The 57,671-nt window shown below is 67.9% G+C and carries 51 protein-coding genes and 1 pseudogene (2 of these 52 only partly in view); 29 read left to right on the top strand and 23 right to left on the bottom strand.

Going from position 1 to position 57,671, the window contains the following annotated elements; genetic code table 11:
• The 5 genes from MLP_RS28005 to MLP_RS13195 all read left to right on the top strand — a co-directional run.
• Positions 1–390, top strand: partial view of a hypothetical protein gene (locus MLP_RS28005; RefSeq protein WP_013863611.1) — the 3' portion only. The gene continues 1,962 nt to the left of window position 1, outside the view; only the last 390 of its 2,352 coding nucleotides appear in the window; its start codon lies off the left edge, out of view; its stop codon occupies positions 388–390.
• Positions 354–1,370, top strand: coding sequence for a glycosyltransferase family 2 protein (locus tag MLP_RS13210; RefSeq protein ID WP_013863610.1), 1,017 nt, complete (start codon positions 354–356; stop codon positions 1,368–1,370). Before MLP_RS28005 ends, MLP_RS13210 begins: the two co-directional genes overlap by 37 nt.
• Before the next feature lie 68 nt (positions 1,371–1,438).
• Positions 1,439–2,674 carry a lipopolysaccharide biosynthesis protein gene (locus MLP_RS13205; protein ID WP_049804541.1) on the top strand — a complete coding sequence of 412 codons (1,236 nt, stop codon included), beginning with the start codon at positions 1,439–1,441 and terminating at the stop codon, positions 2,672–2,674.
• A complete protein-coding gene (locus MLP_RS13200) occupies positions 2,671–3,573 on the top strand; it encodes a glycosyltransferase family 2 protein (RefSeq protein WP_013863608.1) in 903 nt (300 codons plus the stop codon). The genes MLP_RS13205 and MLP_RS13200 overlap by 4 nt, the downstream gene beginning before the upstream one ends.
• Positions 3,574–3,919: 346 nt before the next feature.
• Positions 3,920–5,323, top strand: coding sequence for an HNH endonuclease signature motif containing protein (locus MLP_RS13195; protein ID WP_013863607.1), 1,404 nt, complete (start codon positions 3,920–3,922; stop codon positions 5,321–5,323).
• Positions 5,324–5,455: 132 nt separating this feature from the next.
• Here MLP_RS13195 and MLP_RS13190 read toward each other — a convergent pair whose 3' ends face one another.
• From MLP_RS13190 to MLP_RS13160, 7 genes are all read right to left on the bottom strand, one after another.
• Positions 5,456–6,274 (bottom strand): sugar phosphate isomerase/epimerase family protein, encoded by an 819-nt coding sequence (locus MLP_RS13190; RefSeq protein ID WP_269453395.1) that lies wholly within the window; start codon positions 6,272–6,274, stop codon positions 5,456–5,458.
• Between the two features lie 121 nt (positions 6,275–6,395).
• Positions 6,396–7,589 (bottom strand): Gfo/Idh/MocA family protein, encoded by a 1,194-nt coding sequence (locus MLP_RS13185; RefSeq protein WP_013863604.1) that lies wholly within the window; start codon positions 7,587–7,589, stop codon positions 6,396–6,398.
• Positions 7,586–8,635, bottom strand: coding sequence for a Gfo/Idh/MocA family protein (locus tag MLP_RS13180; RefSeq protein ID WP_156821147.1), 1,050 nt, complete (start codon positions 8,633–8,635; stop codon positions 7,586–7,588). The genes MLP_RS13185 and MLP_RS13180 overlap by 4 nt, the downstream gene beginning before the upstream one ends.
• A complete protein-coding gene (gene iolG / locus MLP_RS13175) occupies positions 8,632–9,633 on the bottom strand; it encodes an inositol 2-dehydrogenase (protein ID WP_013863602.1) in 1,002 nt (333 codons plus the stop codon). Before iolG ends, MLP_RS13180 begins: the two co-directional genes overlap by 4 nt.
• Before the next feature lie 255 nt (positions 9,634–9,888).
• Positions 9,889–10,479: a cation transporter gene (locus MLP_RS13170; protein ID WP_013863601.1), complete on the bottom strand. Its 591-nt coding sequence runs from the start codon at positions 10,477–10,479 to the stop codon at positions 9,889–9,891.
• Positions 10,476–10,823, bottom strand: a complete 348-nt coding sequence (locus tag MLP_RS13165; protein ID WP_041790034.1) for an ArsR/SmtB family transcription factor — start codon at positions 10,821–10,823, stop codon at positions 10,476–10,478. Before MLP_RS13165 ends, MLP_RS13170 begins: the two co-directional genes overlap by 4 nt.
• 113 nt (positions 10,824–10,936) lie before the next feature.
• A complete protein-coding gene (locus tag MLP_RS13160; protein WP_013863599.1) occupies positions 10,937–11,848 on the bottom strand; it encodes a glycoside hydrolase family 16 protein in 912 nt (303 codons plus the stop codon).
• 126 nt (positions 11,849–11,974) lie between these two features.
• Between MLP_RS13160 and MLP_RS13155 the strand changes: the two genes are divergently transcribed.
• From MLP_RS13155 to MLP_RS13140, 4 genes are all read left to right on the top strand, one after another.
• Positions 11,975–13,768 (top strand): flavin-containing monooxygenase, encoded by a 1,794-nt coding sequence (locus tag MLP_RS13155; protein ID WP_083843809.1) that lies wholly within the window; start codon positions 11,975–11,977, stop codon positions 13,766–13,768.
• Between the two features lie 12 nt (positions 13,769–13,780).
• Entirely contained in the window at positions 13,781–15,079 is a 1,299-nt protein-coding gene (locus MLP_RS13150; protein ID WP_013863596.1) for a cation:proton antiporter, read from the top strand.
• A gap of 63 nt (positions 15,080–15,142) precedes the next feature.
• Positions 15,143–16,843: a WxL domain-containing protein gene (locus MLP_RS26380; RefSeq protein WP_013863595.1), complete on the top strand. Its 1,701-nt coding sequence runs from the start codon at positions 15,143–15,145 to the stop codon at positions 16,841–16,843.
• Positions 16,844–16,897: 54 nt separating this feature from the next.
• Positions 16,898–17,761 carry a beta-1,6-N-acetylglucosaminyltransferase gene (locus MLP_RS13140; protein ID WP_013863594.1) on the top strand — a complete coding sequence of 288 codons (864 nt, stop codon included), beginning with the start codon at positions 16,898–16,900 and terminating at the stop codon, positions 17,759–17,761.
• A gap of 24 nt (positions 17,762–17,785) precedes the next feature.
• On the opposite strand, the gene MLP_RS29505 is transcribed toward MLP_RS13140, so the two are convergent.
• The 7 genes and pseudogenes from MLP_RS29505 to MLP_RS13110 all read right to left on the bottom strand — a co-directional run bounded on the left by MLP_RS29505 (position 17,786) and on the right by MLP_RS13110 (position 25,168).
• A complete protein-coding gene (locus tag MLP_RS29505; protein ID WP_407939014.1) occupies positions 17,786–18,121 on the bottom strand; it encodes a DUF2975 domain-containing protein in 336 nt (111 codons plus the stop codon).
• Positions 18,122–18,657: 536 nt separating this feature from the next.
• Positions 18,658–19,224: a polysaccharide deacetylase family protein gene (locus MLP_RS28965; RefSeq protein ID WP_013863592.1), complete on the bottom strand. Its 567-nt coding sequence runs from the start codon at positions 19,222–19,224 to the stop codon at positions 18,658–18,660.
• 88 nt (positions 19,225–19,312) lie between these two features.
• A pseudogene (locus MLP_RS29500) lies at positions 19,313–19,528 on the bottom strand (polysaccharide deacetylase family protein); the annotation flags it as partial.
• A gap of 173 nt (positions 19,529–19,701) precedes the next feature.
• Complete coding sequence (locus tag MLP_RS13125) at positions 19,702–20,421, bottom strand: methyltransferase domain-containing protein (RefSeq protein ID WP_013863590.1); 720 nt, start codon at positions 20,419–20,421, stop codon at positions 19,702–19,704.
• 31 nt (positions 20,422–20,452) lie between these two features.
• Positions 20,453–23,065, bottom strand: coding sequence for an alpha/beta fold hydrolase (locus MLP_RS13120; RefSeq protein WP_013863589.1), 2,613 nt, complete (start codon positions 23,063–23,065; stop codon positions 20,453–20,455).
• A gap of 85 nt (positions 23,066–23,150) precedes the next feature.
• Positions 23,151–24,332 (bottom strand): 3-dehydroquinate synthase II family protein, encoded by a 1,182-nt coding sequence (locus MLP_RS13115; RefSeq protein WP_013863588.1) that lies wholly within the window; start codon positions 24,330–24,332, stop codon positions 23,151–23,153.
• The gene (locus MLP_RS13110; RefSeq protein WP_013863587.1) at positions 24,320–25,168 is read right to left on the bottom strand and encodes a 2-amino-3,7-dideoxy-D-threo-hept-6-ulosonate synthase; all 849 of its coding nucleotides are present in this window, start codon (positions 25,166–25,168) and stop codon (positions 24,320–24,322) included. The genes MLP_RS13115 and MLP_RS13110 overlap by 13 nt, the downstream gene beginning before the upstream one ends.
• 162 nt (positions 25,169–25,330) lie before the next feature.
• Here MLP_RS13110 and MLP_RS13105 point away from each other — a divergent pair, with 162 nt between their 5' ends.
• Positions 25,331–26,179, top strand: a complete 849-nt coding sequence (locus MLP_RS13105) for an arylamine N-acetyltransferase family protein (RefSeq protein WP_013863585.1) — start codon at positions 25,331–25,333, stop codon at positions 26,177–26,179.
• Here the strand turns inward: MLP_RS13105 and MLP_RS13100 are convergent.
• Complete coding sequence (locus tag MLP_RS13100) at positions 26,101–27,399, bottom strand: 4-hydroxybenzoate 3-monooxygenase (RefSeq protein WP_013863584.1); 1,299 nt, start codon at positions 27,397–27,399, stop codon at positions 26,101–26,103. The two genes, MLP_RS13105 and MLP_RS13100, sit on opposite strands and share 79 nt — an antisense overlap.
• A gap of 38 nt (positions 27,400–27,437) precedes the next feature.
• Between MLP_RS13100 and MLP_RS13095 the strand changes: the two genes are divergently transcribed.
• Positions 27,438–28,679: an enterochelin esterase domain-containing protein gene (locus MLP_RS13095; RefSeq protein ID WP_013863583.1), complete on the top strand. Its 1,242-nt coding sequence runs from the start codon at positions 27,438–27,440 to the stop codon at positions 28,677–28,679.
• Between the two features lie 80 nt (positions 28,680–28,759).
• The gene (locus tag MLP_RS13090) at positions 28,760–29,359 is read left to right on the top strand and encodes a hypothetical protein (RefSeq protein WP_013863582.1); all 600 of its coding nucleotides are present in this window, start codon (positions 28,760–28,762) and stop codon (positions 29,357–29,359) included.
• A 92-nt stretch (positions 29,360–29,451) separates the two neighbouring features.
• On the opposite strand, the gene MLP_RS13085 is transcribed toward MLP_RS13090, so the two are convergent.
• Both MLP_RS13085 and MLP_RS13080 read right to left on the bottom strand, forming a co-directional pair.
• Entirely contained in the window at positions 29,452–30,738 is a 1,287-nt protein-coding gene (locus tag MLP_RS13085) for a glycoside hydrolase family 125 protein (protein WP_013863581.1), read from the bottom strand.
• A 42-nt stretch (positions 30,739–30,780) separates the two neighbouring features.
• Positions 30,781–31,173: a RidA family protein gene (locus MLP_RS13080; protein WP_013863580.1), complete on the bottom strand. Its 393-nt coding sequence runs from the start codon at positions 31,171–31,173 to the stop codon at positions 30,781–30,783.
• Between the two features lie 185 nt (positions 31,174–31,358).
• Between MLP_RS13080 and MLP_RS13075 the strand changes: the two genes are divergently transcribed.
• On the top strand, positions 31,359–32,897 hold the full coding sequence (locus MLP_RS13075; protein WP_013863579.1) for an APC family permease: 1,539 nt from the start codon (positions 31,359–31,361) through the stop codon (positions 32,895–32,897).
• Positions 32,894–34,105 (top strand): saccharopine dehydrogenase family protein, encoded by a 1,212-nt coding sequence (locus MLP_RS13070; protein ID WP_013863578.1) that lies wholly within the window; start codon positions 32,894–32,896, stop codon positions 34,103–34,105. The genes MLP_RS13075 and MLP_RS13070 overlap by 4 nt, the downstream gene beginning before the upstream one ends.
• Before the next feature lie 574 nt (positions 34,106–34,679).
• Here the strand turns inward: MLP_RS13070 and MLP_RS13065 are convergent.
• Entirely contained in the window at positions 34,680–35,039 is a 360-nt protein-coding gene (locus MLP_RS13065; RefSeq protein WP_013863576.1) for a GNAT family N-acetyltransferase, read from the bottom strand.
• A 10-nt stretch (positions 35,040–35,049) separates the two neighbouring features.
• Positions 35,050–35,406: an ArsR/SmtB family transcription factor gene (locus MLP_RS13060; RefSeq protein ID WP_041790030.1), complete on the bottom strand. Its 357-nt coding sequence runs from the start codon at positions 35,404–35,406 to the stop codon at positions 35,050–35,052.
• A gap of 100 nt (positions 35,407–35,506) precedes the next feature.
• Between MLP_RS13060 and arsM the strand changes: the two genes are divergently transcribed.
• From arsM to MLP_RS13020, 8 genes are all read left to right on the top strand, one after another.
• Positions 35,507–36,430: an arsenite methyltransferase gene (gene arsM, locus MLP_RS13055; protein WP_156821145.1), complete on the top strand. Its 924-nt coding sequence runs from the start codon at positions 35,507–35,509 to the stop codon at positions 36,428–36,430.
• A gap of 43 nt (positions 36,431–36,473) precedes the next feature.
• On the top strand, positions 36,474–37,595 hold the full coding sequence (gene arsB, locus MLP_RS13050) for an ACR3 family arsenite efflux transporter (RefSeq protein WP_049804752.1): 1,122 nt from the start codon (positions 36,474–36,476) through the stop codon (positions 37,593–37,595).
• Positions 37,588–37,995, top strand: a complete 408-nt coding sequence (locus MLP_RS13045) for an arsenate reductase ArsC (protein ID WP_013863572.1) — start codon at positions 37,588–37,590, stop codon at positions 37,993–37,995. Before arsB ends, MLP_RS13045 begins: the two co-directional genes overlap by 8 nt.
• 140 nt (positions 37,996–38,135) lie before the next feature.
• Entirely contained in the window at positions 38,136–39,284 is a 1,149-nt protein-coding gene (locus MLP_RS13040) for an NAD(P)/FAD-dependent oxidoreductase (RefSeq protein WP_013863571.1), read from the top strand.
• 40 nt (positions 39,285–39,324) lie between these two features.
• Positions 39,325–40,170 (top strand): alpha/beta fold hydrolase, encoded by an 846-nt coding sequence (locus MLP_RS13035; protein WP_013863570.1) that lies wholly within the window; start codon positions 39,325–39,327, stop codon positions 40,168–40,170.
• Between the two features lie 76 nt (positions 40,171–40,246).
• The gene (locus tag MLP_RS13030) at positions 40,247–41,158 is read left to right on the top strand and encodes a DMT family transporter (protein WP_013863569.1); all 912 of its coding nucleotides are present in this window, start codon (positions 40,247–40,249) and stop codon (positions 41,156–41,158) included.
• Positions 41,159–41,301: 143 nt separating this feature from the next.
• Positions 41,302–42,462 (top strand): hypothetical protein, encoded by a 1,161-nt coding sequence (locus MLP_RS26375; RefSeq protein WP_156821144.1) that lies wholly within the window; start codon positions 41,302–41,304, stop codon positions 42,460–42,462.
• 28 nt (positions 42,463–42,490) lie between these two features.
• Entirely contained in the window at positions 42,491–43,375 is an 885-nt protein-coding gene (locus MLP_RS13020) for a hypothetical protein (RefSeq protein WP_013863567.1), read from the top strand.
• 61 nt (positions 43,376–43,436) lie between these two features.
• On the opposite strand, the gene MLP_RS13015 is transcribed toward MLP_RS13020, so the two are convergent.
• The gene (locus tag MLP_RS13015; RefSeq protein WP_013863566.1) at positions 43,437–46,022 is read right to left on the bottom strand and encodes a LuxR C-terminal-related transcriptional regulator; all 2,586 of its coding nucleotides are present in this window, start codon (positions 46,020–46,022) and stop codon (positions 43,437–43,439) included.
• Between the two features lie 596 nt (positions 46,023–46,618).
• Between MLP_RS13015 and MLP_RS13010 the strand changes: the two genes are divergently transcribed.
• The 6 genes from MLP_RS13010 to MLP_RS12985 are packed head-to-tail and all read left to right on the top strand — an operon-like array spanning position 46,619 to position 55,229.
• Complete coding sequence (locus MLP_RS13010; protein WP_013863565.1) at positions 46,619–47,584, top strand: TauD/TfdA dioxygenase family protein; 966 nt, start codon at positions 46,619–46,621, stop codon at positions 47,582–47,584.
• 42 nt (positions 47,585–47,626) lie between these two features.
• On the top strand, positions 47,627–49,225 hold the full coding sequence (locus MLP_RS13005; RefSeq protein ID WP_013863564.1) for an ABC transporter substrate-binding protein: 1,599 nt from the start codon (positions 47,627–47,629) through the stop codon (positions 49,223–49,225).
• A gap of 2 nt (positions 49,226–49,227) precedes the next feature.
• The gene (locus MLP_RS13000; protein WP_013863563.1) at positions 49,228–50,187 is read left to right on the top strand and encodes an ABC transporter permease; all 960 of its coding nucleotides are present in this window, start codon (positions 49,228–49,230) and stop codon (positions 50,185–50,187) included.
• On the top strand, positions 50,184–51,149 hold the full coding sequence (locus tag MLP_RS12995) for an ABC transporter permease (RefSeq protein ID WP_013863562.1): 966 nt from the start codon (positions 50,184–50,186) through the stop codon (positions 51,147–51,149). The genes MLP_RS13000 and MLP_RS12995 overlap by 4 nt, the downstream gene beginning before the upstream one ends.
• A complete protein-coding gene (locus MLP_RS12990) occupies positions 51,146–53,503 on the top strand; it encodes an arylsulfatase (protein ID WP_013863561.1) in 2,358 nt (785 codons plus the stop codon). Before MLP_RS12995 ends, MLP_RS12990 begins: the two co-directional genes overlap by 4 nt.
• A complete protein-coding gene (locus MLP_RS12985; protein ID WP_013863560.1) occupies positions 53,496–55,229 on the top strand; it encodes a dipeptide ABC transporter ATP-binding protein in 1,734 nt (577 codons plus the stop codon). Before MLP_RS12990 ends, MLP_RS12985 begins: the two co-directional genes overlap by 8 nt.
• Before the next feature lie 73 nt (positions 55,230–55,302).
• Here the strand turns inward: MLP_RS12985 and MLP_RS12980 are convergent, their stop codons facing one another.
• Positions 55,303–55,782, bottom strand: coding sequence for a PaaI family thioesterase (locus tag MLP_RS12980; protein ID WP_013863559.1), 480 nt, complete (start codon positions 55,780–55,782; stop codon positions 55,303–55,305).
• Between the two features lie 327 nt (positions 55,783–56,109).
• Complete coding sequence (locus MLP_RS12975; RefSeq protein WP_013863558.1) at positions 56,110–56,697, bottom strand: maltokinase N-terminal cap-like domain-containing protein; 588 nt, start codon at positions 56,695–56,697, stop codon at positions 56,110–56,112.
• Positions 56,698–56,756: 59 nt separating this feature from the next.
• Here MLP_RS12975 and MLP_RS12970 point away from each other — a divergent pair, with 59 nt between their 5' ends.
• The gene (locus MLP_RS12970; RefSeq protein ID WP_013863557.1) at positions 56,757–57,506 is read left to right on the top strand and encodes an SDR family NAD(P)-dependent oxidoreductase; all 750 of its coding nucleotides are present in this window, start codon (positions 56,757–56,759) and stop codon (positions 57,504–57,506) included.
• Positions 57,507–57,586: 80 nt separating this feature from the next.
• Here MLP_RS12970 and MLP_RS12965 read toward each other — a convergent pair whose 3' ends face one another.
• Positions 57,587–57,671, bottom strand: the final stretch of a protein-coding gene (locus MLP_RS12965) for a hypothetical protein (RefSeq protein WP_013863556.1). 620 nt of this gene lie beyond the right edge of the window; 85 of the gene's 705 nt are visible here — the last part of the coding sequence; its start codon lies off the right edge, out of view — the gene reads right to left on this strand; its stop codon occupies positions 57,587–57,589.

Raw genomic sequence — 57,671 nt, 5'->3', positions numbered from 1 at the left:
CGACCGGTGATCCCGAACTGGCCGGTCCGCTCGACGGCGAACGACGTGCAGTTCCGCGGGCAGCTGTGGAACTACGACGAGTGGTTGTGGTTCTCGTCGGTGTCCGGGACGGACTTCAGCGACGAAGCCGATTTCAAGGCCCTGGAGGCCGCTGTCACCGCCGGGGCCTACGTCCCGGTCTACCTCATGGTCAGCGAGGCGATGTACGCGTGGAACGACTATTACCAGACCTTTCCCCCGGGAGCGATGGAGCGACTGACGAGCGAGCTGTTGGTACGACCGACCTGGCGGTTGGTCCGGTCCGACGGGCAGACGATGGTGTTCCAGTACATCGGGCCCGGCTGGCCGATCGGGTGGGACCCCGAGGGCAGACCGGTCGTGAACCGCTGACCGGATCGGTCTCGGTGGTGGTGCCGGTCTATCGCGTCGCCGGCACGATCGAAGCCTGCCTGCAGTCGGTGGCCGAGCAGACCATGGTCGCCAGCCAGGTGATCCTGGTCGACGACGCAGGGGGCGACGAGTCGATGGAGATCGCCGTCGCCGCCGCGGAGCGGCTGAGCCTGCCGTACGAGGTGGTCGTGCATCCGGCTAACGCCGGTCTGGGCGCGGCTCGCAACAGCGGGCTGGCGCTGGCCGGAGGGGAGTACGTCTGGTTTCTGGACAGCGACGACACCGCTGAGCCGACCTTCCTCGCGGACCTGTTTCAGGCGGTCAGCGCGGCCGAGGCCGACTTCGCGATCTGCCGCACCCGCCGGGTCGCCCCGGACGGCACCGACCTCGGGGTGGTCGAGGACACGTACTGGCGCCGGGTCTGCCCCGGGCCCGACATCGCCCGGGAACTGCTCCGCGGCCGGCTGCGGGCGTACGCCTGCAACAAGATCTTCCGGACGAAGCTGTTCGGCAACGACCCGTTCCCGGTCGGCCAGGCGTACGAGGACTTCGTGCCGGTGCTCAAGCTGGCTTTGGAGGCGCAGCGGGTGGCGGTGGTGAATCGGCCGCTCTATCGCTATCGCGACGTGCCCAGCTCGATCTCCAACCGGTTCGGCGAGCATACCCTCGATCTGCTGCGGGTCAGCGAGCAACTGGACCGGTTGTTCGCGGCGCGCGGCGACACCGAGGACTTCGCCGACGATCTGCTGGTGCACCACTACCGGCAGGTGCTGCTGCCGATCGCGAACATGGCTTTGCGCTCGGCCACCTCCCATGGTCCCGACGATCTGACCTGCGCCGCGGTGACCACCGTCCGGGGCCGGATCCGATCACGCGAGATCGCCCGGCTGGCCCGGATCGGCGAGCTGCGGCTGGCCGCCGCCGCCGCCGTACTGGCCGGTCTGCCCGGCGCCTACACCCGGGTGCTGCAATGGCGCTGATACGAAGACCTCAGCGGCCCGATGCGGGCTGGCTATCCCGCTGGTCATTCGAGATCAATTCGCTGTCGATGACCGCGTCGGTCGGGATCGCGGGATTGCTCGGGGTCGCCTATTGGGCCATCGCGGCGCGACTGATGTCGGCCGAGCAGGTCGGCCAGGCCTCGGCGATCATCTCCACCATGGTGACGCTGGGCACGATCGCCAACCTCAGTCTGGGTCCGATGCTGGAGCGCTTCCTGCCCATCTCGGGCCGGCGGGCCGGCGGCTATCTGGTCAAGGCGCAGCTGATCACCGCAGGGTTCGCGGTCTTGCTGGGGGTCGGGTTCTGTCTGGTGGGGCCGGTCGAGGACATGTTCAGCGAGCCGTGGCAGCCGCCGGTGTTCGTCGGCTTCGTGGTCGTCCAGGCCGCCTTCGCGCTCCAGGACAATGTCTTGACGAGCCTGGGCGTCGCGCGGTGGGCGGCGGTGAAGAACACCGGCCACGCGGCGCTCAAGATCGTCACACTGTTGCTGGTCGTGGTGGCGGCGGGTGGGTTCGCGCTCGCGGCGTCCTGGGTCGTGGTGTCGGCATTGGCCGTGGTCGTGGTGCTGGTCGTCGTCCAGACCCGGCTGCCGCGGCTGACCGCAGAGTTCCGCGACGATCTGCCGCCGCACCGTGAGCTGTGGTCCTATTTCGCCTCGAACTACGGGATCGTGGTCATCGCCTCAGTTCCGGGTCTGGTCATTCCGCTGCTCGTGCTGTCTCAGCGTGGCGCGGAGCAGACGGCGCACTTCAATCTGTCCTGGGTGCTGGTGGCGGCGTTCTTCACGGTGTTGGGCGCGGTGGTCGGTCCGTTCGTCGCCGAGGCTGCTGCCCGCCCGGACGAGGTGCTCTCGCTGCTGCGCCGGTTCGTCCGTCTGGTGGTGCCGATCGCCGTCGCGGGTGGGCTGTTCCTGGCCTTCCTGGCGCCCTGGCTGCTGCACCTGGTCGGCAAGGACTACGGGACGGAGTCGGTCCCGTTGCTCCGGGCGATGGGTTTGACGGTGACGCTGACCGCCTTCACGGCCTGCTACACGGTGCTGGCGAAGGTCGAGCGCAAGCTCGCGCTGCTCGTCTGGGTGCAGGTCGGTAGTGCCATCCTGTTGGTCGGTCTCACGGCGCTGTGGGTCGAGCCACTCGGGCTTGCCGGTATCGGGCTGGCCTATCTGGTGGTCCAAGTGCTGTCCTGTCTGGTGATGGTCGGGCCACTGATCGGGAGCGTACGGCGATTCCGCGCCGAGGCCGCCGCCCGGACCGAGGAGCCATTGGAGGTCAGCCGGCAGTGATCCCGTCGGCAGGGGACCCGCTGGTCACGGTGCTGATCCCGGCGTACAACGCTGGTCCCTACCTTCGCGACACCTTGGTCAGCGTGCAGCAGCAGGGGATCGACGATCTGGAGATCCTGGTCATCGATGACGGCTCCACAGACGAGACTGGGCGTGTGCTGGCTGGGTTCGACGATCCGCGGCTCCGAGTGGTACAGCAGTCGAATCTGGGCCTGGTCGGGGCGCTCAACCGGGGACTCGACGAGGCACGTGGGAGCTTCTTGGCGCGGCTGGACGCCGATGACGAGATGCCCGTGGGTCGGTTGGTTGCCCAGCTGACGGCGATGGAGCGAGACCCGGAGCTGCTGGTGCTCGGGACGGACTACGAGGCCTACGGCGATGCCTCGTTCCGGGTACGGATGCCGCGCAGCGACCGGGCCTGCCGGCAGCGGCTGGTTTTCGGCAGCTGTCACTGCGGAGCCTCGGTGCTGATCCGCCGGGACCGACTGGTCGCCAGCGGGGTGCGATTCGATCCCTCGTGCGCCCATGCCGAGGACTATCGGATGTGGTGTGAGCTGTCCGAGTACGGCAGGCTCGGCAATCTGCCCATGATCGGCTATCGCTATCGCATCCATGCCGGGCAGGTCAGCGCCTTGTTCGTCGATGAGCAGCGTGCCACCCATGTGCGGATCGCTGCTGAGCACGCGCTGCGCACCGGTCGGCGGCCGATTGCGGAGGCTGACCTGCGTGCGCTGCTCTGGCCTGAGCCGCCGGCCCGGGTTGGGGCGGTGGCGGCCGGGCGCAGTCTGATCTCGCTGACCGGACCCTTGTTACGGGCCGGCCGGGCGGCGCCCAGCGTCGAGGGGCTCAGATTCCTGGGCCGGAAGGCGTACGAGGCTACGGCTGGGGCATTGCGCTGAGTTCGTCGACCGGTGGCGTCAGTCGTACGTGGTGGGCGCTTGGTTCGCGGTCGTTTGTGGCCCCTGGGCGCAAGCCGTACGCGGGTGACGCCTGGTTCGCGGTCGTTGGTGGCCCGTAGGCGCGAGACGTACCCGGTCCGCGCCTGGGCCGTGGTCGTTGGTGGCCCGTGGGCGCAAGCCGTATGCCGCTACCGCTTGGTTCGCGAACGTTGGTGGCCCGTGGGCGTCAGATGCGCGGGCCGGCAGGGAACTCGTGGCCGGATCTGCACAGCAGCCCGCACGGAGTCGAATCTCATAGCGAATTCTCAGGCCGGATGAGGCATTTTGGTCGAACGTAGAGCCGAAAGTGTCAGTGGGTTGCTCTACCGTCCTTGGTATGAGTACAGCGGCGGTGTTGGAGGCGGTCGAGCGGATCGACCTGCCCGACACTGCCGCGCCCGACGACACTGCTGCCGCCGAGGACGCGCCAACGGCGCCGACGGCTGCCGCGGCTGATGATGTGACGGTCCGGTTGGATGAGACGTTGGACTGGTTACACAGCCTGGTGTCCGCACGGGGTGTGGATCAGGGTTTGGTGTCGGATGCGGCCCGGATTGACCGGATCGCGGTGTGTGAACGTCTCCAAGCCAGTCTGGAGGCGGTCAAAGCGGTGGAGATGGTCGCCTTCGCCCAGTCCCAGTCCACCGAGCAGATGCGGTTGGGTGTGCATCCACGGAAGATCGGCAGCGGGATCGCCGACCAAATCGCCCTTGCCTGCAAAGTGTCCCCCACCGAGGGATCGCGCCGGTTGCATGTCGCCCGGGACCTGGTGCTGGACATGCCCCACACCCTGGATCTGCTGGCCACGGGTGAGATCGGTGGTTGGACCACAAGGTTGATCGTCGGCCAGTTATCCCATCTGGATCGGGCCACGAGGGCCCGGTTGGATGCCGAGTTGGCGGGCAAGGACCTCGGCTCCATGGGTGCGAAACAGGCCGAAGCGGCGGCGAAACGACTCGCCTATGAGGCGGATCCGGCCGCTGCGACGGAACGGGCGAAGAAGGCGCGGAAAGATCGGCGGGTGACGTTGCGGCCGGCACCGGACACGATGAGTCTGCTCACCGGATTGTTGCCGGTGGAGCAGGGTGTTGCCTGCTATGCCGCGTTGGACGCGGCGGCGAAGACCGCGAAAGCGGCCGGGGACAAGCGGTCGCGGGGGCAGATCATGGCCGACACCCTGGTTGCCCGGTTGACCGGGCAGGAGAAGGCGGAGGACACCGGGTTCGAAGTCGGGGTGATCATGCCCCTCGGCGCACTTCTGGACCCGAAGGATCCGCGACCCGCCGAACTCATCGGCCAGGACTTACTCCCAGCTGATCTGATCCGTGACCTGATCAAAGACGCCGAGGCCCGGTGTTGGTGGCGCAGGTTGTTCACCCGCCCCACCGGTGATGGTGGCCAGTTGATCGTGGATGCGGACAAACGACGTCGTACGTTCGCCAGTTGGCTAGCCCATCTGATCCGCTGCCGCGACAAGGTGTGTCGGGATCCCTATTGTGGGGCGCCGATCCGGCATCTCGACCATATCCACCGTCACGCCGACGGCGGTGCCGCCACCGCCACGAACGGGCGAGGGGTGTGTGAACGCGGTAACTACATCCGCGAACTGCCCGGCTGGACCGTCCAGATCATCGACACCGACACTCACACCGTCGAGATCATCACCCCCACCGGACACCACTACCGCAGCCGACCACCTGAACCACCCTGAGCCGAGTCGAGGTGTGTTTCGAGTGTGAGACTGTCCAGGTGGGCTCCAGCGTGACTCGGCCATGGCAGCGGTTGAGGGAATTGGCTGCGGCCTGGCCGGGATCGGTCGCGGCTTCGGACGATCGGTGTTGGTCTACGGCTGCAGCGCTTCGGTGAGGGTCCGGGCGGCGATCGCCACCGAGTCCGGCTGGGAGAGCGAGTAGTCCTCGTTCTCGATCGACAGCACGCCGTCATAGCCGGCCGTACGCAGCGCGTCGGCGAACCGGCGCCAGAACGCAGGACCGTCTGGGTGTCCCGTGCCGACCGCCACGTAGTTCCAAGCGCGTTCGTCGATCCGATCGTTCGGGACGGTTTCCAGTCGCGAGCGGACCGCGGCCCGCTCTTCGATCCGGGTGTCCTTGGCGTGGACATGGTGGATCGTGCCGCTCAGTGCCTCGATGGCGGCCAACGGATCGGCCCCCATCCAGAACAGGTGGCTGGGATCGAAGTTCACGCCCACCGTCGGCCCGACTGCCTCCCGCAGCCGCAGCAGACCCGGCACGCTGTAGACGAGCTGGTTGGCGTGCATCTCAATGGCGATCTTGATGCCGCGCCGCTCCGCCTCGGCGGCCAAGTCGCCCCAGTAGTCGATCGCGACACTCCACTGGTGGTCCAGCAGGTGCAGGTTCTCCGGCGGCCAGACGGTCGTGATCCAGGCCGGGAACGAGTCTCCCGGCGCGGCGGGCAGCCCGGACATGGTGACCACGGTGTCGACGCCCAGATCCTCGGCAATCCGCATGCACCCCGAAGCACCGCGTCGTCGCGTTCTCCGAGAACCGGATGCAGCGGGTTGCCGGCAGCGTTGAGAGCTTCGAGCCGGAGTCCGCGGTCGGTGATGTCGGACTGCAGCCGGCGGCGTGCAGCCGGATCGTCGAGCAGTTCCACCAGATCGGCGTGTGGGGCTGGCGACCAGCCGCCGTGCGCACCGCCGAGACCGATCTCAACAGTCTCGATGCCGAGCTCCACCGCCAGATCGAGTGCTTCGAGGCGGGACAGGGTGGACAGGGAGTCGGTGAGCAGACCGAGCTGCATGATCAGGCTCCGATCGGAGTCAGGCCGAAGAGGCCGCGGGCACGGACGGGGGATTCTGTAGGCAGGTCGACCTCCGACAGACCGACCACGCCACGGTTGTGCAACGGACCATCGGCCGGCAGCGGCAGATCGACGGTCCGGCGGAGCGCAGCAGACGCGTACGCCGCGACGGTCGACTCCAGGATGCGCAGCGCCGTGGCCCCTGTGGCGGCCGGAGCTCGGTCACCGGTGATGGCCTCGGCCAGGTCGGCGACGGTGTCGCGCATCGCGTCGGCGACCAGCGGCACGAGCTCCTGACCGGCTGGCAACTCCACCACCCGAGTGCCCTCGGCGGTGGTGACGGTCAGGGTCTCGAACGGGGCCCACGGCATGGTGCCGTCGGCGCGGTAATGCGCGATGGCCCGGCCCTTGCTGCCGTTCACGGCGATGCCGCCCTGACCCAGGCCCCAGCCGATGTTCACCAGGCCGATCCGGCGCCGGGCTTCGAGCCGGCAGCTGGCGAGTCCCTCGACCGCGTCGCCGTCGGTGGCGGTGTCCACCGCGGCGGAGACCGCGTCGAAGGGGGCCCCGAGCAGGTGCTCGGCGAGGTAGACCCCATGCAGCATGTCCATCAGCACCCCGCCGCCGGAAGCCGCCGGATTGTGCCGCCAGCGTGGGGCGTACCCAGCGGCGCCGGGGGAGTCGACGACGCCGAGCATGTCGACGGTGACCGTACGGATCTCGCCCAGCTCGCCGGCCGCGATCAGCTGGGTGAGCGCGACGATCTCGGGGAAGAACAGGTAGTTGTGAACGACAGCCAGGATCGTGCCGGCCTGCTCGGCCGCAGCGACCATCGCCGCTGCATCGGCCGGCACGGCCGCGATCGGCTTCTCACACAGCACGTGTTTGCCGGCCTGCGCGGCGGCAATCACCAGGTCACGATGCAGGTGCTGGGGGGTGCAGACGTCGATCACGTCGACGTCGGCCCGAGCCAGCAGCTCGGCGGCATCGAGATGCACCTGGTCATCGGGCAAACCGGCGAGTTGCTGACCCAGTGCGAGCCGGTCCGGAGTGGGATCGGCCAGCCCGACGATCTCGTACGTGTCCGGCAACGCCTGGTACGCCGGCAGATGGAAGTTGAGCGCGACATTGCCGCAGCCGACGATCGCGACGCGCAACGGTTCCTGCGGTGCTGGGCGCGCTGCTGACTCGGTCACGGGCGGAGCCTCTCGGGGTCGCGGAGTTCGGTGAGGTCCGTGGGAGCTCCGGTGCGGGCGGCCTTGCGTACCGCCTCGATCGCCGCCGCCTGGCCGATCGCGTCTTCGCGTCCAAACGCGGGTGTTCCACCGTCGGCGATCAGCGCGGTCGCGGTGGCCAGCTCGATCCGGTAGGCGTCCAGGTTGTCGTCACCAGGCTCGGTCAGCCCGGCCGCCCCGGTCGGGTCGACGGCGAGCCGCTCCGTGACCCCGTCGCGTTCCAGCTCCAGATAGCCCCGCCGGCACAGCCACGGGTCAGGGATCGTGATCTTGCCGCCGGTGCCGATCAACTCCAGCTCATCGCGCCGCGGATAGTCCAGCGCGACGTCGAACTGGGCCAGCACATTGTCGGCCAACGTCAGCGTCGCGGCGAGCCGCAGGTCACCGCCGTCCGCGCCCTCGGCTGGGTCGAGCACCTGCGCGGCGCTGACCCGCACTGGTTCACCGCCGAACAGCCGGATGGCGCTCAGGCAATAGCAGCCCAGGTCGAGCACCGCACCACCACCGAGCGCGCTCGTTCGGCGGATGTCACCGGGTGGCACGTCGACGGTCAGCGCTGCGCGGATGTACGCCAGCTTCCCGATCGCCCCGTCGGCGATCAGCTGTTGGGCCAGCAGCGTCTGCGGGTGATGCCGCCACATCAGGCCCTCGATGCACAGCCGCTCGGCGGCCTCAGCAACATCGAAGCACGCCTCGACCTCGGCGACCGTGGGGGCGAAGGGCTTCTCGCACAGCACATGCTTGCCGGCCTGCAGGGCCTTGATCGTCCACTCAGCGTGCAGCGCGATCGGCAGCGGCACATAGACGGCGTCGATCTCCGGGTCGGCCAGCAGCTCGTCATAGCTGCCGAAGCTACGCGGAATGCCCAGCTCGGCGGCGTACGCGGCAGCCCGGTCCGCGTCGCGACCGGCGATCGCCGCGAACTCGGCCTCGGGCACGTCGGCCAGGGCGGTCGCCGCCACCCGGCCGATACCCGAGGTCGACAGCATTCCCCACCGGACACTCATGCCGTGACCGCGACGGTGGCGCCGGTGCGCAGACTCTCGTTGGCGGCACCGGCCAGCACCAAAGCCGCCCGGCCGTCGCCGAAGCCGGGGGAGGGGACCGTACCGGTCTCGACCGCGGTGACGAAGTGGTCCAGCTCGGCGCGGTAGGCGGGCGTATAGCGGTCGAGGAAGAAGTTGAAGTACGGCGCCGCGACCTCGGTGTGCTGCGCGCCGGAGAACCGGACGCTGGTCGGCAGCTGGTTCGCGGCGGTGAGCATGCCGAGCTCGCCGAAGGCCTCCAGTCGCTGGTCGTAGCCGAACGCGCAGCGGCGGGAATTGGTGATCGAGCACAGCGCGCCGGTCGCGCCGCGCAGCACCACGACCGCCCCGTCGATGTCGCCGGCCTCGGCGATCTCCGGCGAGATCAGGTTGGCGGCGATGGCGGTCACCGAGACGACTTCGCCGAGGAAGAAGCGCGCCATGTCGAAGTCGTGGATCGTCATGTCGCGGAACAGCCCGCCGGAGGTCGCCACGTACGCAGCAGGCGGCGGCGCGGGATCCCGGCTGATGATGACCAACTGCTCGAGACCGCCGATCTCGCCGGCTGCGACCCGACCACGGATGTCGGCGAAGGACGGGTCGAACCGGCGGTTGAAGCCCACCATCACCCGCTCGGACAGCTCGCCGATCTCGGCGCGACAGGCGTCGACCCGAGCCAGGTCGAGATCGATCGGCTTCTCGCAGAGCACGGCCTTGCCGGCGCGCAGCGCCCGGGTGAGCAGGTCGACATGGGTCGGCGTGGGGGAGGCGACGATCACGGCGTCGATGCTGGGATCGTCCAGGATTGCGTCGGCCTCGGTCGTCCAGGTCGAGCCGAACTGGGCGGCCACCTCGGTCGCGGCCGCCTCGAACGGGTCGAACACCCGAGCCAGCTCGGCGCGTGGGTGCACCGTCACGGAGTCGGCATGGACCCGTCCGATCCGGCCACAACCCAACAGGCCGATCCTCAATGCGCTCATCGTGTGCGTCCTCCTTCTGTTCCCGGGCTGGGTGGCTGCGCGCGAACTAGTTGACTAGACCGGTCTAGGCCACGAATCAGAGTTTGTCAGGTCAAGGATGCGTGCGCAAGGGCGCCACGCGCCCCGTCTTCTCACCCAGCGGGCCGATCAGAACTCAATGTCGGCAGCAGGCGCAGCCGGGTTCGCAGGAGTGATCCTGGGCCGGACGAAGGGCGGTGCTGGGTGTGGTGCAGCAGGCGTCGCCGCGCCAGGCGCTCAATCCTTCCTTGACTGCGACTGCGGCGAGACCAGAGCGGCAACGGGATCGGCCCAGGACCAGCCGAGCCAGGCGTTGAGACCAAGGCCAATCAAGAGCGCGGCCGACAGGTAGGTGCAGAGCAAGGTCTGCTTGGAGTCGGCGACAGCAGACGCGGATCCGAGCTCACGTCCGGCACGACGCTGAGCCCTGGAGAGCAGCGGCATGACCGCGAGACTGACCGCCGCCAGGCCGATCCCGACGGTGGAGTGATCGGCCTCGCCAGCTCCGGCGAGAGCACGGACCGCGTCGACGGTCACGAAGGTCGCAAGGCCGAAGAACGAACAGGCGATGATCTTGAGAGTGAGCTTCTCCCGGGCATGTGGGTCGCGGGCGGCGAACTGCCAGGCGACCGCCGCGGCTGATGACACCTCGATGATCGAGTCCAGTCCGAACCCGATCAGTGCCGACGAGGACGCCTTCGCCCCTGCGGTCAACGCGACCACGGCCTCGATCACGTTGTAGGTGATCGTCGCGGCCACGAACAGACGGATCCGACGAGACAGCACGGCCTGTCGGGCCGGCGAGGGGCCGAGCGACAGCAGCGTCACCGCACCATCTCCCGTCGGCTGGTGATCGATGGTCCGGCCTCGCCGCCACAGCAGGCCGGATCGACGACCAGGACGAGGTCCAACAGTTCACCGAGCGCACGACCGATACGGGGATCGGTGAGCTCATAGCGGGTGCGGCGGCCCTCGGGTCGCGCAACGACCAGCCCACAGCCGCGCAGACAGGCAAGATGATTCGACATCGCCTGTCGCGTCACCCCGGCTACCTCGGCCAGGTCGGCCGGATAGGCCGGGCCGTTACGGAGAGCGAGCAGGACGCGGGTCCGGGTCGGGTCGGACAGGGCGTGGCCGAAGCGCGACAGCGCATCGGTGTGCGAGGAGACCATCACCCCTCAGACAGTACATCAATTCGTGTATTCATGATTAGCTGAATCATTCGCTGTCCTGGACAACGCGACCAGGCTTCGATTCGGGTGCCGGACGTGATTGCCCCTCATGCTCACCAGTCGAGCACGCTGGTGTCGTACACCCGGACGTAGTCGACCAGCATGGTGGCGGGGAAGGGTGTCGAGGTGGTCGGGGACCCAGGCCAGTCGCCACCGATGGCGAGGTTGAGCAGCAGCTGTTGCGACTGGTCGAACGGCCAACTCTGGCCCTCGGTCAGCTGGTCGGCGCGAATCCGATGGAACTCGACACCGTCGAGCAGGAAGCGGAGTTCATCGTCCTTGCGTTCCAACGAGTACGTGTGCCAGCTGCCGGACACGGGTGCGTCGGGCCGAGTCGTCTGCAGCTTCTGCCAGCGACCGATCTCCTGCCCGCTGCCGTCGGTGGTCGCCGCGTGCGCGTTGGCGTGCACCTCGGCGGTGTCGTTCATCGTCTCCATGATGTCGATCTCGCCGGAGGTGGGCCAGCCGACCTTGTCGTGGTTCTTGCCGAGGGTCCAGAACGCCGACCACAGTCCTGGACCGGACGGCACGTTGATCCGCGCCTCGATGCGGCCATCCGGAGCTGTGGGAATGCTGGTGATCCGAGCCGACGTGTACGCCGAGTCGCGTCCCTGTTCGTCTCTGGTCTGCTGGCGCTGTCCGGTGATCGCCAGATGCCCCTCGCCGTTCAGGGCCAGGTTCGCCGGATCATCGGTGTAGTTCTGCAGTTCGTTGTTGCCCCAGCCACCGGCGCCCTCGGCCACCTGCCAGCGGGATCGGTTGACCCCTTGCCCGGCCGGGCCATCGAACTCCTCGCTCCAGATCAACCCGGGCATCGAGGTCTCCTTCGGTGCGGTGTCTGACGGCGCCGGCACCTGCAGGACTCGCATGATCAAGACCGCGATGGCGGCGACGGCGAGCGCGGTGACCAAGACTGAGCCGATCATGCCCAGCCGCGGCCGCCGTCGGGCGGTGCTGATGACCATCGATCTCCTGCTGTGCTGCGGCGCTCCCTCGACTGATCAGGATCGTCTCAAGTTTGACGGAACCGCAGTCACTAGGGCTAGCCTAACCTAAGAAAGGTCAGACATTCTGAGCATGGGCGAGGTTGGATGAACGCCGGGGACGCTGCGCGGGACGAGAAGAAAGCCGGGGACGCTGTGCGAGTCAAGAAGAGTGCCGGCGACGGCGGGCGGGTGACGAAGAGAATCTGCGTGGTGGGTGCGGGTCCGTGCGGCCTGACCACCATCAAGCAGTTGCTGGACGAAGGTCACGAGGTCGTCTGTTTCGACAAGAACCCCGACCTCGGCGGGATCTGGGTCCGTCACCCCGGAGACAGTGATCAGGCGAAAGCCTTCGACAATCTGATGCTGACCATCTCGATGAAGCTGATGGCCTACTCGGACCATCCGTTCACCGGTGGCCGGGTGTTCTATTCCCGGGAGCAGTATCTCGCCTATCTCCGGGAGTACGCCGAGCGCTTCGGCCTGGCCGACCGGATCCGGTTCGACAGTCTGGTCACCGACATCAAGCGGCGTACGGACGGTTGGAGCGTCACCGCCCGCCGCGACGGCGTCGAGACGACCGAGGAGTTCGACGCGGTCGCCATCTGCTCCGGGCCGTTCAAGACCCCGAACCGGGACATTCCTGGCCTGGAGGGCTTCGGCAGCGAGATCGTGCACTCCGCCGAATACCGCAACAGCGAGCGGTTCCGGGGCAAGCGGGTGCTGGTCGTCGGCCTTGCGGAGTCCGGCGCCGACATCGTACGCGAGGTCGGCGAAGCCGCGGAGGCCTGCACACTGGCCATCCGCTCGTACACCTACCTGCTGCCGAGAGTGACCGGCACCCGGACGACCGATCACGGCACCGTCCGCTCCCACCACTACGAGATGCTCGGCCGCGCCACCGATTACCCGTTGCCGCTGGAGACCTTCTGGGGCCGGAGCCGGATCGCGAAGGCGGCCTTCGCCATCACCTCGGTGGTCTACGGCATCGGGGCGACGGCGGTCGGGGCGGCGAAGGTGCTGCGACGCAAGCTGCGCGGCGGCGAGCTCGAGCCCACCGTGAATCCGCTCGGCGAGCCGTTCGTGCCCCTGAAGCTCGACGTGGCAACCCTGCATGACAAGGACAACTGGGAGCTGGTCCGGACCTGGAACCGTCGCTCCCACCCGGACGGCAGCTGGTCGCAGCGGGGCATCTTCTGCAAGAACGTGAGCTTCATTCCCAGCATCGTCTCCGGCCAGGTGGTGCTGAACGACTCCGGCATCGAGCGGTCTGAGGACAACAAGGTCTTCTTCGCCGACGGAACCGCCGCCGAGTTCGACACCGTCGTGTTGTGCACCGGCTACCACCGAGACATCAACATCGGTGATCTCCGGGTCAACGAGGACAACGTCCGTCACCTGTACCGGCATTTCCTGCATCCCGATCATCAGGGCACCGCGGCCTTCATCGGCTTCGTCCGGCCCTTCTCCGGCGGGATCCCGATCGTGGCGGAGATGCAGGCTCGCTACTTCGCCCGCGTCTGCAGCGGCAAACTGCAGCTGCCCGACAACCTCGACGAGGCCATCGCGGTGGAGAAGGCCTGGGAGGAGCACTGGACGGTCCTGAGCCCCAGGGCCACCGAGGCGACCCCGTCACAGGTGCTGTACCTGGACGCGCTCGCCCGAGAGATCGGCTGCCTGATTCCGATGCGGAAGCTGATCCTCGACCCGAAGCTGTTCGTGCAGCTGTGGTTCGGCAGCTTCAACCAGTCCTGCTATCGCGTCGTCGGGCCGCACAACCTGGGTGCGGCCGCCCTGGAGGATCTCTACTCCGAGCCGGCCGAGAACCTCAAGGAGATGGCGTTCCGGATGTCCGCGCTTCGGCTGCTTCCTGCGCGGGTGCACCCGAAGCACATGATCTGAGGCGGCGATCCGATGCCGCTCGGTGAGGCCCTGCACGGTTTGATCCTGTTGGTCGTGGTGGTGATCGGCGCGCTGGCGGCCGGCCACCTGTTCAACAGGATCGGCCAGCCACGCGTGCTCGGTCCGATCCTGCTGGGGATCACGGTGGGTACGGTGGTCGCCGCCTGCCCGGTGGCTGTTCGGACGATCCTGGTCTCGCCGGCCTCCCGGTCGCTGTTGGAGGCGGTGGGCACGGCGGGACTGCTGTTGTTGATGTTCTCGGTGGGCGCCGAGCTGCGTGGCTTCGCCGCGTCGGGCGAGGCGTCGTCCGGCTGGCGGCTGGCGCCCGCGGTCGTGCTGCCGATCGTGATCTGTGCGCTGGCTGCCTGGCCGCTCGCTGCGCGGCTAGGAAATCCTCTCCACCCAGGTCCCTATGGCTGGCTCTTCGTCGGCGTGTGTTTGGGGGTGACGGCAGTACCCGTCCTGGTGACGATCATCAAGGACCTGGGCATCGCCTCGTTGCCGGTCGCGCGGACCTCATTGCGCATCGCCATCGTCACCGATGGCCTCGCCTGGATCCTGGTCACCGCGATGGTGATCATCACGCACTCCACCGCGATCTCGATCCCGTTCTTTGTGATCGGGCTGGCCCTCCTGGTGGTCGTCACGCTCGTGCTGCCGCGGATCGTCGTACGCCGTCCATCGCTCGAGCACGGCGGACCACTCGTGATCATCATGGTGGTGGCGGCCCTGACCGGCGCCGCGGCCACCCAGCTGCTGGGTTTCCACCCGGCGATCGGTGCTGTCATCGCCGGCTTCTGTTTCCCCGCCGCGCTGGCCGACGTGTCCTCTCAGCGCACGTTCGCCACGGTGATCGATGTGTTGCTGCCGGCCTTCTTCGTCAACGCCGCGATGTCGGTCCCGCTGCAGGCGCTCGCCGTCCAGGCGAGTTGGGGTGGACTGCTCTCCGTCGCCGTGCTGACGGTCGCGGCCTTCGGTTCCAAGCTGGCGTCCGGCTTCTCGTACGGGCTGCTGCACCGGTGGCCGCGGCGATCCTCCGCCGGGCTGGGGCGTGCTGCTGAACTGCCGCGGGGTCACCGAGATTGCCATTGCCTCGGTGGGCTACCAGGCCGGGCTGATCAGCCCGTTCGCGTACGCGATGCTGTGCGGGCTGGCGCTCGTCACCACCGCCGTGACCGCGCCACTGTTCCGGGCATTGACCCGGCGTTCCCGCGACGTGCCGGAGACCGCTCAGTCTCACATTCCGGCTGGGCTGGCATCTCAAACCCAGTCCCGCTAATGTCAGACAAAGTATTGGTGAGGCTTGCCTAAATCACCCGGCGCGGGCGATGTAGGGCTCGCGTTCCAACCAACCGTGAATCGAAGGGGGACGGCGTGCGAGCACGTCATGGTTTCAAGCGGAGCCGACTGTTGGCCCCGGTGATCGGGCTGGCAGCCGGCGCACTCCTGGTGGGCGGCGCGCTCACCGCGAGCGCGGCGGATCGGACCGTGGAGTTCGAGGTGACCGGCAAGGGTGCGGGCTGGGGTCACTACCAGTCCGCGTACTCGGAGCGGAACAACGTGCTCTGGGTGACGACATCTGCCGGCTTCCCGCCGATCCAGGACTCCGCACTGCTGAAGGTCGATCCGGGCAACCTGTCGGTGCTGGCCAGCTACGACGCGCCGATGATCAACGACGGCACCCCGCGTCGGGAGGCCATCTACGGCGTGGCGGTGGACGACGAGCACAACACGGTCTGGACCACGGTGACCCGGGAGAACGGCGTGGCCGTCTACTCCCAGGAGACCGGTGCGCGGGTGCATGCCGATCTCGGCAACGTCAACCACTCGAGGGACGTCGTGGTCGACGAGGAGGCCGACCGCGCATACGTGAGCGCCAATTTCGTCGACGGCATTGCGGTCTTCGACACCAACACCTACGCCCGGGTGGGCACCATCAGCACCGGCGCGGACAGTCGGCCGATGAGCCTGGAGCTGGTCGGTGGTGGCGATGACGCCGTGCTGTACAGCACCGACCTGCTGACCGGCGACATCTACGTGATCGACACCAGCGCCGGCAGCGTGCGTACCATCGACACCAACGGCGCCGGGACCAGTGGCATCGCGGTCGACACCAAGCGCAACCGGGCCTATATCGCCAACCAGTACGACCCGACCGGGGTCGATGTGATCGACCTGGCGACCGGCGCGGAGTTGGCATCGATCAGGACGCCGGCAGGCACCTTGAACGCTGCCTACGACGCCAAGAACGATCTGGTCTATGTGGTCGAGTTCCACAGCAACAAGGTCGTGGTGATCGACGCCGAGACGATGAAGCAGGTCGGCGACCTCGAGGTCGGCAACCAGCCCAACCACGTCACCGTGGTGGATGGAACCGCCTATGTGGTCGACAAGAGCCAGGGTGGCACGAACTGGTCCGACCAGATCTGGAAGATCACGGCCGAGGTCGGCAGCACTCCGGATCCGACCACCGATCCGACCAGCCCGACCCCGGATCCGAGCACCCCGACCCCGGACCCGACGACTCCGACCACCGATCCGACCAGCCCGACCACTGATCCGACCAGCCCGACGACCGAGCCCACCGATCCGACGGATCCGGGCTCGCAGACCGGTTCGGTGGACGTGAGCGTCTCACTGCCGGCCACCGGCGGCCTGGCGCTGACCGTGGGCGGCGACAAGGCCGATCTCGGTGCGGCCAAGCTCTCCTCGGACCTGTCGACCTATCGGGCGAGTGGGGCCTTGCCCGAGGTCAAGGTGACCGATCTGCGGGCGGCCAACCCGGGCTGGAGCCTGACGGGGCAGGTCACCGACCTGACCAGCGGCAGCAACACGATCGACGGCAAGCAGCTGGGGTGGCGGCCGAAGGTCACTGCGACAGCCGATGGCCAGACCGTGAAGGCCGGCTCCCGGGTTCGCCCAGGAACCGGGTTGGAGGCGCCGAAGGAACTGGCTTCCGCCGCTGCTGGACAGGGCACCGGCACCGCCACCGTGGGAGCTGACCTGAGCCTCAGCGTGCCTAGCTGGGCGCGCGGCGGCACCTACACCGGCGTGATCACGATCACCATCGCCTGACTGTGACGCGCCTGACTGTGACTCGCCTGATCGCGAGCCGCTGAGCAGCGGGCCGTGTCGAGCGTCTTCCTCGTTCTGGCCCACCGCGATCCCGACCAGCTCGCCCGAATCTTGGGCGAGCTGGTCGGGTCGTCTCGGCGGGTATACGTCCACGTCGACGCCCAGGTGGAGCTCGCGCCGTTCCAGACGGTGGTCGCTCATCGGCTCGGATCGCTGGCCGGTGAGGTCCGCTGGGTGGCCGACCGGGTTGCGGTGCGTTGGGGCGGGCTCTCTGTGGTCAAGGCGACCTTCGGTGCGGCGCGGCAGGCCCTGGCCGAGGGTCCGGTGTCGAGAGCCACACTGCTGAGCGGCTCCTGTCACCTGGTGCGGCCGGTCACTGATCTCGAGCTGCTCGACCCCAGCGTGGAGTATCTGCGGATTGATCGCACGGTTTCCCCAGCTGGTGGTTATCAGGCCGAGAAGCTGGGCCGTTGGTGGTTCAACGACTCGCGCCTACTGGCCGGGCTGGGCGGTCGGCTGCCGCGGCGTTGGCCAAGCGGCCTGCCACCGATCCGGCAGGGTGCGCAATGGTGGTCGTTGACCGGGGAGTGTCTGGCGTACCTGCTGGCCGCGGCCGGGCACCATCGCGAGCTGCTGGCGGCACTGCGGTTCGCGCACTGTCCCGACGAGCTGATCGTGCCTACGCTGCTCGCAGACTCGCCGTACGGTGATCGGGTATCGCAGCGTTTCGATCTCGACCCGGCGGCGGGGGAGCAGGTGGACCTGCATGGGCTGCACTATCTCCGCTGGTCCGACGACGCCTGGTCACCTGCCTGGCTGACCGCGGCCGACCTGCCCGCGATCCGGGCCAGCGGCGCCCACTTCGCCCGCAAGGTCGACTCCGCCCGCTCCGCTGACCTACTGGCCCAGCTCACCTGAGCAGCGTGCTTGGCCCTGCCCGTTTCAGGATCGAGCCGGATCACGATGGGCATCAGACGGCCTGTGCTCGGTTTCGATGATCGCGCCGCGGCGGAAGAGTTCGGCGAGGAGGAGGACCAGTCCTCCGAGAGCGAGTTGCAAGAAGTCGAAGCCGCCATCGGCCCGCAAGGCCAGGTGGGCCCCGGTGCCGAATTGCTGTATCGAGTACCCGTGCTGAGCCGCGGTCGCGAGAAGTCCAAGTATCGCCTCGAGGACGCACCCGACGATCAGCAACCACCCGATGCCACGCACATACCGCACGGCGCGAACACTGAAGAAGTCTCCCGCCGCTGCGTTCGCGAGTAGCCGCCAGATCAACATCAGCACGGCGCTGACCACCGCCAAACCGACGGCGTTGCGAGCAACCGATATTGCGACGAGTGGACTCCACCCGCCCGTCGTGGCCAACTCAACCGTCCCCGTCAATGTCGCCGAAATGGGTTGGACATCCGCATCTTGAACGTGGACTCCACTATTGCCCGGCGCGCTATCCGCGTGCATGAAGAACCGCAGACAGTCACTGGGGTCAGCCTGTTCCCAGACGCTGGCCTTCTGGCACACGTCCGCCGCGAAACCGACCGGCACGGACACCCCGTCCTGAATCGAGAACGGTCCCAGACCGACATCGACCGGGTACGTCACACGTCCGGTCAACGCAAGCGCACCGGTCACCACCACGACCGCCGCGGTAACCGCCGTGAGACTGCCGATCAGCAGGGCGACCCAGCTCCCGACCCGGAAAAACCCTTCGGTTCATCAGGCAATACTGGCAGTCTCTGTCTCAGCCTCGAGAGGTGCCTGGATGTAGCTTCGATCGAAACGAAGCTACATCGGCGCACCTTTCGATCCGCTATCCCTCACCTGAGCAGCCGGTGCTCCTCGCGGAGCCAACGAGCGAACTGATCCCCGTCCATCGCCGTCGCGTGCAGCCGTGGCAGGGCGAGCGGGTCATCGCCGGCAACCGCAGGTTCCGGAACACTCGTGCAGGCCATAGCGATGCCGAGCTCCTGCAGCACGGCGCGAGTCGGCTCCGCGTATCGACCGAAGGGATAGGAGAACCGGTCCGAGGACCGACCGGTCAGCTCCTGGACGCGCCGGTGACCGCTGATCACCTGCGGGCGCTGTTGCTCGTGCTGCAGGTCGGGCAGTGACGCATGGTCGAGAGTGTGGTTGCCGATCGTGACGAGCGGATGGCAGGCGAGTGCAGCGAACTGCTCCGCGTCGACCGGCAGCCGTTCAGGCGGAGGGGTGAGCGACTGTCCGGCCCAACTCAGCAGATGATCGACGGCTGCGTCCTGCTCGGCGGGTTCGAGGACGACGATCGCGCCCCAAAGCTGGCTGAACAGTCGCTGTCGCGGTGTTCGGCCCGAGGACTCGTCCGCACGCCAGCCGTGGTCGACCGGCTCGGCCGGCTCGGCGGCCACCCGGGTAGACGTGCGGTCCGGTGCCGAACTCGAACGCCAGCTCCGAGGGCAACGGGCCGCTCTCCAGGATCGCCCGCTGCAGCGCGTCCCACCAGAATTCCCGCCGCCTGCCAATCGCGTTCCCGACGACGAACATCGTGGCCGGGATCTCATAGCGCTCCAAGATGGGCAAGGCAGTCTCGAGGTTGTCGACGTACCCGTCGTCGAACGTCACGGCCAGCTGAGCGCCGCTGCGAGTGTACGCAGCTGAGCCGCTGAATGCGGCGAGATCCACCACCGCGCGGGCCTCGGCCAGCACCGCCATCTGATCGGCGAAATCGGTGGGCGCAACCGTGATGGCCCAGGGGTCGCAGGACTCCTGGCAGATCCGGTGATACATCAAGATGCCGCCCCGGGGCAGGCACCTGCGGACACGTCGCCGAACGGGTTGATAGAGCCGGTGGCGCACGGCCTGCGACACCTTACTGAGTTGCATCGTTACTGGGCGACATCGTCCTTGCGGGCCACGACGGTGACGATGACCGGATACTCGGGGTCGGCGACAGCCAGTTCCTTCGGCCGGAGCTCGCGATCGGCCAGACCCTGCAGGAATGCGGTGGCTGACAGGACGTTTCCGAAGGCTTGCACGTCGATGGCTTCCGGTGGGAAGTGAGCACTCAACAGCCGTTCTGCGGCGCGCGGAGTCAACGACCAGTACCAGGTCTTGTTCCAGTCCCCGTCGGCGACCTGGCTGATGCCGGGGACGGTGCACAGCAGCACACCGCCCGGCTTCAAGATCCGCCGAATCGTCTGCAGCGCGGCACTCATGTCGAAGATCAGGTGCAGGGTCTGGGTCAAGATCACGCAGTCGTAGCTGTCGCTGGGCACCACCGCCGCGTCGGTGAGATCGGCGACATAGGTGGCCCCGTCGACCTGGTCGACATGCAGCATGTCGGCGCGGGTGACGCCGCGCCCGAACCGCTCGGTGTAGACCCGCTCACCGATCTCCAGCACCGCACCGGTGATCAGCGATCCGTGGGCGGTCAGGAAGGTCTCGATGTAGTAGCGGTCGATCGGTCGGCCCCGGTCCCAGCCGTACAGCCGGCTGACCGGCTCGGTCCGGCGCAGACTGCCGAAACGGACCCAGCCGACCGGCGGCTTGCGCAGTCTCTTCGCCACTCGGCGTGACAGGGTGGCGATGGTCCCTGTGTCGATCATCGGTTCGCGTCGATCATCGGTTGAGAGTGAATCATTGAGGTGAAGGCGTCCTGGTCGTGGTCAATACGGTGTTGATCAAAGCAGCGGTCTGCTGCACGTACGGCGGCTTCAGCACCCCGAGATGGTCACAGGGCAGCGTCATCGTGCGGCGGTCGGGCAGGATCTGGTCCCACCACTGTGGCTGGTCGGTGTTCTCCTGGATGGTCACCACGATTCCGGGTCCGTCGAACCGCACCGGCCGATAGCCCTTGCTGATCCGCGCGGCCAGTTCGTAGTGCACTTGCTTGTGCACCCCGATGGGATAGCGATGCCCGAGTGCCACTCGGGCCACTTGGGCCCGCGACCGCCACAGCCCTGGTGGTCGCTTCGCCGGCGTGGGCGTCCGGGCCGGACCCGGGTTTGTGAGTCCACGAGGGGCGCGACCGGGCCGGGCTGCGGCGGGGACGGCCTTCGCCGGCAGCACACTGTCCAGCGCCGCGACCAGGATCACCTCCCGGCCTTGCGCTCGCAGCCGGGTGCCCGCTTCGGTGGCCAGCAGACCACCGAGCGAATGCCCGACCAGCGCAAGTGGGCCGTACGGAGCGGTCTCGGTGATCAGGGCCAGGATGCGGCGCACCATCGCTGCGACGCTGAGCTCCGGGCGACCGCCGCCTTCGAGCCCACGAGCCTGGATGGCGTAGACCGCACCGGTGGCGTCGAGCAGTCCGGCGAGATGGGCGAAGAGGCTGCCGTGCCCGCCGGCGCCGGCAAGGCAGAAGACGGTCGGATCGCGCGGGTCTGCGTCCTGAGCGGACGGCCGGAGCAGACTCAGCCCGGTGACAGACACCGGCGAACGACCTCGTACGCGATCCTCGACCAGGCGTGCGAAAGCCGCCACCGAGGCGTGCTCGGTCAGATCGCTGGTGAGCAGATCGACCCCGAACAGTTCCTCGGCCGTGGTCAGCATCTGCTCGACGATCAGCGAGTCGGCGCCGAGCTCCACCAGCGTCTGCTCACGCCCCACCGCCGGAATGCCGACCAGCCGGGCCCACAACGCGGCCAGCTGCCGCTCGGTGGCGCCCCGCGGAGATTCCAACTCGGCCCCGGCACGGACTGCTGGAGCCGGCAATGCGGCCCGGTCGATCTTGCCGCGCTCATTGCGCGGCAGTTCGGCCACCAGGGTGATCGTCTGGGGCTGCATCCAGTCCGGCAGCCGGTCGCGCAGCGCCCCTCGCAGTCCCGCGGTCGACAGGGTCGGGCGACTGGGGTCGAGCGAGACGTACGCGGCCAGCCGCATGTCCGGCGGGGCATAGCCCGCGCCACCCCGCTCGGTGCGCGGAGTGCTGACCACCAGCACGGCTGCATCGGCGACACCGTCGACCGAGCGCAGGGCTGCCTCGACCTCCGACGGCTCCACCAGATAGCCGCGGATCTTCACCGCGGCGTCGCTTCGGCCGAGCAACTGCAGCACCCCGTCGGTCAGCTGGGCTCGGTCACCCATGCTGAACACCCGATAGCCGTCCGGTCCGGCGGCGAGCTTGCTCGCGGTCAGCTCCGGATCGGCGAGATAGCCGCTGAACAGATAGCGTGACTCCACTTCCAGCAGACCCGGTTCGCCGTCATCGGCGGTGGAACCGTCGGCGCGACGGATCTGGACGAGCTTGTTCGCGGCCGGCACACCGGTCGGCAGCGGACCGTTCGGCACCTGATCGCCGGGGCCGATCCGGAAGAAGGCGAGATGCCCGGTCTCCGACGAGCCCGACCAGTTCATGAAGACCGTGTCCGGGCCGATGTGGCGGCGCAGCGATTCGACATCACTGCCGAAGGCCTGCTCGCCGCAGGTGGTGACCAGCCGGAAGCCGCTGAGCGCCAGATCCCGGCGCAGACTGCCCGGCACGCTTCCGGCGGGCGGCAGATCGGCCAGCAGCGAGCGCAGCAGTGCCGGCGTGCAGTGCAGGGTGGTGGCCCGTTCGATGGTCAGCCACTCGATCATGCCGCGCAGGCCCAGCTGCCGCGGATCGTAGTAGCTGAGCGCGGCACCGTTCAGCAGCGCCATGAACAGCACGTCGAGACCGGCGCCGTAGCTGACCGGCAGCACCTGGGCGACGCGATCGCTCGGCGTCAGCGCGAAGGCCAGCCGTGCCTCGGTGATCTGGTTGAGCCAGAACGCGTGCGAATGCACGACCGCCTTGGGCTTGCCGGTGGAACCGGAGGTGAAGACGATCACCGCAGGGTCGTCGGGCGCGACCTCCGGACGGGGCGGTGCTGAGTTTCCTCCCACCCCATCACCCCCTCGAGCCGCATCCGACGGCTCGGCTGCCCGCAACTCCGCGGGGGTGACGACGATCGCGTCGGCGGTGCCGATCACCAGCTCGCGCCGGCTGTCGGGAACCAGTGGATGACCGGAGTCGATCACCGCCAGGATCGCGACGATCGAGTCGAGGTCGGCCGTGACCGGCACCGCGACCGGACGGCGGACCAGTTCGGTGCCCTCGGAGGTGGGGTGGTGGGCTCGAGAACTGGGGCGCCAGGCACCGGCCGCAGCCACCCGGGCTCGCACCAGCGAGCTCCAGGCGTCCACGAGATCGAGCAGCTGCGGTGCGTCGAGATGGCGGCCAGGTGAGCCGAGCACCGGTCCGACGTCGGGCGACCGGTCCGCCAGCACCTGACGGAGCCGGTCGCCCGCGTTGCCGAATGGGGGCGCGGCGGGTCAGTGGTGAGGAGGGTCTCCGTGCTTTGCATCACAGCACTCAGCGCTCGTCACAGAACTCGGTGATCGGCAGCCCTACGTGGCGAGAGGCCGACGGTGCATAGCCGGTCAGCCGGTCGCCCCTGGTCAGCTCGGTCACGTTGTTGACCGAGCCGCCTGGTCCGAGCAGTCGGACGTGCCAGTCGTCCTGCGCGATCAGGTTGATCAATCGCCCATCGGGGGTGAAGGCGTTGATGCTGATCAACGGGCGCCGCTCGATCTTCACCCGACCGATGCGCACCTCGCGGACGGAGCCGTCGGAGCGCACCGCCAGCACCGGCATGCCGGCCCGCAGCTCGCTCACGTACCTGGTGCGGTTGTCCGGGCCCAGCACATAGGAATGCACGGCCGCCGCGTTCCAGCGGAACGGCCGGGTCGGCATGTACGGTAGTGGGTGGGTCTCGCTGCAGGACAGGAACAGTCCGGTCGAGAAGGAGCCGACCAGGACGCCCTCGTCCGGCTCCAGCAACGAGCAGGTGTCGATGCAGGCCCGTTCGCCGATGCCGATGTGCTCGATGCTGTCCACGATCAGCTCGACCAGCTCGAGGTGGTCGGCGGTGCCGTCGATCAGCCCCTGCAGGGTGGCGATGTCGGAGGCCGAGCGCGGCTTGAGCAGCACGCCATCGGAACCATGCTCCAGAACCAGTGCGACGATGCCGGCATCGGTGATGTCGTTGACCACGGTCACCGTCCGACCGGTGCTGTTCTCCGCTGCCGCGATGACGATCTCCAGCGGGATCTTGGTCGGATCGGTGAAGGTCAGCAGCGTCCAGTCGACCTCGCGCACCAGCTGGCAGGCGACGGTCAGGGTCGGCGCATCGGACACCACGACGTGAACGCCGCCTTCGGCATCCTCGGCGCTTGCCGGTGTGCCCTCGCCGATGACCACATCCGCGGCACCCGGCTTCACCTGGTCGGCGGCGCTGTCGACGACGAGCACTCGACGCACGGTGGGCGGCAGGTCGGCGAGCACGGCCGGATCGTCGCTCACGATCCCATCCACCCGGTGATGGAGCGCGGCCTGGAGATAGGCATTCCGTTCGCCCTCGGCTAGCCCGCGGATGTCGATCCAGGCGAAGTGGCCGGCCCTGGGACGGGGGGTGGGTAGAGAACCGTCGGCCTTGCGGTGGGCGGGGCTGGCAGGAAGGGGTACGACGGTATCGGTGACGATCAGGCTGTCCACTGCGGACGCTCGCTTTCGACGGCGACAAGATGTGTCGGTGGCTGATGGACCAGGCGCGCGATGCTGCGCGCCGCTGCCCGCGGCGAGGGGGCCGCGAAGACGGTCCTGCCGAAGGTGAGTCCGGCGACGCCACTGTCGAGGACGGCTGAGGTGAAGGCGGCGACATCGGCCAGCGATCCCTTGGGCTCGCCGCCGGCCACGTAGACCGGGAGCGGGCTGCTGGCCACGACCTCGCGCATCGCGGCGACCGAACCGGCCCAGGGCAGCTTGACGAGGTCGGCGCCGAGGTCGGTGGCCACCGCGGCCAGGTGGCTGAGCACGGCGGTGCTGCCGCCCTGACCGGCGAAGGTGCCGGACGGCTCGAACGCGGGACCTCGCGCGTACATCATGGCGAGCAGCGGCATGCCCAACCGATCGCACTCCGCCGCGACGTGGGCGAGATCGGCCAGCTGGCGGGCCTCGGTCGGCGAGCCGACGTTGATGTGCACGCTGACCGCATCGGCTCCGATCCGCAACGCCTCGGCCACCTCGCCGACCAGCACCTTCGCCGTGGTGTCAGGGGCGAAATCGGTGCTCGCCGACAGGTGCACGACCAGTGCCAGCTCGGTGAAGCGGCGGGGCGCCACCGTTCGTACCCGGCCTTTGTGCAGCACGACCGCGTTGACTCCGGAGCCGCCGAGCTCGGCGACCACGGCGTCGGTGTGACCGGCCGGACCGAGCGGGCCGATCGCCACCGAGTGATCCATCGGCACGATGAAGGACCGGCCGCTGCTGGCATTGAAGAGCCGATTGAGCCGGATCTGCTTGCCCAGACTCGATGTTTCCCTGGTCGTCACTCTTGTCCCCCTCCGAGGTTCGAGGTAAGGCTATCCTCAGAAAGGTCAGACTAACTAGTCAAGCCGACGCGAGACTAATCACAGCCACGGATCGAGACCGAGTGATCGAGACCGAGTGATCGAAACTGGGGGACCGAGGCTGGGGGACCGAGGCTGGGAAGGATGGTGCCGATGGAAGACTGCTATCTGCGCCGGATCGGCTTGTCCGGCGCTCCCGAGGATTGGGGACCAGAGCCGGCGGAGTCGGCCGGAGAGCGGCTGGCCGCGCTGGTGGCGGCCCATCAAGCGATGGTTCCGTTCGAGAATCTGGCGCTGCACGCCGGCGAGCCGGCGTCGGTCGATCCCGTGGTGACCTTGGCCAAGATCGTGACGCGACGCCGTGGCGGCATCTGCTACGAGCTCAACTCGGCCCTGGGCTGGCTGCTGCAACGTCTGGGCTGGCGGGTCGCTTGGCACGCGGGCCGGGTGCGCGGGGCGGACGAGAAGTATGGGCTGCCACTGGGCCACCTGGCGCTGATCGTCTCCGCACCGGTCGTCTCAGCACCGACCAGCTCCACTTTGGCGGGGGAGCGTTGGCTGGTCGATGCCGGCTTTGGTGGCGACGCCATCTGTGGTCCGGTGGAGCGGCTGGTGACCGGGCTGGACGGTCCGGAGGCGGAGGCGGTGGTACGCGACCCGGACGGCGTACCGGTCCGCTATCTGTTGGAGACTCGTTGTCGTCCGCTCAGTGACTTCGCCGGCATGGCGTGGTGGCACTCGACGTCGCCGGTGGCACGGTTCACCGGTTCGCTGGTGTGCACGGTGACGCGTGAGGGTCAACGGATCACCCTGGCCGGCCGCCGACTCAAGATCACCTGTGCCGGTCCAGCTGGCGGTGAGCGTCAGCTGGTCAGCGAGCGATGGATCGAGGAGGAGGCCGAACTGCTTGGCATCTATCGCGAGACGTTCGGCATCGAGCTCGATGCCGAACCGGTCCAGCGCCAGTCGGTGGCGAACGGCAGTCCCAGGTAGAGCTCTCCATGGGCGCGCTGCTCGTCGGTCGAGGTCAGCAGGGCGGTCATCCGCGCCCGCCGCAGCTCCCACTCGAACGGATCGTCGTCGAGCCGGTGCAGCATGGTCGTCATCGCGGTCGAGAAGGCGACGGCCTGCCAGACCCGTGGCCATGCGGTTGCGGTGTAGCTCTCGTACGGCTCGGGGGTGCCGGCCAGCAGAGCGGTGATCGCCCGGGCCAGCACCACGACATCGGCGACCGCGAGATTCAGGCCCTTCGCGCCCGTCGGCGGCACGGTGTGTGCCGCGTCGCCGGCCAGGGCGAGTCGGCCGTGCTGAAACCGCTCCAGCACCGTGGCCCGTAAGGGCACCAGCGTTCGCTCGAGGATCTGACCGGTCTCCAGCGGCGGATGGTCGGTGCTGAGGCTGCGTCGGGTCAGCTCGGCCCAGATCCGCTCGTCCGGCCAGTCGTCGAGCACGCTGTTGGCGGGCACCTGCAGATACTGGCGGCTCAGCCGTGGGCCGCGCATGCTGTGCAGCGACATCCCGTCGGGATGGACGCAATACATCCCCTCCGGTGTCGGCGGCGTGCTACGGGCCAGGATTCCCAGCCACGCGGCGGGGTAGTGCCGCTCGAGCACGGTGATCGGTTGGCCGGCTCGCCCGGCCGCCTCGCGGACAGCGGGTCGGCAGACCCCGTGGGCGCCGTCGCAGCCGGCGATCACCACGCAGTGCAGCGTCTGGCGTCGGCCGTCGTGGGTGAAGGTCACACTCGGCTGCCCCGGCAGATCGTCGGATCCCTGCAGACCGTCGAGTCCCTGCGGAACGTCGAAGCCGGCGAGTGCAACGTCGGAGACCTCGAAGAGCAGCCGACGGTCGGCGGCCAGGTGGTCGGCGATCAGGTCCTTGACCAGTTCGGCCTGTCCGTACACGCAGCTGTTACGACCCAGCAACGCATGGAAGTCGAGATGATTGGTCCGCTGATCCAAGCGGACGTAGAAGCCGCGATGGAACTCCGCCTCGCGATCCAGTCGCCAGGTGGCGCCGATCTCGCGCAGCAGATCGACCGTCGGCTGTTCCAGGATCCCGGCCCGCACCCGGGCCTCCACGTGGGCGCGTGATTGACGCTCCAACACCACCGAGGAGACACCCTGCAGCTGCAGCAGCCGGGCGAGGATCAGGCCGGCGGGACCGGCCCCGATGATCGCGACCTGCGTCTCGTCGGTGAAGGAATCGGACACGTCGTCAGACTAAGGTTCGGCTTACCTAAAGTTAGCCTGTGACCACAGTGGTGAGACGTACCCCGCCGAAGCTGCCCCGGCCCTATCCGGCCCCGCTGATCAGCTCACCGGCGATCGAGGAGCTGGGCGCGCAACTGTCGGCCGTGGTGCCGGAGAAGTCCGGCGTGGTGGTCGAGGAGTTCTGGCGTCGGCACCAGCGGCGGCCGGTCGTTACCGCCGGGGCCGGTACGGCGCTGACCGTGACGTTCCTGTGGCGAGACGCGTACGCGGACGAGGTGCTGCTGTTCATCAATCGGATGATCGACGAGTGGGCCCTGGGTGACAGCCTGATGCGGCGGGTCGAGGGCACGGACGTGTGGTGGCTGGCGTACCGGATGGATCCGGACTGGCGGGCCTCGTACGCCTTCCTGCCCAGGCGTCGGGACGAGCCGACCCTGTGGGCAGCGGGCGACCCGGTGCGGCTTCGACAGGCACTCGGACGGGGTCGTCACGATCCGGGGAATCCGGTCACCTGCCGCAACCGCGCCGGGGTCACGCAATCGGTGGTCGAACTGCCGGGAGCGCCGGCGCAGCAGTGGCTGGCACCTCGGGCGTCCACGTCCGACGACGAGCAGGTGACGAGCTCGGTCGAGGTGATGAGCGGCCCGCAGGATCGCCGATTGTGGGTGCATCGACCGGTTTGCGAGGTGGCGGCAGACACCCCGGTGATCCTGGCCTTCGACGGCGACGTGTGGAACGGCCTGCCGGGGGAGAGCACCCAGGACCTCCCCAACACATTGCGGAACCTGACCGCCGATGGGCTGCTGCCGCCGACGTTGGCAATCATGATCGACTCCGGCAGCCGGGACCAGCGTTGGCGCGATCTCGATCCGTCGACCGGCATCGGCGGCTATCTGGCCGACGTGCTGCTGCCCTGGGTACGGGAGCGGTTCGGGGTGCGGGCGGCGCGCCAGGAGGTGATCGTGATGGGCCAGAGCCTCGGCGGTCTGGTGGCACTGAGTGCGGGGATCTCGCATCCGGACGCGATCGGCGCAGTGGTGGCGCAGTCGGCCTCGTTGTGGCAGGACGACCTGCGTGGCGCGCTCGGTGACCAGACGCTGGTCGGCTCGCGGTTCTGTGTCCAGTTCGGTCGCCAGGAATGGAGCCTGCGCCGACCCAACCTGGCCTTGGCGCGGCTGCTGCGGGCGCGCGGCGCGGAGGTCTCGGTGCAGGTCCATAACGGTGGGCATGACTACGCCTGGTGGCGCGGAGCGGTGGCCGACGGTCTCCTGACCGTGTGACCTACATCACCGTTGCGTTCCGTATTAAGGTAAGGCTAACCTCTGAAATGTCTGATCTTTCAACTACATAGGAGGCTGTCGTGTCCCCATCCTCGACAACCCAGACTCAGCCAGGCACCGATGCCGGCACCGACTCGGCCGCGGTCGCGGCCCCTGACGTCTCCGGCACCCCCGAGCCGATCACGCCTGAACCAGCGCTGCGCCGGCTGCCGATCTCGCTCGGCGTGCTGCGGATCACCCTCGGCCTGGTCCTCACCTGGGCGTTCCTGGACAAGCTGTTCGGGTTCGGGCTGAACACGCCCAGCGAGCGCTCGCTGTTGAGCGGCGCCTCAGCCACCAAGGGCTATCTGTCCAGCAGGGAGGGCTGGTTCTCCGGCGCCTTCCAAGCCGTGTCCGGGACCTGGTGGATCGATGCGCTCTTCGTGCTGGGTCTGGCCGGCGGGGGCATCGCCCTGGTCTTCGGCTTCGCCAGTCGGCTCGCCACCGTCGCGGTGCTCGGTGTGTTCGGCGGCATCTATCTCAGCCAGCTTCCGCTGGCGAACAACCCGTTCATCGACCAGCACCTGTTCTACTGCATCACCGCGGTTGCGCTGCTCGCCACCGGGTCGGACCGAGTCCTGGGCTTAGGCAACCGCTGGCGATCACTGCCGGTCGTCCGCAAGCAGCCGCTGCTCTGGTAATCGCTGCGCTGGGGCTGCTCGACAGCTCGGCGATCGCGGCTCATGGTGTCGTCGACACCATGGGCCGCCCCGTTCATCAGGCTGGCTCAGCATCACACCAGGCTCATGGCCAATGCGCAGAACATCGAATCCGCCCAGCTGAACCACGGGCGGGTGAACCGGGTGTCGTCGTCGACGTCGAAACCTTCGTGGACGTGTCCGGTGCCTGCGGTGGTGGACTCGATCAAGTGCACCAGTTCCAGGGCCCGATCGAGCGAGCCGGCGGTGAGCCCCTCGACGGCGAGCGCGATCGGCCACACGTAGCGCGGCGGAGTATGTGGACTGCCGACGCCGGTCGCCACCGATCCACGATAGAAGAACGGGTTGTCCGCAGACAGCACGAAGTCTCGGGTGCGCCGGTAGAGCGGGTCGTCGACCGCGATGCCGGCCACCAGCGGCAGCGACAGCAGGCTGGGCATGTTGGCGTCATCCATCAGCAGTCGGTTGCCCAGCCCGTCGACCTCGTACGCCCAGATCTGCCCGTGCGTCGGATGCTCGATCACTCCGTACGCAGCCACGCCGGCGGCCAGCCGGTCCGCCAGCGCGGTTGCCTCGGCGGCCAGTCCGGCCTGCTCGGCGGGCAACAGTTCCGGCAACAGTCGCAGGCAGTGGATCGCCATCAGGTTGCCGGGGATGTTGTAGCCGTACAGGCACGCGTCGTCACTGGGACGGAAGCCGGCCCAGGTCATGCCGGTCGGGCCGACCGGCGTGCCACGTCCGTCGCGGGTGAGGGTATCGATCGGCACGGTATCGGGCCGGACGAACCGATAGTCCGAGCGCTGCTCATGGTCGGTCTCGATCTCCAGGATGGTCACCGCTGCTCGCGCGGCGGCCACGAAGGTCTCGTCGAGATGATCTCTGCGCCCGGTCGCCGCCCACACCTGATGGGCCAGCAGGAACGGGAAGCAGAGCGAGTCGATCTCGTACTTGCGCTCCCACAGCCAGGGGTCGTCGGCCAGGTCGCGTGGCTCGTGGCAGCGACCACTGGCTTCCAGATTGAAGGCGTTCGCGTACGGGTCGTGACGCAGATATAACAGTTGGCGACGCACGATCCCGACCAGCAGATCGGCCAGCGCCCCGTCGGGGGAGTCGCCGGCGATCCGCAGGTACGGCAGCATCTGGGTGGCCGAGTCCCTCAGCCACATGGCGGGGATGTCGCCGGTGATCACGAACACGGTGCCGTCGTCGAGCACCTGAACCGTCCGGGCCAGCGTCCTGACCATGGCGCCGGCGAAGAGCTCGGCAACTGGCTCGCCGGCCATCTCGGCGATCCTGCCACGCCAGTCGTCGAGGACCTCTGGTGGGAGCAGGAGATCGGGATCAGGGCAGGCGGTAGTCATGGGGGCGATGGTGCCAGCCCGACGGATCGCGCTCAACCACGCTCAGCCGGCCGCGATCGCCTCGACCTCCACCTTCTGCTCGGGCGCGGAGAGGAACGGCACCACCAAGGCGGTGATCGCCGACTGCGGTTGTGGCATCAGCTCGGCCGCAACGGACATGAAGCCACCGAAGTCTGCCGGATCGGTCAGGTAGATGGTGAGCTTGACGATGTCGTCCAGGGTGAGGTCGGCCTCGGCGAGGACCGCCGTGACCCGGCCGATCACCTCTCGGGTCTGGGCCTGCACGCCGTCCAGCCACTGGCCTTCATCGTCGGTGCCGACCTGACCGGAGACGAAGACGAGTCGCTGAGCGCCGGTGACCTCGAGCCCCTGAGGGTAGGGCGCTGCCGGCACGCCCGAGGGCTGCAGGATCCGCTTGGTCGCTGTGCTGGTCATGATGTTCCTTCCGTCGCGGGATGCAAGAACCAGCAGCGTCCCAGAGACCACTGACAGTGGTCTCTGGGCGGTGATCCTGGCCGACAGAGCTTGATGAATTGCTCCGGAACGCAGCAAGATATTCACTCCATCGGCGGATCTACGACACCATTGACGTCGATCTGCCGGGGGCTTACCTTCCCCTCATGAGCACAGATACCGCTCCTGCGACGGGCGGCAAAGGGCTGGCCGTCGGGACTCTCGGCTTGGCCGGCTCGGTGGTGATCGGGCTTGCCTCGACGGCCCCGGTCTACTCCCTGGTCGCCACTCTCGGCTGGGTCGTGATGGCGGTGGGCGGCCAGGCACCGATCGCCTTCATCATCGCGTTCATCCCGATGCTGTTCATCGCTGCCGCCTACCAAGAGCTCAATCGAGAGGTCCCGGACTGCGGCACCACGTTCACCTGGGCGGCCAAAGCCTTCGGTCCGCGGGTCGGCTGGATGGGTGGCTGGGGCGTGGCCGTGGCCGGCATGGTGGTGCTGGCCAATCTCGCCCAGATCGGCGGCATCTACTTCTGGCTGATCCTCGGCCAGGAGGAGTTGGCAGAGAACACGGCTGTGGTGACCGCGACCGGCGTGGTGTTCATCGCGTTGATGTGCTGGGTCAGCTATCGCGGCCTGGAGATCGGCGAGCGACTGCAGGTGGTGCTGCTGGGTCTGCAGTATCTGGCGCTGGTCCTGTTCGTGATCTACGTGATCTACCGGATCAGCACCGGCCAAGCGCCCGCCGAGGAGCACTTCTCCTGGCAGTGGTTCAACCCGTTCGCGTTCGAGGACTACTCCGGTTTCATCGAGGCGGTGCTGCTGGCCCTGTTCATCTATTGGGGCTGGGACACCTGCCTGGCGCTGAACGAGGAGACCAAGGACCCCAAGCGCATCCCTGGCCAGGCGGCGATCATCTCGACCACCATCCTGCTGGTCACCTATGTCGGGGTGACGGTCGCCGCGATGGCGTACGCGGGGGTCGGCGACGAGGGCATCGGGCTGGGCAACGAGGCCAATGCCGAGGACGTCTTCCTGGCGCTGAAGGACGTGGTGATGGGTCCGATGGCGATCGTGCTGGTGATCGCGGTGATGGTGTCGGCGGTCTCCTCGACCCAGACGACCATCCTGCCCACCGCGCGCGGCACACTGTCGATGGCGACCTACCGGGCGCTGCCGAAGCGGTTCAAGACCGTGCATCCGCAGTTCAACACCCCGTCGTTCTCCACCTTGATGATGGGGGTGGTGGCCAGCGTCTACTACGTCGGGATGACCTTCGTCAGTGAGAACATCCTGGCCGACTCGATCGCGTCCTTGGGTCTGGCGATCGCCTTCTACTACGGCATCACCGGGTTCGCCTGTGTCTGGTACTTCCGCTCCTCGCTGACCTCTTCGACTCGCAACCTGTTCCTGCGGGGCATCTTCCCGCTGATCGGCGCGGTGCTGCTGACGTACGCGTTCGTCCAGTCGGCCATCGACATGTGGGATGTCGACTACGGCTATTCGACGATCTTCGGGATCGGCGGCACCTTCGTGGTCGGGGTCGGCGCGCTGGCCATCGGTGCGGTGCTGATGGTCGTCTGGTCGTTCTTCGCCGAGGCCAAGCCGTACTTCGCCGGTGAGAGCCTGAACCGGGACACCCCGGTCCTGGTGCCGGACGAGCCCGAGACCTATCCGCGCAGTGTGGACGGAGGGTTGTCGTGAAGATCTTGATCATCGGTGCGGGCGGCGTCGGCTCGGCGGCGGTGTCGATCCTGGCCCGGCGCTCCTTCTTCGAGCGTGTCGTGGTCGCCGACTACGACCCGGCTCGGGCGGCCAGGGCGACGGCGCCGTACGACGACCGCTTCGTCGCCGCGCCCAGTGTGGACGCGTCGAATGTCAGCTCCGTGGCGGCGCTGATCCGCGAGTCCGGCGCCAGTCATGTGCTCAACGCCGTCGATCCTCGATTCGTAATGCCGATCTTCGACGCGTGCTTCGAGGCCGGTGTCACCTATCTCGACATGGCGATGAGCCTGTCGCATCCGCACCCCGAGCGGCCGTACGAGCTGACCGGGGTCAAGCTCGGTGACGACCAGTTCGCGAAAGCGGAGGCGTGGCAGAAGGCGGGCCTGCTCGCCCTGTGCGGGATCGGCATCGAGCCGGGGCTGGCGGATGTGTTCGCCCGCTATGCCGAGGACGAGCTGTTCTCCTCGATCGATGAAGCAGGGGTGCGCGACGGCGCGAACCTGGCGGTGGCCGGCTACGACTTTGCGCCGTCGTTCTCCATCTGGACCACGATCGAGGAGTGCCTGAACCCGCCGGTGATCTACGAGGAGGGGCGAGGCTGGTTCACCACGCCGCCGTTCTCCGAGCCGGAGGTGTTCGACTTCCCGGAGGGGATCGGGCCGGTCGAGTGTGTGAACGTCGAGCACGAGGAGGTGCTGCTGATCCCGCGCTGGACCAAGGCCAAGCGGGTGACCTTCAAGTACGGGCTCGGCGACGAGTTCATCGACGTGCTGAAGACCTTGCACAAGCTCGGGCTGGACTCCACCGCACCGGTCCGGGTGAAGGGAGTCGAGGTGTCGCCGCGCGATGTGGTGGCAGCCTGCCTGCCCGATCCGGCAACCCTGGGCGACGTGATGACCGGTAAGACCTGCGCCGGGCTGTGGGTGCGGGGGATGGGTAAGGACGGTCAGCCCCGGTCGACGTACCTCTATCACGTGGTCGACAACGAATGGTCGATGCAGGAGTACGGCCACCAGGCCGTCGTCTGGCAGACCGCCGTCAACCCCTGCGTCGCCCTGGAACTGCTGGCCGACGGTCGCTGGAGCGGCGTCGGCGTGCTCGGTCCCGAAGCCCTGCCGCACCGCCCGTTCCTGGACCTGCTGGTCGACTACGGGTCGCCCTGGGGGATCCAGGAGTTGCCGGTCTAGACATCGGTATGGCAGTCGATTCGGGTCGACTCCGGCCACGCGCGGGCCGCGCCGCCTCAACCGCGGCCGAGCGCTCTGCTGCGGTTCGCTATGCACCCCATGGGCTATCGTCGGTCACCTCGAGCGCGGTTTGCAGCGGCGCGCTGCCCGCCTGCTCCGGCATGGTCAAATACGTGTTCACATTCAATTCGGGTTCATGTTTGAAAACAAGGTGTGGGCCGGGTTCGTCGAGAAGGAGCAATTACAGGTCAATTCGCCCGTTTGGCCTGTAATTGCGCCTTCTCGAGGACCACTCCTCCTTCTCGGCGAACTGCGAGAGCGCGGACATCGAGTCGCTGATTTCTCAACCTGGTAAGGAAGGTGCGGATGTGACAAATGAGGTTCCGGCATCTGGCCCATTCACCGTCTTGCTCGATCTTGTCGGCTTCGCTCTATCTGCAGATCGAGCATCACCGACAAACCCGAGCAGCACCGACAAACCCGAGCAAACCTGCGGGGCCAAGCGAAGCGTGTGGCGGCGACCCGGATCAGCCGATGAACCACACGCAACCGGTGCCGGCGCGAGAGTTGGCGGTCAGCCTGTCCCTACGGTTCGGCTGCGGCGTTCGATCAGGATCACGTCGCGCCACTGTCCCGCAAGGGGCCCGTAGGTCATCTTGCCGAGCCGGCGTCGGATGCCGACGACCTCGAACCCGACCGCCACGTGCAGGCGCAGACTGGCGACGTTCTCGGGAAAGACGCCGGACTGGATGGTCCAGATCCCGGCGGTTTCGGTGGTGACGATCAGCGTCTGCAAAAGCAGCCGGCCGACACCACGACCCTGGGCGGCCGGAGCCACATAGACCGAGTGCTCGACGACCCCGGCGGCATAGATGCCTTCGACCTGCGGCCAGTGTTCGATGGTCAGCGGCGTCACCGATGCGACGGTGTTCATGCCGTTGCGCTCATGGGGTGATGAGCCGGGCCAGATCGGCGAGGGTATCGGGGATCAGGCGATAGTAGGCCCACTTGCCGCGCTGCTCCCGGGTCAGGATGCCCGCTTCCACGAGGATCTTCAGGTGGTGGGAGACGGTCGGCTGAGACAGGCTGACTGGCTCGGTCAGGTCACAGACGCAGGCTTCCTGACCCTCGTGGGCAGCGACCAGCGACACCAGCCGCAGTCGTGTCGGGTCTCCGAGGGCCTTGAGCTTGGCCGCCACGGTCTCCGCGGCCTGCGGGGTGATGACCTGCCCGACGACCGGTGAGCAGCACTCGGTCAGCACCGGCAAGACAGTCGTCGAAGGAGAGGCCGCAACACTCATGCCGTCACTCTACGTCACCCATTGACAAACGTCGATGTGTAGTGCCTACACTCTTTACATTGATATTCATCGATCTATGACGAAGAGGTGGGCGAGTGTGATGACGACAGATCTCCGAGAGCAGGTACGGCAGCGTTACGCAGCGGCGGCCGCTCTGGTGACTGCCGGTCAGCAGGGCTGCTGCGGTTCGGCGGCAACGACGACATTGGAGCTGGAGGAACGGTTCGGTTCGTCGCGCTATGACCAGCTGGACCGAGACACGCTCCCGGTCGCGGCCGTCGCGGCAAGCCTGGGCTGCGGAAACCCGATTGCGGTCGCGGATCTTCACGAAGGCGAACGGGTGCTGGACCTGGGTTCGGGCGGCGGGATCGATGTGCTGCTCTCGGCCAAGCGGGTCGGTCCGTCGGGGTACGCGTACGGGGTCGACATGACCCAAGAGATGCTCGACCTGGCGCGGGCCAATGCTGCCAAGGCGGGTGCCACGAACGTGGAGTTCCGGCAAGGCACCATCGAGGACATCCCGCTGGCCGATGCCGCGGTGGACGTGGTGATCTCGAACTGCGTGATCAACCTGTCGACCGACAAGCCGGCAGTGCTGGCCGAGATGTTCCGGGTCCTGGTGCCGGGTGGTCGGATCGGGATCTCCGATGTGGTCGCCGAGGACCACCTCACCGTCGAGCAGCGGGCGGAGCGAGGGGAGTACGTCGGCTGCATCGCCGGCGCCCTCTCCCGACAGGAGTATCTGGACGGTCTCGCCGCGGCCGGTTTCGCGGACGCCACCGTCGAGTTCACCCACCCGGTCGCCGATCAGCTGCACTCTGCCGTCGTCCGCGCGACCAAGCCCGTCGCCGGGCAGTCGCCGGACGCCACGGTGACTGCCGGACAGGAGCGGGGGAGCGAGACAAGTTGTTGTACGGCAACGGAGGCCAGTTCCTGTTGCGGACCGGAGACGAAGACCGACTGCTGCCAGCAGGATCCCGCTCTCGCCGACCCGGCTCTGCCGTCCAGTTGCGGCTGCCGCTGAACTGCGCGGAATTGAAGAGGGACTCCGCGAAGTGAGCGGCATGATGAGGGCAACGACAGCCGCAGAGTCGGCCTCGACGGCCGGCCCAGGAGCGGTGCTGGCGCGATTGCCGGTGCTCGATCGCTGGCTGCCGCTCTGGATCCTGGCCGCCATGGCACTCGGACTGGCCCTGGGCCGGCTTGTGCCCGGCCTGGCAGCAGCGTTGGATGCGGTGGCGATCGGATCGGTTTCGGTGCCGATCGCGATCGGGCTGCTGGTGATGATGTATCCGGTCCTGGCGAGGGTTCGCTACAGCGACACCGGGCACGTGCTCACCGATCGTCGGCTGATGATCACCTCGCTGATCTTGAACTGGTTGATCGGGCCGGCGCTGATGTTCGCCCTCGCCTGGCTCTTCCTTCCCGATCTCCCGGCATACCGGACCGGTCTGATCATCGTCGGTCTGGCCCGCTGCATCGCGATGGTGCTGATCTGGAACGACCTGGCCTGCGGCGATCGAGAGGCGGCCGCGGTGCTGGTGGCGATCAACTCGATCTTCCAGGTGATCGCCTTCGGTGCCCTGGGCTGGTTCTATCTGCAGCTCCTCCCGAGCTGGCTCGGTCTGCCCACCACCAGCGCGGCGTTCTCGGTCGCGACCATCACCGGCAGCGTGCTGATCTTCCTCGGCATCCCGCTCGCTGCGGGCTACCTGACCCGGACGATCGGGGAGCGGGCCAAGGGCCGGGAATGGTACGAGAGCCGCCTGCTGCCCAGGATCGGACCGTTCGCCCTCTACGGCCTGTTGTTCACCATCGTGGTCCTGTTCGCCCTGCAAGGCCACACCATCACCGAGCAACCGTTGGAGGTGGCCCGGATCGCTGCTCCGCTGCTGATCTACTTCGGGCTCACCTTCACCAGCGGCATGATCATCGGCCGGCTGCTGGATCTCGGCTACCCGAAGACCACGACGCTGGCCTTCACCGCGGCCGGCAACAACTTCGAACTCGCCATCGCGGTCGCGATCGCCACCTTCGGCGTGACTTCGGGTCAGGCCCTGGCCGGTGTGGTCGGGCCGCTGATCGAGGTCCCGGTCCTCGTCGCACTCGTGTACGTCGCGTTGCGGGTCCGACGCTGCTATCCCGACCAGAACTCCTCACCATCGAAAGGCACCACCCGCCATGCCTGACTCGAACCGCAAGCCGTCGGTGCTGTTCGTCTGCGTACACAATGCCGGCCGATCTCAGATGGCCGCCGGCTTTCTCCGCCACCTGGCCGGGGACCAGATCGAGGTTCGCTCCGCCGGCTCTGCGCCGGCCGACCAGATCAACCCGGTCGCCATCGCCGCCATGGCCGAGGTAGGCATCGACATCACTGCCGGGCAGCCCAAGGTCCTTACCGCCGACGTGGTCCAATCCTCCGACGTGGTGATCACCATGGGCTGCGGCGACGCCTGTCCCTACTATCCGGGCAAGCGCTACGAGGACTGGGTCCTCGCCGATCCGGCGGGCCAGAGCCTCGACCGAGTCCGACCCATCCGCGACGAGATCCGCCGCCGGGTCGAGGCGTTGATCGAGCAACTCTGCTGAGGGCCCTGCCGGGACCGCGATCAACCCCGGCCTCGTCCCGAGCTGCGAATGGGGATCTGCTCGATCTTGTCGGTTCCGCGCTATCTATAGTTCGAGCGAGACCGACAATCCCGAGCGAATCCGAAGCAGAGGTACCGATCATGCGAGTGCTCATCCTGGGAGCTGGATTCGGCGGTCTGCAATTGTCCGCCCGGCTGTCCGAAGAGCTGGGTGACGACGTCGAGGTCACGCTGATCGACCAGGCAGACGGGTTCGTGTTCGGCTTCTCCAAGCTGGATGTGATGTTCGGCCGAACCACCGAGCAGGCGGTCCGGCACTCCTACGCAGACGTGGTCAAGCCCGGCGTACGGTTCGTGTCGACGACGATCCGGGCGATCGACCCGGTCGCCAAGCGGGTCGAGACCGATGCCGGCGGCTTCGACGGTGACGTGCTGGTGGTCGCTCTCGGCGCTGACCTGCATCCCGAGGCGACGCCGGGACTACTCGAAGCCGGGTACGAGTTCTATACCCCCGACGCTGCCTTCAGGCTCCGCCAGATACTGCAGGACTTCCCCGGCGGGCGGGTGATCATCGGGGTGACCTCGACGCCGTTCAAATGTCCGCCGGCACCGAGTGAGACCGCGCTGTTGATGCACGATTTCCTCGCCGAGCGCGGGCTGCGGGACCGCAGCGAGATCGCCCTGGTGATGCCGCTCGGAGCCCCGATCCCGCCCTCACCGGCGGCCTCGCAGGCGATCTTGGCGGCCTTCGCCGAACGCGGCATCTCCTGGCACCCGAGCACCCTGATCACGCGACTCGATCCGGACCGGAAGGTCGCGGTGACCGCAGCCGGCGACGAGATCGCCTTCCACCTGTTCCTCGGCGTGCCCAAGCACCAGGTGCCCGCGGTCGTGGCGGAGTCAGGGATGTGTGTCGACGGCTGGATCCCGGTCGATCCCCTCACGCTGCAGACTCGTTACGAGGACGTGTACGCGGTCGGTGACGTGACCAGTGTGGGCACTCCGAAGGCGGGCGTCTTCTCCGAGCGGCAGGCCGACGTCGTCGCCGACACGTTGATCGCGCGCGCTCGGGATGCGCAGACGTCGTCGACGTACGACGGCACCGGCATCTGCTATCTGGAGTTCGGGGCCGAGGAGGTGGCGCGGGTGCAGGTGACGTTCGTGTCGGGCCGGCCGCCGTACGGCACGTTCGATGACCCCTCAGCCCAGCTCGCCAGGGACAAGGCGGAGTTCGGCACCTCGCGCGTACGCCGGTGGTTCGGACGAGACTGGACCAGCCTCGAGTCGTGACCGGGCTTGGACGGCAGACCAGGAATGGCATGATGCTCGCGTGCCTGGAAAGCTGATCGAGCGCCGGACCGAACTCGGCGGCATCCCGGTCTTCTATCGCGAGTCCCCCGAATCATCCGACCGGCCGGTGATGGTGCACGTGCCCGGATTCGGTCTCTCTGGTCGATACCTGGTGCCCACGGCGGAGCGACTGGCCGAGGAGTTCCACACCTACGTGCCCGACCTGCCCGGCTTCGGTCGCAGCGGTCGTCCGTCGCCGGCGCTGGGGATCGACGAGCTGGCCGATGCGCTCGCGGCCTTCCTGGACGACCGGGGCGTCGACAAGGCCACGCTGGTGGGCAACTCGATGGGCTGTGCGGTCTCCTGTGCCTTCGCCTACCGCCACCCGGATCGGCTGGACCGGGTGGTGCTGGTGTCGCCGGCCGGCGGCGTGCACAACCAGCCGCTGCCGAAGGCGATGAGGCAGATCAGTCGCGACGGCCTGCGGGAGCCGGTCCGACTGCTGCCGGTGGTGGTGCCGGACTATCTCCGGTTCGGGGTCCGCAGCACCGTCGATCTGTTCCGTACGCTCACCGGTTTCCCCACCCTGGAGCGGATTCTGGCGGTGCGGGTGCCGACACTCGTAGTGGTGGGACAGCGCGACCCGCTGATGCCCGGACCGACCCGGCTGGCCGAGATCGCCGCGCAGATCGAGAACCGGGTGCTGATGGTGGTGATCGACGAAGCCGCGCACGCGATCAACTACACCCACCCGGATGAGCTCGCGAACGTGATCCGGCTGTTCATGGCCGATCGGCCGATCGTGGACGATCCGAACGCGCCGGGCCGGGCGATCGCGTACGAGATCCACCGCGGGATCCAGCTGCCACCGTTGCCCGGGGAGTAGCCCGGACTCGCCCCGTCGCGTCCATCCTGTTGCTTCGAGGCGGTGCTGTCGGAGGGCCGGTGTACCGTCCGGTCAGGTGACGAGACGAGGGTGGCTGCTGTTCGGGACGTTGAGCCTTTTCTGGGGCGTCCCCTACCTGCTGATCCGGATCGCCGTCGCCGAGTTCGACCCGGTCGTGGTCGCCTTCGGCCGGACGGCGATCGGCGGCCTGGTGCTGCTGCCTTTCGCCCTGCGGGCTCGCGCGCTCCGGCCGTTGCTCAGCCACTGGCGCTGGCTGCTGATCTACACCGGGGTGGAGATCGTCGCACCCTGGGTGCTGCTCGGCCACGTCGAGACCCGACTGAACAGCTCGACCACCGGGCTGCTGGTCGCCATGGTCCCGATCGTCGCTGCGATCATCTTGACCGTCACCGGACACGACCGGCTCGGCGCTCGGCGTGTCACTGGCCTGGTGATCGGCTTCATCGGGGTCGCGCTGCTGGTGGGGCTGGACATCCAGGTCGGCGACCTGATCGCGATCCTGCAGATCCTGGTGGTGGTGATCGGCTACGCGATCGGGCCCATCATCATCGCCCAGAAGCTGCACACCCTGCCCGCCATCGGAGTGATCACCGCCTCGTTGATCCTCGCATCGGTGGTCTACGCGCCGTTCGCCTTCGTGCTGCGGCCGAGCACCGCCACGCCGGCGGCGATCGGCTCGGTGGCGGTGCTCGCGGTGGTCTGCACGGCAGCGGCCTTCATGGTCATGTTCGCGCTGATCGCCGAGTCCGGACCGGCACGGATGACCTTGATCACCTACGTGAATCCGGCCGTGGCGATCACGCTCGGCGCGCTCGTCCTGGACGAGCCGATCACCACCGGACTGCTGATCGGCTTCCCGTTGATCATCCTCGGGTCGATCCTGGGCACCTGGCGCAGCGCACCGCCACCATCTTCGTCGGTTGCGACCGGGCCGGCCAGCGCGGCGGTGCTTGATTCCGACCGTTGACCTCCTCGAAAAGGCGCGGCGAGATCTCCGTAGTCGATTCCGCCGAACTCCGTAGTCACGACGGATGTCGCGGCCGCGTGCTGACCGGATCCTCGAAGCATGACAACGCCGCACGCTGCGGCGTGCACGGAGAGGATCACATCATGGTCGACAAGACCACCATCGGCGGGAACGGGACCAACGGCGAACTGCGCGTCAACGACGCGGCGAACCAGTCCATGGTCAATGTCGCCGTCGGCACCAACACCCGTCGCAATGACGCCGAGCTCAAGATCGGGGGTCAGGGCGGACGCAACGGGCTGCTGCGGGTCGCACGGGCCAAGGACGACCTGAGCACGACCATCGGAGACAACGGGATGTCACTGGTCGGCGCGCTGTCGGTCTACAACAGTGATCGGCGCAATCCGCTCAACATCAACCCCTTCGGCGACGAGTTGAAGGTCTTGATGGGTGACACCGGGGTGGCGGCCTACCTGCAGCTGACCGACGGCAGCAACGGTCCGGGGCCGATCATCGAGGTGAGCGGCAAGGACAATGCGATCCGGACCGGCCAGCCCGGTGCCAAGACCAACACGCTGGAGATCGTGGGCAAATCGGCCCGGATCAGCGCAGGTGGGGAGGGGACCGCCGGACGGCTGATCGCCAACGGCGGCGACGAGAAGGCTCGGGTCACCCTCAACGGCGCGGACGCCTCGGTCCGGGTCGGCGGCAATGGCAGCAATGGCACCGTGTCGGTGCTCGGCGCCGACGGTCAGCCGCTGCTGGAGCTGCTCGGCCGCGCCAACGAGTCGGTGATGGGCCTGGGACAGAAGAACCGGCCGGCCCGGATCTCGCTCTACAACGCGCAGCAGCGAGAGTCGATCAAGCTCGATGCGGGCGCCGGCGACATCCTGCTCGCCAACGCCGATGCCGCCGAGATGTTCGACGTCGACGGCCCTGCCGAGCCCGGCACCGTGATGGTCATCTCGGCCTCGGGCACACTGGTGGCCGGTGACCGGCCGTACGACACCAGGGTCGCCGGGATCGTCTCTGGAGCCGGCACCTTCCAACCGGCGCTGGTGCTCGACCGGCGGCAGACCGAGCACGATCGGGCGCCGATCGCTCTGGCCGGCAAGGTGTACTGCTACGCGGACGCGAGTTCCGCGCCGATCCAGGCGGGCGATCTGCTCACCACCTCGGCCACACCCGGACACGCAATGCGGGTCGGCGAGTCGTCCCGTGCTCTCGGTGCTGTCGTCGGAAAAGCTCTCGGTTCGCTGGAGTCCGGCACCGGGTTGATCCCGGTCCTGGTCGGGCTGCAGTGAGCGACACCGAACGAGTGAGGAGACGATCATGACGAGTCTGCGTACGGTCGCCGGACCGGGCAGCGTACGAGCGTACGCGACCCGGCTCGGCGAGAACCCCGGTGCGCCGGTGTCGGTGAAACGGCTGGTCAGCGCCGATCTGCTGCAACGGGGCTGGGAGCGCTACGGCGGGGCCAAGGTGCTGGGCACGGCCCTCACCGACGTGGCCCTGACGAGCGGCACGTACGGCCGTCGCTATTCCGCAGGCACCCTGCGGTTGGTCGCGGATGACGTCCAGCTGGAAGGGCAGAAGGCCTACCGGGCCCATCTGATCGTGGCCGGCGTCTTCTGCATCGCGCGGGCCAAGACCGACCAGGTCGGCGGCCCCTCCAGCGAGCCCTATCTGATCGCCACCGTGGTCGACCCGACCATGGTCAAGGGCGAGGCGAAGGCCATTCTGGTGGGCGGGGAAGCGGCGTCCGACATCGACGGTGGGGACTGGATCGGCTACGGCGAGGAGATCTGGACCGGGGCGAATCCCGGTGAGCTCCAGGTTCAGCTCGTCATGTGGGAGGAGGACGGCGGTCAGAGCGCCGAGGCACGCAAGAAGGTGGAGACGGCCATCAACGACTCCATCCAGGTCGCCTCGATCATCTTTCCGGTCGTGGGCATCGTCCGCAGCGCGTTGGGCAAGATCGGGGACCGGTTCATCAGCTCCATGGCGAGGCTGCTGAAGGAACCCTTCAAGGACGACTACATCGGCCAGAACACGGCCAGTCTCGGCTACGAGGAGTTCTTCGCGAACCCGCCCGAGGTGAAGACGTTCAAGGGTGCCAAGTATCGGATCACCGTGCCCGTCGACGGCGGCAAGGCCGGCCAGTACGAGGTCTATCTGCACTGGACGGTGGAAGAGATCCCGATCCCCAGGAAGTGACCGGCGACCGCCGGTGCACGGCGGTGTCAGGCACCTAGGGATCCGCTGATCAGCGAAACCCCTAGCCGGGAAGCAGCGGGCCGAGGTCCGCCCGGGAGCCGACGCCGAGCTTGCGATAGGCCGCGGCGAGGTGGCTCTGCACGGTCCGGATCGACAGGGTCAGCAAGGTGGCGATCTCCTTGTCCGACCTGCCGTCCGCGGCCAGGTGAGCCACCTCGGCTTCCCGGTGGGTCAGCTGGACGTGCCGGACGGGACGCCCCCCGCCCGTACCAGGCACGGCGGCTCGCTCGAGGCCGGCCTCCACGGCAGCAACCGCTCGGATGACATCGCGGTTGCCGCCGGCGGCCCGGGCGAGCGCCGCCAGCTCTGCGGCGTGCCGCAGGAAACCGACGCTCAGCTGCTGAGCGGCGGCAGCCGCCAGGGCGGCCGGGTCTCCGCTCGCGCGAGCGACCACATCCGCGGCCCGGGCCCGTGCGGCAGGTGAACTAGGTGTCAGGCCGAGCTCGTCGAGGGCCGCGGCGGCCAGCTTGGGATCACCCCAGCGTCCGGCGTCGGTCACGAACGACCAGGCCATCAGCACTGCGCCCTGGCGGGTGGCCGCATCGGCTGCTGCGATCGCCAGGCTCGTCGCGTCCGCTCGCAGCCAGTTCGCACCCGCCACCGCCGCTCGCGCCCAGTCCAGCAGGCCTGGCACGATCGCGATCCCATCCGGCGGCGTACCGTCCAGCAGCGCCTGGGCCTCGTCTCGGCGGCCCAGCTCGCTCAGCACCACGATCAGCTCCGCGATCGCCTCGGAGCGGAAGACACCCTCCCCGGCCAGCTGCTGCACCACGGCCTCCTGCAGCGGGGCGACAGCTCCCTGCAGATCGCCGGCGAAGTGCCGACCGATCCCGACCAGCAGCGGCCAGCCCGCATCCTCGTCCCCGGACACCGTTTCGGTCGAGCGTTCCCTGCCCAGGTCATGACCCACGGCCACCGGCCAGCGGCCGAATGCCCCGCTGGGACGTGGCGGCGCGGGTCGGTGGTGACCATGCAGCAGCCGAGTGATCGCGAGCAACGCCTGGATGAGCCCTCTTCTGGTGGAGCTCAGCTGTGCCCTGGCGGCCATGCGGTCGAGTCGTTCGGCGACCTCCATCGCCGCTGGGCCCTGATCGGCGAAACAGAGTCCGCCCACCAGGGCCGTCAGGGCGCGGATCTCGGTGCTGAGTCCAGGCTCGTGGTCGAGCACGCACCGCGCGAGACGGATCGCCTCGTTGGTCCGGCCCGAATACAGCAGGGCAAGCGCGTCGATCGAGTCGACCTGCTCGCGGTAGCTGAGCGGCAACGTAGCCCGCATCCGCTCGACCACCTGCCGAGCACCGGCGACATCACGCATCGACCAGAGCTGTTGGCTGAGGTCTTCGCCGTCCACCGCGAACCGCTGCTCATCGTCGCTGATCTGCGCTGCCGCATCGTCGAGGGCCGCCCGGGCAGCAGCGATGTCACCCCGTTCGGACAAGATGTGGCTGAGGGTGGCCAATCCGACCGAACCGGCTCCTGCCTCCACGGCCCGCCTGGCCATCCGCTCCGCCAGCGCCGAATCGGTCAGCAGGACCGCATCGGCCGCTGCCAACAAGATGTCGGCTCGAGGACGACTCCCGCAGGCGAGCTCCCAGCCGGCCTGCCGGACGATGTCGACATGATCGACCGGTGCCGCCCGCAACCGCTCCGACAGCGTACGCCGGCGGGCCGTGGTCAGACTGGCCTCGGTCACGCTCTGCAGCAGCGGGTGGGCGAAGCGGATCCGCAACACGCCGCCCGGATCCTCACTGACGGTGACCAGTCCGGTGCGCTCGAGTTCGTCCAACGCACCGGGTTCGGCGACCTCGTCGAGGGTCTCGTACGGCAGCGGATCGCCCAGTGCGAGCACCTCGGCGGCCGCCTGCCCGGAGGCAGAGAGCGCCTGGACGCGACCCAGCAGCAATTCGGCCAGCCGGGGCGGCACGTCGTGGTTCTCGCCGATCCACCACCACCGCCCGGAGCGCTGCGTGAAGCGGCGCTGCCGGCGGCCGAATCGAGCGAGTTCGACCAGGTGCAGGGCGTTGCCTGAGCTCAATTCGTACAGCACCTCGACCGTCGGTGAGGCGACCGGGCCACCGAGCAGGTCCGTGAACAGCTGAGCGACCTGGGATCTGGTGAGCGGCGGCAGGTCGATGCGGGTGACCAGGTTCTCTTTCCACAAGGCGGTGACCGCGTCGGGCGGCTTCGTGCCGTCGCGGAGGGTGCCCAGCAGCCTGATCGATCCGTTGGCCACCAGGGACAACAGCACCGACGCCGACGGCTCATCGATCTCCTGCAGATCATCGACCAGCAACACCGGTGGCCGGGCGCTGCCGGCGAAGCGCCGGGTGACGATCGCGGCCACCGCCGTCGCGTGGCCGCCGATCACGGCATCGTCGAGGATCGGGGCGAGCGCGCCGAAGGGGACCGAGCGTCCAGCCGCGGTCGCCACGATCCGAGCCACCGGCGGCTGAGCCAGCCGCCCGGCGGCCTCTGCCGCCACGGCAGACTTGCCGACGCCAGCAGGCCCGCAGATGAGCACACCATGGGATCGAGCGATCGCTCGGCGCACCAGGGCCAGCTCGCTATCGCGACCGATCAGTGCCATGCACGGGCCTTCGGCTGCTCGCTGGGTGCTGGAGGGATCGACCTCGGTCGGGCCATGATGGCGGTTCCCCTCTGCGGCCTGCGGTCGTCACGTTCGCTACTCCGGAACTCGCTTCTCCGGAATTTCGCTTCTGCAAGAGTTTGCCGTGGCGAAAGGGGCATCGCCAGGGAGATTCCCGACTGCACGGGCGTTGTCCGGTCCAGGTCCGTGGCAGCGCCCGGGTGGGTCCCATCATGTGGCGCCTCATCTCACTATTCGGGCGCGACTTGAGAGCTTTTCCGATATTTCCTAGTGTATCCCCATGGAAACCAGGGAAATAACGACCCGAATGTGTCGGTCGGCTGGGCAGCCCCGGTGTCGTCACTGTCTTTGACAGTGACTGCTGCTCCTCGCAGCGACCGCCCGCACAGCGAGGTCCGCTGACAGCGACCTGCTCCGACGGCGACTGATCAGGCCATCCTCGCCGCCGACTTGTGACCACCGGCGCGGCACATCCATCCACACGCAAGACCTTCGAGCGCGCTCACGCACTCCGTGACTGCTTCAGCTGCATGCACTGCCCGTTCCACCTCCCACTTGTCCCGAAAGGACCACTCATGACCATCACCCAGGACCGCCCAACCGCCGAGCACACCGCTCTCGACCTGGCCGGCGACGACTACGCCACGATCACCGTGCACAAGGTGACCGAGTCGATCGGTGCCCGGATCGGCGGTGTTCGACTCGGTGGCGATCTCGATGCCAGAACCGTGGCGGAGATCCGCCGCGCCCTGCTGAAGCACAAGGTGATCTTCTTCTCCGGCCAGGATCAGCTCGATGACGCCGGCCAGTACGAGTTCGCCGGCCTGCTCGGTCAGCCGACCGCACCCCATCCGACCGTCCGTGGCAACGAGCATGCCGTGCTGCCGATCAACTCCGACCACGGCAAGGCCAACAGCTGGCACACCGATGTCACCTTCGTCGACCGGATCCCGGCCATCAGCGTGCTCCGCGCCGTGCAACTGCCCGCCTACGGTGGCACCACCACCTGGGCCAACACCGCGACCGCGTACGAGCGGCTCTCACCGGCGCTCAAGGCGCTGGTCGACCGGCTGTGGGCCGTGCATACCAATCTGTACGACTACGTGGCCGAGCGCGACGAGAAGCGCATCGGCGGCATCGATGTGCAGGAACAGGCCTATCGCGACGAGTTCGCGTCCCAGGTGTTCGAGACCGAGCATCCGCTGGTGCGGGTGCATCCGGAGACCGGAGAGCGGACCCTGCTGGCCGGCCACTTCATCAAGCGCCTGGTCGGACTGAACACCCACGACTCGATCGACATCTTCAACCTCATTCAGCGGCACGTGACCCGACTGGAGAACACGGTCCGTTGGAACTGGTCGCCGGGTGATCTGGCGATCTGGGACAACCGGGCCACGCAGCACTACGGGGTGGCCGACTACGGCGACCAGAAGCGCGTCCTGCATCGCATCACGCTGGCCGGCGATGTGCCGCTCAGCGTCGACGGCGTGCACTCCACATCTCGCAAGGGCGACGCCTCACACTTCAGTTCGCTCAGCTGACGACCCAGCCCACCAGGACTTCTTCACTCGAAAGGCCGATTCATGTCGACCCCCAGCTCGACCCGCTCCCAGACGATCAGTCGTCGCACCTTGCTGCAGGGCCTGACCGCCCTCGGTGTCGGGGCAACGCTGTTCGGCGCCGCGGGCTGCGAGTCCGCCGTCAGCCAGGCGAACTCCGCGACCGACACCAGCACTCCGCAGCGCGGCGGGACGATCCAGGCCGGCATCGGCGCCGACGTGATCCCGGGCAACTTCTTGACCAACTCCAACACCGGCATCACCACCATCATCGGGTTGGCGTACGACTTCCTCATTCGCTACCCCAACGACAAGGTGGAGCCCACTGCGAGCCTGGCGAAGTCCTGGCAGCTGGCGAAGGACGGCAAGTCGCTCAGCCTCGAGCTGCGCGACGACGTGAAGTTCCACTCGGGTCGCCCGTTCACCAGCAAGGACGTGGAGTTCTCGGTCAAGACCTACGCCGACCCGCTGTGGACCGCGCAGCTGCGCAGCACCGCGGCGGCGATCACCTCCTTCGACACCTCCGACTCCCATCGCATCACGCTGGGCTTCGCCCATCCGCTGGGCAACATCTTCGACCTGCTCGACACCGTCCCCATCCTGGACTCCGAGAGCATCGACCAGCTGCGTACGGGGGCGGAGTTCGTGGGCACCGGACCGTTCAAGGTCACCGGCTGGAAGCCCGGCACCTCGATCAGCTTCGTCCGCAACGACGCCTACTGGGTGCCGGAGCGGCCGTACGCCGACGCGGTGGAGGTGAAGGTCATCACTGATGCCAAGGCCCTGCTGTCGGCGCTGAAGTCGGGTCAGATCTCCTACGCCAACGGGCTGAGCAGCCTCGACGTGGAGAATCTCACCTCGTCGGACGACTTCACCAAGATCCGGCTGGAGGGCGCGGAGAAGCAGCTCTATGTCGGCTCCAATGTGGCCGTCAAGCCGCTCGACGACGTCCGGGTGCGGCAGGCGATCGCGTACGCGCTCGACAAGGACCGGGTGGTCGCGGAGGTGTTGCGCGGCGCCGGCTACACCGCGAGTCTGCCGTGGCCGAAGTACTCCTCGGCCTTCGACGAGGCGGCCAACAGCACCTACAGCCGCGATGTGGCCAAGGCCAAGCAGCTGATCGCCGAGGTCGGTCCGATCGCGAAGCTGCCGCTGACCTACAACCCGACACCCATTCAGGATGCGCTGGCGGCCATCGTGCAGGCGAATCTGGGTGAGATCGGCATCCCGATCGAGCTGGACCCGGTCGACGGTGCGCAGTTCGTCAAGCAGCTGATCGGAGCGCAGTTCAAGGGTCTGTGGATCGCGACCCACTCGTGGGCGCAGTACACCCCGTCGACACTCACCGTGAGCGCGTACCCGTTCAATGCGCACAAGAACGCCTCGCACTACTCCTCGAAGACCTACACCGAGGCGGCCGACCGTGCCTGGACGGTGGCCGACGGCTCGTCGGCGGAAGCGGTGGCGGCTTACCGGAAGGTGTCGCAGGAACTGCTGGATGCCAGCTTCCTGGCCGAGATCGCCATCTACTGGGAGCAATGGGCGACGAGCGCGAAGCTGCAGGGCGCCGGCTACACGAAGCGGTCCGAGCTGTTGCTGACCGATGCCTGGCTGGCCGGCTGATCATGGGCCGTTACCTTCTGCACCGGCTGCCGTCGGCGATCGCGGTGCTGCTCGTGGCCTCGGTGTTGATCTTTGCCCTGCTGCGGTTGGTGCCCGGCGATCCGGCCAGCACGCTGGCCGGGCCTGATGCCTCTCCGGAGACCATCGCGGCGATCAACCACGAACTCGGTCTCGATCAGCCGCTGATCGGTCAATACCTGACCTGGATCGGGCACGTGCTGACCTTCGATCTGGGTCGGTCCTACCTGATCGGCGGGCAGATCGCGGACCTGGTGAGCGCCGGGCTGGCGAACACCCTCTGGCTCACGGGTGCGGCGCTGTTGCTCGCGATCGCCGGCAGCGTGGTGACTGCGCTGGTATGGGTCGGGGTGCCGTCCAGGACCCTCGATGCGGCGCTGACCGGTTTCAACACAGTGGCGCTCGCGCTGCCGACCTTCGTCACCGGGGTCATCTTGGTGGTGGTGTTCGGGCTGCTGCTGCCGATCCTGCCGACCGGTGGCGTGCCACCGAACGGCTTCCTCGCCGAGCCGGACATCACTGTGCAGTATCTGATCCTGCCGGCGATCTGCCTCGCCTTGCCGGCCTCCGCGGGACTCACCAGATTCCTCGCCGAGAGTCTGCGGAGCGAGCTGGCTGCGCCGTATCTGACGACGGCCCGGGCGGCCGGCATCAGCTCACGCCGACTGTTGGTGGCACACGCGCTACCGGCTGCGTTGCCGCCCTATTTGACGGTCCTCGGCCTGCAGGCGGGTGCACTGCTCGGCGGTGCGGTGCTGGTCGAGGCGGTGTTCAGCTGGCCGGGGCTCGGCCAGCTGGCGGCGCAGGCCATCGATCGTCGCGACTACCCGGTGGTGCAGGTGCTGTTGCTGCTCTCGGTCGCGGTGTTCGTCGTGATCCAGCTGGGCACCGATGTGGTGCACGCCTACCTCGACCCACGGATCCGGATCGGAGGCCTGACATGAGTGTCACCCAGCAGCTGCCGGAGCTCGATCCATCGAGCGGCCTGGGTCAGCCTGCTCCGGTCACCGAGGTGACCGGAGGTCTGCCCTACGCGGTCGGCGCTGGTTCCCGTGTCAGAAGTGGTGGTACGGGTCAGCACGGTGCGGCAGGTGGAGACCGTCGCGGTCTCGTCCACGGTCGTGGGCTGGTCGGGCTGATCCTGCTCGGCGCCCTGGTGCTGGCCGGAGTGCTGGCACCGATCCTGGCGCCCTACCCGCCGAACGAGCAGATCGCCGGCGCGAATCTGCTCACGCCGAGTGCCGCGCACCTGTTCGGCACCGACCACGTCAATCGGGATGTCTTCTCTCGCACCTTGTACGGGATCCGGACCGATCTGCTGATCGTATTCGTCGCGGTGCCGATCGGAGCTCTGCTCGGCACGCTCGCGGCACTGCTGGGCACGGTGATCGGTGCGGTCGACGTCGCTCTGCAGCGCGTGTTCGATGTGTTGCTGGCCTTTCCGACGCTGATCTTCGCCATCGGACTGACCGCCGTCATCGGCCCCGGCGCGCCGACGGTGATCGTCGTCATCGCGGTGCTGGAGACGCCGATCTTCGCCCGGCTGCTGCGCAGCTCGATCCTCAAGGTGCGCGCGCTGCCGTACGTGGAGACTGCCGAGGCCATCGGTGCCACGCACGGCTGGGTGCTTCGGCGGCACGTGCTGCCCAACGCGGTCGAGCCGCTCGGTGTGCAGTTGGCGCTGTCGCCGTCCTTGGCGGTGTTCGTCGAGTCCGCGATGAGCTTCCTCGGCATCGGCGTCCGACCGCCGCAACCCTCGCTCGGGTCACTGATCGCCGAGGGCATCGACTACGTGGACAGCAATCTCGGCTTCGTGCTGGGCCCGCTGATCCCGGTGGTGATCTTGGTGCTGAGCCTGCAGCTGATCGCTCAGGGGCTGGGCGCGGCAAGGCGGGTGACCCGATGACCGACTTGTCTGCCAGCTCGTCCGCCGGCGACAACGGGCAGGACGCGTACGCCGGCTTTCCGGGCCGGATCGGACGCACCATCTCCGAGTCGGTGCCGGCCTGGCCGGCCGAGCGGACCGCGCCCCAGGGCAGTCCCAACGTCATCGTGATCGTGGTCGACGACCTCGGGTACGCCGATCTCGGCCCGTACGGCAGCGAGATCGCGACCCCGCACCTGGACCGCCTCGCGGCCGACGGAGTGCGGTTCACCAACTACCACACCACGCCGCTGTGCTCACCCAGCCGGGCGGCGCTGCTGACCGGGCTCAACCCGCACAAGGCGGGCTTCGCCTTCCCGGCCAACTCCGACCCGGGCTATCCCGCGTACACCTTTACGCTGCCCGACAACGCGCCGACGCTCGCCGAGACCCTGCGCGAACGTGGCTATGCCACCTTCGCGCTCGGCAAGTGGCACCTGACCGGCGATCGGCTGCAGCACGACGGAGCCAGCAAGGCGTCCTGGCCGTGCCAGCGTGGGTTCGACCGCTACTTCGGCGCGCTGGAGGGCTTCACCTCGTTGCACGCTCCGCACCGGCTGGTGTGGGACAACTCGCCCTATCCGGTGCAGGAGTTCCCCGCGGACTACTACCTGACTGATGACCTGACCGAGCGTGCGATCGAGATGATCAGCACGTTGCGGGCGGCGGACGCGGACAAGCCGTTCTTCCTCTATCTGGCCCACGCCGCGGTGCATGGTCCGGTGCAGGCGAAGGCGGCCGACATCGCTGACTACGATCACGTCTACGACGTCGGCTGGGACCAGATCCGGCTGGACCGGTTCCGGCGGCAGCTCGAGCTCGGTCTGTTCGACGCGGGCACCGTGCTGCCACCGAGCAATCGCGAGACGGCCTTGGACGTGCCGCCCTGGGACAGCCTGGACGAAGACCAGCGGCGGCGGTTCGCGCGCTACATGCAGGTGTACGCCGGCGCGGTGCAGGCGGTCGATGCCAGCACCGGGCGGTTGATCGAGCACCTCGAACGACGTGGCGAACTCGACAACACCATCATCGTGGTCACCTCCGACAACGGCGCCACCGCCGAAGGAGGCCCGGAAGGCACCCGCAGCTACTACAGCCAGTTCGCCCACATCGCCGAGCTGCCCGACGACTGGCAGCGCGACGTCGATCGCGAGCTGGCACTGATCGGGGGACCTCAGACGACGGTGCACTATCCGCGCGGCTGGGGCCAGGCGTCGAACACCCCGTTCCGGCTGTACAAGGGCCACACCTTCGCCGGCGGGATCCGGGTGCCGCTGATCGTGCACTGGCCCGACGGCGGACTGCGCGGGGCGGACGAGGACGGGATCCGACGGCAGTATGCGCATGTCACGGATGTGACTCCGACCCTGCTCGACCTGATCGGCGTGGCGCCACTGGCCGCCCGACACGGGCTTGCGGCACCACAGATCGACGGCGTGAGCGCGGCAGGACTGCTCCGGGACCCTGGTGCGGACCAGCAGCACGACGACCAGTACACCGAGACCGGCGGGCGGCGGGCGTACCAGCGGGGTCATTGGAAGATCGTCACCGAGCACCGTCCCGGCACCCCGTTCGACGACACCGAGTGGCAGCTCTACGACACCGAGGCCGATCCGACCGAGACACAGAATGTGGCCGACTCGCATCCCGAGGTGGTCACGGAACTCGCGACGGCTTGGGAGCGGGCGGCCTGGCGCAACCGGGTGTTCCCGCTCGACGACCACGGCCCCGCATCGAGTCTGCGGCGTCCCGACGACGACCGGTTCGCCGGGACGATCGACCTGCTGCCGTTCGCTGGAACGGTCGAGCGTTGGCGATCTGCCCAGCTGGTCCAGCATCGCGATGTCGCCATCACCGCGTCCTTCCGAGTGGCTGCTGGTGATGCCGGCGTGCTCGTGGCGCACGGCGACCAGGGCGGTGGCTACCTGCTGGTCGTCGACACCGACGAACAGGGCGAGCCGATCGCCTGGTTCGGCGTGAACGCGTACGGCGTGGTGCATCGGACCTCTCCGATCAACCTGGCGCCGGGGGAGAACGAACTGCTCGTGCTGCTGCGCGCCCTGCCCGGCTTTCGACTGGAGGCGCTGCTCACCGACGGAGCGGTGGTGACCGGTCTGGCCGATCTGCCGCAGCTGGTCGGAATGGCTCCGTTCACCGGCATCAGTGTCGGGGCCGACCGTGGCGGACCGGTCGACTGGGAGCTTCATCGGCGGGCCGGCAGTCATCCGTTCAGCGGCGTGCTGCACAACGTCCGCTATGCCCCCGGGGTGCTGTCGGACGAGGCTCCGGCCGAGCGAGCCCGGGTGTGGGCCGAAGGAGTGAGGATCTATGACTGAGCTGATCACCGAGCTCGAACCGCCGGGACCTCGTCCCGTACGTCCCGATGCCGTACTGCGGATCAGCGAGCTGACCGTGCAGTTCGGGGAGCGACTTGCCGTCGAATCGGTCTCGTTCTCCATCGAGCGCGGCGAGATCCTCGCCCTGGTGGGGGAGTCCGGGTCCGGCAAGACGGTCACCGCGTACGCCACGCTTGGTCTGTTGCCGGACTCGGCCACCGCCCAGGGCTCGGTCCAGCTCACCGACGACCCGGTGGCCCGACCGGCGCATGAGCGGCCAAACCTGCTCGCCGCCGGCGGAGTCTCCAAAGATGCCTGGTCCGGATTGCGCGGGCAGCTGGCTTCGATGGTGTTCCAGGAGCCGCAGACCGCGCTCAATCCGGTCAAGACGATCGGCTGGCAGCTGTCCGAGGCGTTGCGTGCGCACCGTCGGATCACTCGGCGCGACGCTCGGCGGCGGGCGGTCGAGCTGTTGGAGCTGGTCGGCATCCCCGAGCCGGAGCATCGGGTGGACGCCTATCCGCATCAGCTGTCCGGGGGGCAGAAGCAGCGGGTGGTGATCGCCCTGGCGCTGGCGAACGAGCCGGTGCTGCTGATCGCCGACGAGCCGACCACCGCCCTGGATGTCAGCGTGCAGGCCGAGATCTTGACGCTGCTCGGCGAGTTGCGGGACCGGCTTGGCATGGCCGTGCTGCTGATCACCCACAACATGGGTGTGGTGGCCGACCTGGCCGACCGGGTGCTGGTGATGCGGAATGGTCGGATGGTCGAACGAGGTGAGGTGGTGTCGCTCTTCAGCGCGCCGTTCACCGACTACACCCGTGAGCTGCTGGCCGCGGTGCCTCGACTACGCGTGACGGAACGATCGGCCGAGTTGGAGTCCTCGCCTGCGTTGGAGTCGGGGCTCGGCACGGACGCAGGGACGGACACGCCACCGGCGTTGGTGTTCCGCCAGGCCAGCGTCGACTATCCCGGTCGGTTGGGCCGTCCAGCGTTCCGGGCACTGCACGAGGTCTCGGTCACCTTGGCCGCGGGCCGGATCCTGGGTGTCGTCGGTGAGTCCGGATCGGGCAAGTCCACCCTCGGTCGCGCGGCGTTGGGACTGCTCCGTCCGAGCAGCGGCTCGATCGAAGTCGACGGTACCGATGTCGGGGCAGCGAGCAGGTCGGAGCTGCGGCGGCTACGGCGCCAGATCGGCGTGGTGCCGCAGGACCCGGCCGGGACGCTGGACCCACGGCTCAGCGTGGGCGACAGCGTGGCTGAGCCGCTGCAGGTGCACCGGGTCAGCACCGGACGGAGTCTGCGTCTGCGGGTTGCCGAGCTGTTGCAGAGTGTGTCGCTGCCCAGCTGGTATGCCGAGCGGCGGCCCCACGAGCTGTCCGGTGGTCAGCGACAGCGCGTCGCGCTTGCCAGGGCGCTGGCGCTGCGACCTCGGCTGCTCGTCGCCGACGAGCCGACCAGTGCATTGGACGTGTCGGTGCAGGCGGCTGTGCTCGCCGAGTTCGTCCGGCTGCGGACTGAGCTCGGGTTTGCCTGCGTGTTCATCAGCCATGATCTGGCCGTCGTCAACAGCGTCAGTGACGAGGTGCTGGTGCTGCGCGACGGTCGGGTGGTCGAGTGGGGCCGGGCCGAGCAGGTCCTGGGCCGGCCGAGTCAGCCGTACACCCAGGCATTGCTGGACGCGGTGCCGATTCCGGACCCGATCGAGCAGCGCGCTCGTCGTTGAGCCCCGGGTCGTTGATCCACCGTTGTCTGATCGAAGGGTGCCGACCCGGACTGCCGGTGATGCAGCCCGCGCGTCAATGCCCGGAGGCCGGGCGCGGGCGCCAACGCTTCCAGGTCGAGCTGGCGGTGGCACGGAGCTTGTCCTGCCACCACAGCTCGGCGTCGACGGCGATCTGCTGATCGTCGGCCGAGACCAGGCGGGCCACCAACTCGGCTGGCTCGTGCAGTGGTGAGGGTCGTCGGTAGGAGACATCGATCCCCGCGGTGACGTACTGCAAGGTGCCATCGGGGACCAGGCCACGCTGTTGTGCGCCGAGCACGACCGCGGCGGCGCTGTGGCAGTCGAGCAGGGTGGCGATGATCCCGCCGTTGAGGAAGCCGAGTCCGTTGTCGTGCTCCGGCCAGGGCTGGAAGACCGCCCGTACGGTGTCGTCGGGACCCTCGAAGCTCTTCAGCTGGAGGCCTTTCGCGTTCCCCGGTCCGCAGCCGAAACAGGGGACATCCGCGAAGAACCGGTCCTGGATGCTGGGTGTAGGTGAGGGCGAGGCAACCATGGCTGCATCACATCACGGACATCAATTTGAGCTCGTCCCCGTGGCCGCCACGAGCCGGTGGTGAGTGATGACGTGCTGGTTCACTCACCACCGGCTGTTCCGCTGTCCGGTTGGACGGCGGAGGGCGCATCCCCTGGCGGTTTGATGCGGATGATGCCCCCTGAATCACCCGCGATCTCGGCCGCTCACAGATAAGGACGAGGCAGATCACGGGTGATGTCGCGACTTCTCGGAAGATATCGGGAAAGTCGATGTGATCTAGAGCACATCACGACGTAGGTGAGTGGCTGACCTTCATGGTCGCGGCCTGGGTCAGGACAACCTCGGTCAGGAGAGGCCGGCGATCACTCCGGAGCCGCCGGCCCAGTTGGCGATCAGGCGAGCCCGGCCAGCCGGTTCGTCGGCATCGAGAACCTGCGCAATCCGCAGTTGAGTCCCATCGACGAGCGGGATGACCACGCAACCGATCGGGGACTCGGCAGCTCGGCCCTCCGCGAGCTGGATCGTCAGATTCGGTTCGCGCTCGCCGACGATCTCATCGCCGACGCGCAGTTCGTAGCGCGCCTGTTCCTGCTCGCCGCGCAGCGCCCGGACGAGACAGCCGATGCCGACGGGATCGGTGCCTGCGTCGTAGACGAACCGTTCGCCGAGAACGGAGTGCTGCAGTTGACCGACCAGAACGGCGTTCAGTTCGTCGAGTGGTGCGCCGCGGTAGGTGAGTGGCACGTGCAGGGCGACGTCGTCACGACTGACGAGGTGCCCCTCGAATCCCACCTCGCCGTCGGGATCATCGAACCGATAGGCGCCGAGAACGGTCACCTCGCCCGTCCCGCCCCAGCTCTGGGCGTCGAGCCAACCGGTGATCAGTTCGAGCTTGCTCGGCGTGAGTCGCGCCTTGGGATAGACGATCGCCATGCCCGGTGACTGTAGTCCTGCGGCGACATCGAAAGCCAGGACGCCGTTAACCTGGCCGAATGCCGAGCACCGAACGTCCAGCCACTCTCCTCACCGGCGGCAGCCGGGGGATCGGCGCGGCCATCGCCCACCGGCTCGCGGTGGCCGGGCATGATCTCGCGCTGACCTTCCGCGAGCGCCGCCAAGACGCGGAGGCCGTCGCCGCGGAGTGTCGTGAGTTGGGTGCCGATGTGGTGGTGGTTCTGCAGGCAGATGTAGCGGATCTCGAGCGTGCCGCAAGCATCGTCGCGGACGCGGTGGCCGGTCTCGGTCGCCTCACTGGTTTGGTCAACAACGCAGGCATCACGGGGCGGATCGGACCGTTCCTCGAGACCACGACCCAGGAGAGCGAGCTTGTCTTCCGGATCAATGTGCTGGCTCCGCTGGCGACCACCAGGGCTGCCATCGCCCACTTCCGCGACCACGGCGGCGGATCGATCGTCAATATCTCTTCGGGCGCGGCGACCTCCGGTGCGCCGAGCACCTACATCCCGTACGCAATGAGCAAGGCTGCCCTGAACTTGCTGACCGTCGGCGCGGCCAAGGAGTTCGCAGCCGACGGCATCCGGGTCAACACGGTGTCGCCAGGAACCACGTTCACCGAGATCCACGCTGCCGCCGGCAGACCGAATGCACCGGTGGAACGGGCGCCGGGACTGCCGATGCGGCGGGCCGCGCAGCCCGAGGAGATCGCCGGCGCGGTGGCCTACCTGCTGTCCGACGAGGCGTCCTACACCAACGGCGCAGACATTCGCATCACCGGCGGGTGAGCCTGGCACGTTGGCGAGCGCGAGAACGCGAGGGGTGCCGAGTGACGCTGACAGCATCCACCCCCAGGTTGTGCGGGTCCTCAGCGGTCAGTTCCGACTGGCGCGAGCGTACCGGGCCGCTGGGGCGTGGTCTCGGTGAGCTCCGACCTGAAGAACCGGACCCAT

Origin of the sequence: Microlunatus phosphovorus NM-1, assembly GCF_000270245.1 — a bacterium.
In the GTDB taxonomy this organism is placed as follows: Bacteria; Actinomycetota; Actinomycetes; order Propionibacteriales; family Propionibacteriaceae; genus Microlunatus; species Microlunatus phosphovorus.
The sequence above is the reverse complement of the archived record's forward strand: the minus strand, read 5'-3'. Positions and strand labels throughout refer to the sequence as shown.

Coding starts and splice junctions, on each gene's coding strand:
- MLP_RS13205 (WP_049804541.1), top strand. CDS start 1,439: ATGACCGCGTCGGTCGGGATCGCGGGATTGCTCGGGGTCGCCTATTGG.
- MLP_RS13180 (WP_156821147.1), bottom strand. CDS start 8,635: ATGAGTGTCCGGTGGGGAATGCTGTCGACCTCGGGTATCGGCCGGGTG.
- iolG (WP_013863602.1), bottom strand. CDS start 9,633: ATGAGCGCATTGAGGATCGGCCTGTTGGGTTGTGGCCGGATCGGACGG.
- MLP_RS13165 (WP_041790034.1), bottom strand. CDS start 10,823: ATGGTCTCCTCGCACACCGATGCGCTGTCGCGCTTCGGCCACGCCCTG.
- MLP_RS13160 (WP_013863599.1), bottom strand. CDS start 11,848: ATGGTCATCAGCACCGCCCGACGGCGGCCGCGGCTGGGCATGATCGGC.
- MLP_RS13155 (WP_083843809.1), top strand. CDS start 11,975: ATGAACGCCGGGGACGCTGCGCGGGACGAGAAGAAAGCCGGGGACGCT.
- MLP_RS13150 (WP_013863596.1), top strand. CDS start 13,781: ATGCCGCTCGGTGAGGCCCTGCACGGTTTGATCCTGTTGGTCGTGGTG.
- MLP_RS29505 (WP_407939014.1), bottom strand. CDS start 18,121: ATGTTGATCTGGCGGCTACTCGCGAACGCAGCGGCGGGAGACTTCTTC.
- MLP_RS13125 (WP_013863590.1), bottom strand. CDS start 20,421: ATGATCGACACAGGGACCATCGCCACCCTGTCACGCCGAGTGGCGAAG.
- MLP_RS13105 (WP_013863585.1), top strand. CDS start 25,331: ATGGTGCCGATGGAAGACTGCTATCTGCGCCGGATCGGCTTGTCCGGC.
- MLP_RS13085 (WP_013863581.1), bottom strand. CDS start 30,738: ATGACTACCGCCTGCCCTGATCCCGATCTCCTGCTCCCACCAGAGGTC.
- MLP_RS13080 (WP_013863580.1), bottom strand. CDS start 31,173: ATGACCAGCACAGCGACCAAGCGGATCCTGCAGCCCTCGGGCGTGCCG.
- MLP_RS13075 (WP_013863579.1), top strand. CDS start 31,359: ATGAGCACAGATACCGCTCCTGCGACGGGCGGCAAAGGGCTGGCCGTC.
- MLP_RS13065 (WP_013863576.1), bottom strand. CDS start 35,039: ATGAACACCGTCGCATCGGTGACGCCGCTGACCATCGAACACTGGCCG.
- MLP_RS13060 (WP_041790030.1), bottom strand. CDS start 35,406: ATGAGTGTTGCGGCCTCTCCTTCGACGACTGTCTTGCCGGTGCTGACC.
- arsM (WP_156821145.1), top strand. CDS start 35,507: ATGACGACAGATCTCCGAGAGCAGGTACGGCAGCGTTACGCAGCGGCG.
- arsB (WP_049804752.1), top strand. CDS start 36,474: ATGAGGGCAACGACAGCCGCAGAGTCGGCCTCGACGGCCGGCCCAGGA.
- MLP_RS13045 (WP_013863572.1), top strand. CDS start 37,588: ATGCCTGACTCGAACCGCAAGCCGTCGGTGCTGTTCGTCTGCGTACAC.
- MLP_RS13040 (WP_013863571.1), top strand. CDS start 38,136: ATGCGAGTGCTCATCCTGGGAGCTGGATTCGGCGGTCTGCAATTGTCC.
- MLP_RS26375 (WP_156821144.1), top strand. CDS start 41,302: ATGGTCGACAAGACCACCATCGGCGGGAACGGGACCAACGGCGAACTG.
- MLP_RS13020 (WP_013863567.1), top strand. CDS start 42,491: ATGACGAGTCTGCGTACGGTCGCCGGACCGGGCAGCGTACGAGCGTAC.
- MLP_RS13015 (WP_013863566.1), bottom strand. CDS start 46,022: ATGGCACTGATCGGTCGCGATAGCGAGCTGGCCCTGGTGCGCCGAGCG.
- MLP_RS13010 (WP_013863565.1), top strand. CDS start 46,619: ATGACCATCACCCAGGACCGCCCAACCGCCGAGCACACCGCTCTCGAC.
- MLP_RS13005 (WP_013863564.1), top strand. CDS start 47,627: ATGTCGACCCCCAGCTCGACCCGCTCCCAGACGATCAGTCGTCGCACC.
- MLP_RS13000 (WP_013863563.1), top strand. CDS start 49,228: ATGGGCCGTTACCTTCTGCACCGGCTGCCGTCGGCGATCGCGGTGCTG.
- MLP_RS12995 (WP_013863562.1), top strand. CDS start 50,184: ATGAGTGTCACCCAGCAGCTGCCGGAGCTCGATCCATCGAGCGGCCTG.
- MLP_RS12990 (WP_013863561.1), top strand. CDS start 51,146: ATGACCGACTTGTCTGCCAGCTCGTCCGCCGGCGACAACGGGCAGGAC.
- MLP_RS12985 (WP_013863560.1), top strand. CDS start 53,496: ATGACTGAGCTGATCACCGAGCTCGAACCGCCGGGACCTCGTCCCGTA.
- MLP_RS12980 (WP_013863559.1), bottom strand. CDS start 55,782: ATGGTTGCCTCGCCCTCACCTACACCCAGCATCCAGGACCGGTTCTTC.
- MLP_RS12975 (WP_013863558.1), bottom strand. CDS start 56,697: ATGGCGATCGTCTATCCCAAGGCGCGACTCACGCCGAGCAAGCTCGAA.
- MLP_RS12970 (WP_013863557.1), top strand. CDS start 56,757: ATGCCGAGCACCGAACGTCCAGCCACTCTCCTCACCGGCGGCAGCCGG.